Raw genomic sequence first — 56,422 nt, 5'->3', positions numbered from 1 at the left:
GGGGGGGGCGGGGGGGGGCGCGGCGCCCCCCCGGGGGGCCGGGGGGGGGGTGGTCCCCCTCCGCGTGGGGTGGGGGGGTCAGATCCCCCCGGGGGGGGGGGGGGCCCCCCCCCCCCGCGGAACGGTATGCCGAAGCGGAGGCGGAAATGGTGGGCGAGCGGTGCTGACGGTGGATTTCGACCTGCTCGGCGTGCGGGCGGGGCAGCGGGTGCTGGACCTCGGGTGCGGTGCCGGACGGCACTCCTTCGAGTACCTGCGGCGCGGCGCGAACGTGGTGGCCTTCGACCAGGACACCGAGGCGCTGGCCGAGGTGGAGACGATGTTCGGCGCGATGGCCGCCGCCGGTGAGGTGCCGGAAGGGGCGTCGGCGACGACGGTCAGCGGGGACGCGCTCGGCCTGCCGTTCCCGGACGACCACTTCGACCAGGTCATCGCCTCCGAGATCATGGAGCACATCCCGGAGGACGAGAAGGCCATGCGCGAACTGGTGCGCGTGGTGCGGCCCGGCGGCCGCGTCGTGGTGACGGTCCCGCGGCAGTGGCCGGAGCGGATCTGCTGGGCGCTGTCCGACGAGTACCACCAGGTCGAGGGCGGGCACGTGCGCATCTACCAGCGCGAGCAGCTGATCGGCCGGTTGCGGGAGGCGGGGTTGCGCGAGGTGCACCACCACCACGCGCACGCGCTGCACTCGCCGTACTGGTGGCTCAAGTGCGCGGTGGGCGTGGACGACGGGGACCACCCGCTGCCGAAGCTGTACCACAAGCTGCTGGTGTGGGACCTGATGAAGAAGCCGTGGCTGACCCGGACCGTCGAGTCCGCGCTGAACCCGGTGCTCGGCAAGAGCCTCGCGGTGTACCTGTACAAACCGGGAGTCGCGAGTGCCTGACCTGCCGGCCGTCGACGGGGTGGTCTCCGCGCCGCAGGTGCTGGCGACCGCGCGGTCCATCGCCGCGGTGCAGCTGCGTTCCGGCGCGGTGCCGTGGTTCCCCGGCGGGCACGTGGACCCGTGGGACCACGTCGAGTCGGCGATGGCCCTGTCGGCGGCCGGCCTGGTCACCGAGGCCGAACGGGCCTACGAGTGGCTGCGCGCGACGCAGCGCTCGGACGGGTCCTGGCCGCTGCAGGTGCGGGACGGCGCGGTGGAGGACGCCGCGTCGGACAGCAACTTCTGCGCCTACCCGGCGGTCGGCGTCTGGCACCACGTCACGACCACCGGTGACGAGGGGTTCGCCGAGCGGATGTGGCCGGTGGTGCGGCGGGCGATCGACTTCGTGCTGGGCCTGCAGCAGGCCAGGGGCGAGGTCGCCTGGGCCCGGGGCACCGGCGGCGAGGTCGCGGGGGAGGCGCTGCTGGCGGGCAGCGCCAGCATCCACCACAGCCTGGTGTGCGCGCTGGCGCTGGCCGAGCACCTCGGCGTCGCGCAGCCGGACTGGGAGGTGGCGCTGGAGCGGCTGGCGCACGCGCTGCGCCACCACCCGGAGGCGTTCGCGGCGAAGGACCGCTACGCGATGGACTGGTACTACCCGGTCCTGGGCGGACCGCTGCGCGATGCCACCGGCCACGACCGGATCATGCGGCGCTGGTCGGACTTCTTCGTCGACGGGCTCGGCGTGCGGTGCGTGGACGACAACCCCTGGGTGACGGGCGCGGAGACCTGCGAGCTGGTGCTGAGCCTGGAGCTGCTGGGGCGGCGGGAGCTGGCGGTGCAGGCGCTGGCCTCGATGCAGCACCTGCGCGAGGAGGACGGTTCGTACTGGACCGGCCTGGTCTACTCCGACCGCAAGCGGTGGCCGGTGGAGCGCACCACGTGGACGGGGGCGGCGATGGTGCTGGCCGCGGACGTGCTGCGCCGCGCGACGCCGGGCGCCGCGATCTTCCACACCGCCCGGCCCGGCCCGCCGACCGGCGCCCGCCCGGTGGACAACGCCTGCGGCTGCCCCGCGCGGCTCTCGGAGCTCGTCACCGACTGATCGGGCCCGGCAGCCCACCCGCCCGTTCTCGCCGGACCGGTGGGCCGCTCGTCCGGAGTCAGAGGGTGCCGGGTTCGCCCGCGGTGCGTTCCAGCACGCGCAGCGAGCCGACCTGGCGGACCTCCCGGAAGTTCCCGCCGTCGAGGGCGCGGCGGTAGATGCGGTACGGCGCCTGCCCGCCGTCGGCCGGGTCGGGGAACACGTCGTGGATGACCAGCGCCCCGCCGGGCGCGACCCACGGCGCCCAGCCCTCGAAGTCGGTGTTCGCCGCCTCGTCGGTGTGCCCGCCGTCGATGAACACCAGGTTCAGCGGGCTGCGCCAGAACGAGGACGTGGTGCGGGAGCTGCCGACGATCGCCACCACCTCGTCCTCCAGGCCGGCGTCGGCGATCGTGCGGCGGAACACGCCGAGCGTGTCGAGCTTGCCGACCTGCGGGTCCACCAGCTGCGGGTCGTGGTACTCCCAGCCGGGCTGGTGCTCCTCGGAGCCGCGGTGGTGGTCGACGGTGACGATGCGGCCGCCGGTGGCGCGGGCCGCCGCGCCCAGGTAGATCGTCGATTTCCCGCAGTAGGACCCGACCTCGACGGCCAGCCCGGTGCCGAGGAAGTCGAGGGCGGCGCGGTGCAGCGCGAGCCCTTCGTCGGCGGGCATGAAGCCGATCGCCCGCTCGGCCTTGGCCGCGAGTTCGGGCGGCAGGCTGGGGGTTCCGGTCGTCGCGGTCGGTGTCACGTGAGTCCTTTCGGGTCCGGCTGTCCCGCCGAGCCTACGCAGGAACACCCCGAATCAGGTAGAACGTGTTCTACCTAGTCTCCGGCGTGGGAGGGCGCGATGCCGATCGCGAGCACCGAACTGCAGCGCGACGTGCGGGAGTCGATCCGGGCGTGGGCCGACCGGCTCGACGGCACCGGCGAGGTGCGGGCCCGCGAAGAACCCGGAACCCGGTGGGAACCGGGCCGCGGCTGGGCGGAGTTGGCCGAGTTGGGCGTGTTCGCCATCGCGGTGCCGGAGCGCAACGGTGGCGCGGGCGGCGGGATGGCCGATCTGGCGGCGGCGCTGGAACCGGTGGCCGAGGCGCTGCCGCCCGGGCCGATCGCCTCGACCTGCGCGGCCGGCGTGCTGCTCGGCCGTGGTGGAGATCTCCCCGCCGTGCTGCCGGAACTGGCCGCGGGTGCGCTCCCGGTCGCGGTCGCGGCCGGCCCCGGAGGACTGGTCGCCGAAGCGGGCCCGCGCGGCGGGCTGCTCGTGTCCGGCGTGGTCGATCCGGTGCCGTCCGCGCCGGACGCCGCGCGCCTGCTGCTCGCCGCGCGCGGCCCGGACGGGCGGGACGCGTGGTTCCTGCTCGACGCGGCCCGCGCCCGGATCGAACCGCGCCGCGCGCTGGACTTCTCCCGCTCGCTGGGCCGGATCGAGCTCTCCGGCGTCGAGGTCGGCGCGGAGTCGCTGCTGCCCGGGATGGGCACTGCGGAGGTGCGCGACGTGCTGGTGACCCTCGCGGCGGCCGAGGCCTCCGGGGTCGCCGGGTGGTGCCTGCGCACGGCGGTGGCGCACGCCCGCACCCGCGAGCAGTTCGGCCGGGTGATCGGGAGCTTCCAGGCCGTCAAGCACCTGTGCGCCGAGATGCTGTGCCGCGCCGAGCAGGTCGCCGCGCTGGCCTGGGACGCGGCCCGCGCGCTGGACGAGGACCCCGGCCAGCACCCGCTCGCGGCCGCGGCGGCCGGGGCGATCGCGCTGGACGCGGCGGTGGACACCGCGAAGGACTGCGTGCAGGTGCTCGGCGGCATCGGCTTCACCTGGGAGCACGACGCGCACCTGCACCTGCGGCGCGCGGTGGCCCTGCGGCAGTGGCTCGGCGGGGGAGGGGCGTGGCGGCGGCGCACCGCCGAGCTCGCCCTGGGTGGTGCCCGCCGCGAGCTCGGCGCGGTCGGCGAGCTGCGCGCGGCGGTGCGGGAGCGGCGGGCGGAAGTGCGCGCCACCGCCCGGGAACTGGCGCGGACTCCGGCCGGTGAGCAGCGGGCGCGGCTGGTCGACACCGGTTACCTCGCGCCGCACTGGCCGCGCCCGCACGGCCTCGACGCGGGCCCCGGCCTGCAGCTGCTGATCGACGAGGAGCTGCGCGCCGCCGGGGTGGTCCGCCCGGACCTGGTGATCGGCGGCTGGGCGGTGCCGACGCTGCTCGGGCACGGCACGGCCGAGCAGTGCGCGCGGTTCGTGCGGCCCACCGCGCTCGGCGAGATCACCTGGTGCCAGCTGTTCAGCGAACCCGGGGCGGGCTCCGACCTGGCCGGGCTGCGCACCCGTGCCGAACGGGTGCCCGGCGGGTGGCGGCTGCACGGGCAGAAGGTGTGGACGTCGATGGCCCGCGAGGCGCACTGGGCGATCTGCCTGGCCCGCACCGACCCGGACGTGCCGAAGCACCGCGGCATCACCTACTTCCTGGTGGACATGGCGGCCGAGGGCATCGACGTGCGCCCGCTGCGGGAGATCACCGGCGAGTCGGTGTTCAACGAGGTGTTCCTGGACGGCGTGTTCGTGCCCGACGAGCAGGTGGTGGGCGAACCGGGTCAGGGCTGGCGGCTGGCGCGCACCACGCTGTCCGGCGAGCGGGTCGCGATGGGCGGTGGTTCGGCGCTGGGCGCGGAGGTGGAAGCGCTGCTGGCGGTGGCGCGGGAGGCGGACGATCCCGGGCTGGACCGGGTGGGCGCGCGGGTGGCGGAGGGCCTGTCGGTGTCGCTGCTGCGTTCGCGGGCGACGCTGCTGAGCCTGGAAGGCCGCGATCCGGGCGCGCAGGCGAGCGTGGAGAAGCTGGTCGGGGTGCGCCACCGCCAGCAGGTCGCGGAGACGGCGTTGGAACTGCTCGGACCGGAGGGCGCGGCGGCCGACGGTGCGGCGGCGGGACCGGCGCGGGAGTTCCTGCTCAGCCGGTGCCTGAGCATCGCAGGCGGCACCACGCAGGTGCTGCGCACGGTCGCGGCCGAGCGGATCCTGGGCCTGCCGCGGAGCTGAACCCTTGCGCCGGGACCACCCGTGCGGCTAGAACTAGAACAAGTTCCATTCATGGTCCGGGCTGGGCGACGCGGGGAGCCGATGTGGATTTCGCACTCGACGACACGCATCAACCGTTGCGGGAGCTGGCGAACGACGTCCTCGTCCGCGAACGCGATCGGAGCCGGAACGCGCCGGACGGCGACGGATCCGGAACGGGTTCTCGCACCTGGAAGGCGCTGGCCGCCGCCGGACTGCTCTCGCTGGCCGTCCCGGAACGCCTCGGCGGCGCCGGGCTCGGCCCGCTGGCCACCGCCGTGCTGCTCGCCGAGATCGGCAGGCACGCGGCCCCCGTCCCGGCGCTGGCGACCACGGCGTTCGGCGTGCTGCCGGTGGCCCGGCACGGCACCCCCGTCCAGCAGGACCGGCTGCTCGGCGAGGTCGGATCCGGGCAGGTGCTCACCGCCGCGCTCGGCGAACCCTCCGCGCCGCTGACCCCCGCACCCCGCACCTCGGCCCGGCCGGACGGCGCCGAGCTGGTCGTCACCGGCACCAAGACCGACGTGCCCGCGGCCGCCGCGGCCCGCGAGATCCTGGTCCCGGTCACCGTCGAAGGCGGTGGGACCGCCGTCGCGCTGCTGCGGCCCGACGCGCCCGGCGTCGAGCTGGAACCCACCTCGACCTCCGGCGGCACCGCGTGGACCGCGCGCTTCGCGCAGGCGCGCGGCGAACGGCTCGGCGGCGCGGACGCGCTGCCCGACCTGCTGCGGTGCGCCCGCGCCGGGATCTGCGCGCTCGGCGACGGCGCCCTCGCGGGTGCGCTCGCGCTCACCACCGAGCACGTGCGCACCCGCACCCAGTTCGGCAGGCCGCTCGCGGCGTTCCAAGCCGTCGCCTGGCAGATCGCCGACGTGCACATCGCCGCCCGCACCCTGCACCTCGCGGTGCTCGCGGCCTGCTGGCGGCTCGACGAGCGGCGCCCCGCCGAGGAGGACCTGGCGGTCGCCGCGCTGTGGCTCACCGAGCAGGCCCCGGCCGCGCTGCACACCTGCCACCACCTGCACGGCGGGATCGGGCTCGACGTCACCTACCCGTTGCACCGGCACCACTCGCTGGTGAAGGACCTGACCAGGCTGCTGGGCGGCCCCGGGAGCGCGGTGGACGCGCGCGCCGACCGGCTCGCGCGGCGGTGAGGAGCACCCGTGTTCATCGACTGCACCGAGCAGCAGCAGGCGCTGCGCGCCGAACTGCGAGAGTACTTCGGCGGACTGCTCAGCGAGGAGGAGCGGGCCGAACTCGGCACCGAGCGGCACGGCGCGGTGTTCCGCGACGTGGTGCGGCGGATGGGCCGCGACGGGTGGCTCGGCGTCGGCTGGCCCGTGGAGTACGGCGGCCGCGGGTTCGGCCCGGTGGCCCAGCACATCTTCGCCAGCGAGGCGGCGCGCGCCGACGTGCAGCTGCCCTCGGTGACGCTGCAGACGGTGGGCCCGACGCTGCTGGCGCACGGCACGCCCGAGCAGAAGGCCCACTTCCTGCCCAAGATCCTCGCCGGGGAGCTGCACTTCGCCATCGGCTACACCGAACCGGAGGCGGGCACCGACCTGGCCGCGCTGCGCACCCGCGCCGTGCGCGACGGCGACCACTACGTGGTGGACGGCCAGAAGATCTTCACCACCGGCGCGCACGACGCCGACCACATCTGGCTGGCCTGCCGCACCGACCCGGACGCGCCGAAGCACCGGGGGATCTCGATCCTCATCGTGGACACCACCGACCCCGGCTACTCGTGGACGCCGATCATCACCTGCGACGGGGCGCACCACGTCAACGCCACCTACTTCACCGGGGTGCGGGTGCCGGTGTCGCGGCTCGTGGGGGAGCAGGACCGCGGCTGGCAGCTGATCACCACCCAGCTCAACCACGAGCGGGTCATGCTCGGGCCCGCCGGGCGCATCGACGGGATGGCCGCGCGCGTCCGGGACTGGGCGGCCGCGCGCCGCGACCCGGACGGCACCCCGCTGGTGGAGCTGCCGGACGTGCGGCGCGCGCTGGCGCTCGCGCACGCCTGCACCCGGGTGAACGAGCTGCTGAACTGGCAGGTCGCCGCGGGCGGGCCGGTGGCGGCGGCGGACGCCTCGACGACGAAGGTGCTCACCTCCGAGCGCATCCAGTCCCTGGGCCGGCTGTTCGAGGAGGTGGTGGCCCGGCACGGCGACGCCGCCGACCCCGGCACCGGGCGGCTGCTGGACTGGCTGGACGTGCAGGGCAAGCGGAACTTGGTGCTCACCTTCGGCGGCGGTGTCAACGAGGTCCAGCGGGAGCTGATCGCCACGGCCGGTCTCGGATTGCCCAGGGTCCCGCGGTGAGCGGCACGAGCCCGCCGCGACCGGTGCTGACCGGCTTCGCCGTGGCGGGGCGCGGGGATCGGGGACGGGCGCTGGAGCGGAGGGAGCGGTGATGGGCGTGCAGGTGGAGCGGGACGCCGATGCGGAGATCCGGGCGGTGGCCGAGCGGATCCGGGCGGCGGGGGAGTCGGGGCCGCGGCTCGCGCGGGACCCGGTGAACCAACCGGTGATCAACAACTGGGTGGAGGCGCTGGGCGACGAGAACCCCGTCTACACCGACGAATCCGCGGCCACCGCGTCCGTCCACGGTGGACTCGTCGCCCCGCCCGCGATGGCGCAGGTGTGGACGATGCCCGGGCTGCGCCCCGACTTCGACACCGACGATCCGCTGCACGCGATGATGACCGCGCTGGACGAGCGCGGTTTCACCTCGGTGGTCGCGACGAACAGCGAGCAGACCTACCACCGGTACCTGCGCCACGGCGAGCGGATCGGCGTCACCACCCGGCTCGAATCGGTGGTCGGCCCCAAGCGGACCGGCCTCGGCGACGGCTGGTTCGTCACCACCCGCAGCACCTGGTACTCCGGGGCGGAACCGGTCGCGGAGATGATGTTCCGGGTGCTGAAGTTCCGGCCGCCGCAGGGGGAACCGGCGCCGGCGATCCTGCCCGCGATCAGCCGGGACACCGCGTACTTCTGGGCGGGCACCGCCGAGCGGGAGCTCCGGATCCAGCGCTGCGGCGGTTGCGGCCTGCTGCGCCACCCGCCCGGCCCGATGTGCCCGGAGTGCGGCGCCACCTCGCCGACGCACCTGGTCGCCGCCGGGCTCGGTGAGGTGTACAGCTACGTGGTGCACCACCACCCGCCGCTACCGGGCAAGACGCTACCGCTGGTGATCGCGCTGGTGGAACTGGACGAAGGGGTGCGGATGCTCGGCGAGCTGCACGGCGTCGAACCGGACCGGGTCGAGATCGGCCTGCGGGTCCAGGTGGACTACCGGGCCGAAGGGGAGATCACCACGCCGTTCTGGCGGCCGGCCGGAGGTGCCGCATGACCACGTTGCCGCGCACGCGCACCGCCCCGGAGGTGCGGGTGGGGGAGTCGCTGCCGGAGGTGCGGATCGAGATGACGCCGACCTTCATCGTCAGCAGCGCGCTCGCCACCCGCGACTTCCAGGACGTGCACCACGACCGCGACCGGGCGCAGGCCGGGGGATCCGCGGACATCTTCGTCAACATCCTCACCAGCACCGGGCTCGCGCAGCGCTACGTCACCGACTGGGCGGGCCCGGAGGCGCTGGTGCGCGGCGTGTCGGTGCGGCTCGGCGCACCCTGCTACGCGCACGACACCTTGGCGCTGTTCGGGCAGGTGCTGTCCCGCTCGGACGACGGCGAGTTCGAGGTGGAGGTGCTGGGGCGCAACGGACTCGGCGAACACCTGCGCGGCACCGTCCGGGTCGCGCTGCCGGAGGGGGCATCATGAGCTTCGCGGGACGGACCGCCATCGCCGGGATCGGCGCCACCGAGTTCTCCAAGGACTCCGGCCGCAGCGAACTGCGACTGGCCGCCGAGGCGGTCCGCGCCGCGGTCACCGACGCCGGGCTCGAACCGTCCGATGTGGACGGACTGGTGACGTTCACGATGGACGAGAACACCGAGATCGCGGTGGCGCGCGAACTGGGCGTGCCCGAGCTGCGGTTCTTCAGCCGGGTGCACTACGGCGGCGGTGCCGCCTGTGCCACCGTGCAGCAGGCCGCGCTCGCCGTCTCGGCCGGGATCGCGGACGTCGTGGTGTGCTACCGGGCGTTCAACGAGCGCTCCGGGCACCGGTTCGGCCAGGTGCAGGCCGCCGCGGCCGCCGCCCCCACCTCGTCCGGAGTGGACAACGGCTGGAGCTATCCCGTCGGACTCGGCACCCCGGCCGCGCAGGTCGCCATGTTCGCCCGCCGCTACCTGCACGAGTACGGCGCCACCAGCGAGGACTTCGGCCGGGTCGCGGTCGTCGACCGCGCGCACGCGGCCACCAACCCGAAGGCCTGGTTCCACGGGCGGCCCATCACCCTCGCCGAGCACCAGGCGTCCCGGTGGATCACCGAGCCGCTGCACCTGCTGGACTGCTGCCAGGAGAGCGACGGCGGTGTCGCGCTCGTCGTGGTCAGCGCGGAACGGGCCCGCGACCTGCCGCACCCGCCTGCGGTCGTCGCCGCGGCGGCGCAGGGCAGCGGGCCGGACCAGTTCACCATGACCAGCTACTACCGCCAGGAGCTCGCGGCGCTCCCGGAGCTGGGACTGGTCGCTCGCCAGCTGTGGCGGCAGGCCGGGTTCGGGCCGCAGGACGTGCGGACGGCGGTGCTCTACGACCACTTCACGCCGTTCGTGCTGGTGCAGCTGGAAGAACTCGGCTTCTGCGGGCGCGGCGAGGCGCGGCACTTCATCGCCGACGGCGGTATCGGGCTGGACGGGCGGTTGCCGATCAACACCCACGGCGGTCAGCTCGGCGAGGCCTACGTGCACGGCATGAACGGCATCGCCGAGGCGGTCCGCCAGCTCCGCGGCACCGCCGCCAACCAGCTCACCGACGTCCCGAACGTCCTGGTCACCGCCGGAACCGGGGTCCCCACCAGCGGTCTCGTCCTCACCGCGGCCTGACCAGGGACGTGCCGTCGCGGGCGGGGATGCCCCGGTGGGGCGGGTGAGCACCGCGTCCCGGACCCGGCGGCGGTGCGCGCGGGATCAGCGCGGCAGGCGGGCGATGGCGGTGATGATGAGGCCGTCGTCGGCGAGCCAGCGCCCGGCGAACGACGTGAGCGGCTCGCCCTCCACCTCCGGCCCGGTCTTGAGCAGTCGCGCGGCGAACGTTCCGTCCCGGTCGAGGGTGAGGTCGGCGTCCTCGAACCCCAGCCACTCCCGCGCGATCGGGAACCACGCCTTGTACACGGATTCCTTGGCGCTGAACAGGATCCGGTCCCAGTGCACGGACGGGTCCGCAGTGGACAGCGCCTCGATCCGCGGCCGTTCGGCCGGCAGCGTCACCGCGTTGAGCACCCCGTCCGGCAGCGCGTCGTGCGGCTCGGCGTCGATGCCGACGGTGAGCACCGAGTCCCGCAGCCCGACGACGGCGGCCCGGTAGCCGGCGCAGTGCGTCATGCTGCCCACCACCCCGTCCGGCCAGCCGGGTGCGCCCCGCTCGCCGGGCAGCAGCGGTGCGGCGGGCACGCCGATCTTCGCGAGGGCGGCGCGGGCGCAGTGCCGCGCGGTGGTGAACTCGCGGCGCCGCTTGTCCACGGCGCGCGCGATGACCGCCGCCTCCTCGTCGAACAGCCAGGCGTCCGGCGGATCGGTGCGGGTCTCCTCCCAGGCGAGTTCGCCGGGCAGCAGGCGTTCGATCACGACGTCTCCTCCGGGAAGACCAGGCGCAGCGGATCGTCCGGCAGCCCGTGCCGCTTCCACTCGCGCGGGTAGCCCACCGACACCTCCTGGAACCGCACGCCGTCGTGCCAGGTGGTGCGCGGGATGTGCAGGTGCCCGTAGACGACCGCGGCCGCCCGGTGCCGCAGGTGCCAGTCGGCGGTGTGCACCGTGCCGCACCACTGCGCGAACTGCGGGTACCAGAGCACGTCGGTGGGTTCGCGCACCAGCGGGTAGTGGTTCACCAGCACCGTCGGCAGTTCCGGGTCGCACTCGGCGAGCCGGCGCTCGCTGTAGGACAGCCGGGCCCGGCACCAGTCGTCGCGGGTCGGGTGCGGATCGGGGTGCAGCAGGAACTCGTCGCTGCACACCACGCCCGACTCGTGCGCGACCGCCAGCGCCTCCTCCTTCGTGGAGGTCCCGGCGGGGCGGAACGTGTAGTCGTAGAGCACGAACAGCGGCGCGATCGTCACCGGCCCGCCGCGCCCGGTCCACACCGGGAACTCGTCCTCCGGCGTGACGACGCCGAGTTCGCGGCAGCGGCGCACCAGTTCCAGGTAGCGGGCTTCGCCGCGCAGCTGCAGCGGGTCCTGCTTCGGCGTCCACAGCTCGTGGTTGCCGGGAACCCAGATGACCTTCGCGAACCGTTCGGCGAGCATGCCCAGCGCCCAGGAGATGTCCTCGGACAGCTCGCCCACGTCGCCCGCGACGATCAGCCAGTCCTCGTCGGTGCGGGGCCGCAGCCCGCGCGCGATGTCCTTGTTCTCGGCCATCGCGACGTGCAGATCGCTGACGGCCAGCAGTTCGCCGGAGCTCATGATGCGGCGATCATATCCGAGCCGCGCGGCCCGCCCGCCCGTTCCGCGGGCCTTCTAGGGGTTCTCCTGCCCGTCCGATCGCCGGTGCGGGGGGCTGCCCGGCGGAGTCCCACGATCCGAGAGCCCAATCCTGTCGTACCGGGTTGGGTTTACAGCGGGCGCGGCGCGTGGCTACCGTGATCGCATGGCCCGGACGTCGACGCTCACCACGCGCGGATACGTGGATTTCGCCCGAGTGTCCTCCGCGCTCTGTAGCGCCTGAGCCCTTCCTCCCGCCCGGCCCCGGGCACCCTCCGCACCGCACGGCCGCTCCCGAACCGGAGCGCCCGGTACCGCGTCGACGCCGACGCGCCCTCGAACTCCGCCGCACCGCGCCGAACCCGGCCGGTGCCGCCTCCCCGCATGCCAGTGGAGCGTGACGATGACCTTGCCAGCGCCCGAGAGCGCCCGATCCGACACCGGCCCCGGCCCCGGCGCGATACCCGTCACGACGGTGCGCACCGACCGGGCAAAGGGGGAGCAGCGGCTGCCCCGCTGGCTGGTCAAGACCTTCAGCCCGATCGGGCTGATCGTGCTGTGGCAGGTGCTCAGCTCCACCGGTGTCCTCGACGACGACACGCTCGCCTCCCCGGGCACGGTCGCCGCCACCGCCTGGGAGATGTGGCAGGAGGGCCGGTTGCAGGACGCGGTGCTCGCCTCGGTGCAGCGCGTCGCGGTCGGCCTCGTCTTCGGCCTGGTCGCCGCCGTCGTGCTCGCGACCCTCTCCGGGCTGTTCCGGCGCGGGGAGGACATCGCCGACGCCCCGATGCAGATGCTGCGCACCGTGCCGGTGATCGGCCTCATCCCGCTGCTGATCATCTGGTTCGGGATCGGGGAGACGCCGAAGATCGTGCTCATCGCGCTCGCGGTGACCTTCCCGCTGTACATGAACATCTTCGGCGGCATCCGCAACGTGGACGCCGGGCTGGTCGAAGCGGCCAAGACCCTCGGGCTCGGCTGGTTCGCCCAGGTGCGGCACGTGATCCTGCCTGCGGCGATGCCGAACGCGCTGGTGGGGCTGCGGTTCTCGCTCGGCTCGGCGTGGCTGGCGCTGGTGTTCGGCGAGACGATCAACGCGACGGCCGGCATCGGCTACGAGATGAACATGGCCCGCGAGTTCTTCCAGACCGACGTGATCGTCGTGTGCCTGGTGCTCTACGCCCTGCTCGGCCTGGTGGCCGACTTCCTCGTCCGACTTCTCGAAAGGACCGTGCTGGCATGGCGACCGGCTTTCCGCGGAGCGTGACCGAATCCGCACCCGACACCGACCAGGTGACCCCCGAGCCCACCGGCGTCGCGGGGGCCCCCGCGCCCGCCGAGTCGGCGGCCTCCGTGCGCGGGCTCACCAAGAGCTTCGGCGACCGCACCGTGCTCGACGGCCTGGACCTGGACATCGAACCCGGCCAGTTCGTCGCCCTGCTCGGCCCCAGCGGCTGCGGCAAGAGCACCCTGCTGCGCATCCTCGCCGACCTCGACCACGAGATCAGCGGCGAAGTGCGGGTCGCCCAGCGGCGCGCCGTCGCCTTCCAGGCGCCGCGGCTGCTGCCGTGGAAGCGGGTGTGGCGCAACGTGGTCCTCGGCCTGCGCGGCAGGCCGGACCGGGCCAAGGCCGTGGCGGCGCTGGAGGAGGTGGGCCTCGGGCACCGGGTCGACGAGTGGCCGAAGGTGCTCTCCGGCGGCGAGGCGCAGCGCGCGTCGCTGGCCCGCGCCCTGGTGCGGGAACCGGACCTGCTGCTGCTCGACGAACCGTTCTCCGCGCTCGACGCGCTCACCCGGATCAAGGTGCAGGCGCTGGTGGGGGAGCTGTGGCAGCGGCACGGCTGCGCGATCCTGCTGGTCACCCACGACGTGGACGAGGCGCTGCTGGTCGCCGCCCGGGTGCTGCTGCGGGACGGCGGCGGCATCGTGCACGACCAGCTCGTCGAGCACCCCCGCCCGCGCGACGTGGCCGCGCCCGCGTTCGTCGCCCAGCGCGCCGAACTCCTCTCGTGGCTCGGCGTGCACTGACCGACCCCCTCCCCGCGGCGCGCTCCTCCGCCGCTCCACCCCGGCCCCGCGGGCCGCCGGCGCGGTCCCGCGCGCCCGCGCGGCGGGCCCCGGGAACCGAGACAGGAAGTGTCTGACCATGAGTGTGGAAATCGTCGGCATGATCGGCGCCCAGCACGTCTCCGAGATCCACCCGGCGAGCGGCCCCGCCGTGGACCCCGCGTTCCTGCGCCGCTTCGCCCGCGCCCACGAGGACGGCGGCTTCGACCGGGTCCTCATCGGCCACGGCTCCGGATCCCCGGACGGCACCCAGCTGGCCGCGCACGTCGCCGCGCACACCGACCGGCTCGGGCTGCTCATCGCGCACCGGCCCGGATTCGTGGCACCCACGCTGGCCGCGCGGACCTTCGCCACGCTGGACGCGCTGTCCGGCGGGCGGATCGCGGTGCACGTCATCTCCGGCGGCAGCGACGCCGACCAGCGCCGCGACGGCGACCACCTGGACAAGGAGCAGCGCTACGCGCGCACCGACGAGTACCTGGAGGTGCTCGAGCGGGCGTGGACCGAGGATGGGCCGATCGACCACGACGGGCCGAACTACCGGATCGAGGACTTCAGCACCGCGGTGAAACCCGTGCAGCGGCCCCGGATCCCGCTGTACTTCGGCGGTTCCTCCGCGGCGGCCTACCGGGTCGGCGGCAAGCACGCCGACGTGTTCGCGCTGTGGGGCGAGCCGCTGGCCGAGACCGCCGAGCAGATCGCCTCCGTCCGCGCCGCCGCGCGGGCCGCCGGACGCACCGACGTGCCCGGCATCAGCGTGTCGTTCCGGCCCATCCTCGGCGCCACCGAGGAGCTCGCCTGGGAGCGCGCGCACTCCGTGCTGGACCGGATCCGGGCCGCTCGCGGCGGGTTCGGCTCCTTCACCGGGCCGAAGACGCTGGGCAAGGACGCCGAGGTCGCCAACGTCGGCTCGCAGCGCCTGCTGGCAGCGGCCGCCAAGGGCGAGCTGCACGACCGGGCGCTGTGGACCCCGACCTCCCAGGCCACCAACGCGGCCGGGAACTCCACCGCGCTCGTCGGCACCGCCGAGACCGTCGCGAAGGCACTCGCCGACTACGTGGACATCGGGGTGACCACGCTGCTCATCCGCGGCTACGACCCGCTCGACGACGCCATCGACTACGGCCGGGAGCTCATCCCCGCCGTCCGCGAAGAAGTGGCGCGCCGCGCGGGCGCCGCCGAGCGGACACCGGCGTGAGCGCGCCGGACCGCCGGGTCGCCCGGGGGTGCATGATGCCGGGCACGGAACGAATGGAGTCGAGATGACCCGCAGCTGGGTGCCGGAGACCGCCTCGCGGGGCCACGTCGTGGTGCTGCACGGGCGGGGCGAACACCCCGGCCTGTACGAGCGGTTCGGCCGCAGGCTCGCCGTCGACGGCTACACCGTCGTCGTCCCGGACCTCGGCACCGGACCTGCCGACTGGTTCGACGGGGCGGGCGACACCGCCCGCATCCTCGTCGGCACCGACACCGGTGCGCTGCGCGCCTGGGAGACCGCGCTGGAGACCGAGGTGGACGGGCTGGTGCTGGCGGGCACCCCGCTGGCCGCGGCGCCCGGTGCGCCCGCCGGGCGCGAGGACGAGATCGCCGCCCGCACCTCCTGCCCGATCCACCGCGAACGGCTCAGCGCCGACCCGGACTTCCACTGGGGCGAGCTCGACGCGGGCACCGCCGAACCGCCGCAGCGGCTCCCGGACGTGCCGGTGCTGCTGCTGCACGGCGATGCCGACGCCATCGCGCCCGTCGACCCGGTCACCCGGCTCGGCGCCGCGCACCCGCAGGCGAGCACCGCGGTGTTCAAGGACGGCGTGCACGACGTGCTCAACGACAAGGTGCACCGCAGCGTCGCCGCCCGGATCGTGCTGTTCTGCGAGGAGATCGCCAAGGGCGCCGTGGTGCTGCCGGAGGTGGCCGCGACCAGGAGCACCCGGGTGCGCCGCGCCGCGCCCGTGCACATCTCCGCGCGCGTCGACTACTCGGTGCGCGCCCTGGTGGAGCTGGCGAGCAGCGGCAGGCAGCAGACCTGCGAATCGATGGCCCGCACCCAGGGGATTCCGCTGAACTCGCTGGTGAACCTGATGGTGGAGCTGCGCCGCGGCGGCCTCGTGCACAGCCAGCGCGGCTGCGAAGGCGGCTACTGGCCGGCGCGGGACGCCGCGGAGATCACCCTCGCCGACGTGGTCCGCGTCGTCGAAGGCGCGGTGACCTCCCGGCACGACGACGCCGAGCGGGACGCGGTGTGGACGCGGCTCGGCGGCGCCGTCGCGGACTTCCTCGAACGGATCACCATCGCCGACCTGGCCGCCGAACAGCGCGCGGCGGCCTGACCCAGAACGGAGCAGTTCCATGGCGGACGCATTCCACCCCGACCTGACCTCGAAGGTCGACCCCGCGGAGAAGCAGTCGCTGCGCTCCCGGCTGCACCACATCCGCGGCAGCGAGCTGGACGGGGGCACCGCGCAGACCGAGGGCATGCAGCGGTTCGCGGCGATCAGCGGCGACACCGTCGGCTCCGAGCGGATCTGGACCGGCGAGACGCACGTGGCGCCCGCGACGGCCTCCGACAACCACCACCACGGTGAGTCGGAGACCGCGATCTACGTGGTCAGCGGCCACCCCCGGTTCGTCTTCCACGACGGCACCGAGGAGGTGCAGATCGAGACCGAGCCCGGCGACTACATCTTCGTGCCGCCGTACGTGCCGCACCGCGAGGAGAACCCGGACCCGGAGCACAAGGCCGTCGTGGTGATCTCCCGGAGCACTCAGGAGGCCATCGTCGTCAACCTCCCGGAGCTCTACGCGCTCTGACCGAGCGTCTCTCGACTTCTGCTGCGGGGTGGTCGGGTGGCGGAACCTCAGCGGGATTCCCGCTGCGGGATCGTTTTCACCGGTGGCTCCGCCACAGGCGAAAACGCTGTCCTCGCGAGGATCCCGCTGAGAACCCGCTGGTGGTCCGGCTGCGTGCGTGGTCGGCAGTTCATCGGCTTCGCCGCTGACAGGAAACGGACATGACCTACCTGGCGGGTTCGACGGCAGCTGGAGTGATCGACCGGGTGGGTGGCCCGAGGCCCGAGCTGGCCGCCCACCTCGGAGCAGGGGTGTGGGGTGGAGCACTCCGGGCGGTTGGATAGAGTTCTGCGCCTGTATCCAGGTGCACCCCCTGCGGCCGGATGCTCCTAGTCGGGGATCGGGCAGCCGATGCTGGTGGCCGCGCGACGGAAGGATCTCGTTGGCCACCCCGCTACGCAGCCCCCGGTTACCCGGGCCCAGGCAGGCCGCACTCACCCGCTACCTCACCACCGCGCAGCGCTGGTTCGCGCGGCTGCGCGCCCACGTGCTGGTCCGGCCGCGGCCGGTCATCGCCGCCGGTGCGGTGGCGCTGCTGGTCTCGCTGGTGGCGCTGTTCCTGATGAGCCGCGCCGGGCTGGGGCACGGCGCGGGCGTCGACTACCAGGTGTACCGCTGGGCGGTGCACACCTGGCTCAGCGGCGGGGACATCACGGTCGGCGGTCCGATGACGAGCGCCGACCGGATCCTGCCGTGGGTGTACCCGCCGTTCGCGCTGCTGCCGCTGGCGGTGCCATCGGTGCTGCCGTACGTGGCGGGGCTGTGGCTGCTCTACCTGACGGACCTGGTCGCGATCGGCGTGGTGCTGTACCTGGTGGCGCGGCGGACGTGGCCGCACCTGGGCCGGGAGAGCGCGGCCGCGGTGGCCGCGATCGGCCTGCCGGGCACGCTGCTGCTGGAACCGGTGTACGCGTCGTTCGGGCTGGGCCAGGTCAACGTGCTGCTGATGGGGCTGGTGGCGGTGGACTGCCTGACCGAGCACCCGCGCTGGCCGCGGGGCCTGCTGGTGGGCCTGGCCGCCGCGATCAAGCTGACGCCGGCCGCGTTCCTGCTGTTCTTCCTGGTGCGCAAGGAGTACCGGGCGGCCGCGGTCGCCGCGATCACCGCCGTCGCCGGGACCTGCTTCGGGTTCGTGCTGAACCGCTCGGCGTCGATGGACTACTGGTTCGGCACCGGTCCGGCCGCGGGCGTCAGCGGTTCCACGTACCACACCAACCAGTCGATCATGGGCGCGTTGTCCCGGCTGGACCTGCCCGCGTTGACCGAGCACGCGCTGTGGGCGCTGTGCGCGCTGGTGCTGACGCTGGTGGCGGTGCGGGTGCTGCGCACGGCGGAGGTGGCTCCGGCGTTGCTGGCGACGGCGCTGCTGGCGCTGCTGGTCTCGCCGACGTCCTGGTCGGACCACTGGGTGTGGGTGGCGCCGGGCGTGCTCGTCGCGGCCGGCACGGCGTTGCGCAGGCGCAGCCGCGGCTGGCTGGTGTCGGCGGGCGTGCTCGTGCTGGCCGCCTTCGTCACCCTGTTCCGGATGTTCCCGGCCAATGGGAACTGGAATGCGCTACAGCACCTGTTCGGCAATTCCTATCTGCTGATCGGAATCGCAATGCTTCTGCTGCTGTCGCGTTACGCGGCGGAACCGGCGCCCGCGGTGACCGGAGACCCGTCCCGCGATTGACCGTCCGGACGGGAATTGCGAATCGTGACGGTGCGGAGCCGGGCCATTCCGCACCGCTGCCCCGGGAACACGGACTCGGGTCCGCTGCGCGCGCGCCGGGTGCTCGGCCGCTCGCGGAGCGCGATCGGCGGCGCCGGGACCGCGTGCGGGAGCCGGTGGCCGTCCCCGTCGTCGCCGGTCGGCGGCGTGATGTCCGAATGGAACGTTTCATCCGGAGCCCGGATTCGGCGCATGGCACGGGAATCTGGTCTCGGCGCTGCGTCATCCGTGTGAATTCGGGGCGGCGGCGGGGGAAGCCGGAGTTCCACAGAGGACGGTCTCGATGAGGTTCGAGTCAGGCAACCCTTCCCGGGATGTGTGCTGCATCACGCTCGAACCGGACTGGACCGAAAAAGCCGTCGTGATCAGGCGCAACGCCTGCCTTTGAACCCTGGAGCCCGGTTCCCGCGGGCGCCGCCGCTGGTCAGGGGGTTGATCGAAGGTGACCTGCGGTTGACCGCCGGAAGGTGGCCGGTTCCACGCTCCGGGACGCCGCCATGTGATTTTCATCCGTGTTACTCAGGCGTAGCCGTGGGCCCGATCCGTCTGTACAGTGCCCGGAACTGACCGACGATGCAACGGCGCATCCTTTTGTCAGTGCCCGAAAGGTTTTCGCGGATCGCTTGCGAGTGCTCACAATTCCCTCGCCGCGATCCGGGCCTGGCGACGGGAGGATCGATGCCGGATTCCCAGTATTTGAGAAATGAGGCGCAACGTCGCGCCGCCGAGCGGGGTCTGTACGACCCGGCTCACGACCACGACGCCTGCGGAGTGGCGTTCGTGGCCGACATGCACGGGCGGCGCAGCCATGCACTGGTGCAGAACGCCCTCACGGCATTGCGCAACCTGGAGCACCGGGGTGCCAAGGGCGCCGACCCGGAGACGGGGGACGGCGTCGGCGTGCTGACGCAGGTCCCCGACGAGTTCTTCCGCGCCGTGGTCCCGTTCGACCTGCCCGAAGCGGGCGGGTACGCGGCCGGGACCGCCTTCCTGCCCGCCGACGCCGACGAGGCGCGGGAGGCGGCCGAGATCGTCGAGCGGATCGTCGCCGAGGAGGGCCTCACCCTGCTCGGCTGGCGCGAGGTGCCGATCGAGCCGGACAACGCCGGGCGGGCCGCCCGCGAGGTGATGCCGAGCTTCCGCCAGCTGTTCATCGGGCACGGCAGCGACGGAGCCGAGTCCGAATCGGCCCTCCAGTTCGAACGCCGCGCCTTCTGCGTGCGCAAGCGCGCCGAGCACGAGGCCGCGGTGTACTTCCCGAGCCTGTCGGCGCGGACCTTCGTCTACAAGGGAATGCTTAGCGAGACCCAGCTGGGCTCGTTCTACCCGGACCTGGCCGACGAGCGGTTCACCAGCGCCATCGGCCTGGTGCACTCGCGGTTCTCCACGAACACGTTCCCGTCGTGGCCGCTGGCGCACCCGTACCGCTTCATCGCGCACAACGGCGAGATCAACACGATGAAGGGGAACCGGAACTGGATGCGGACCCGCGAGAGCATGCTCGCGACCGACCTCATCCCCGGTGACCTGCAGCGGCTGTACCCGATCGCGACGCCGGACGGCAGCGACTCGGCGACCTTCGACGAGGTGCTGGAGCTGCTGCACCTGGGCGGGCGCTCGCTGCCGCACTCGGTGCTGATGATGATCCCGGAGGCGTGGGAGAACCACGCCGAGATGGACCCGCAGCGCCGCGCGTTCTACGAGTTCCACAACTACCTGATGGAACCCTGGGACGGCCCCGCGCTGGTGGCGTTCACCGACGGCACCCAGATCGGCGCGGTCCTGGACCGCAACGGGCTGCGCCCCGGCCGCTACTGGGTGACCGACGACGGCCTCGTCGTGCTGGCCAGCGAGGTCGGCGTGCTCGAACTGGACCCGGCGCGCGTGGTGCGCAAGGGCCGGTTGCAGCCGGGCCGCATGTTCCTGGTCGACACCGGTGCCGGGCGCATCGTCGACGACGAGGAGATCAAGGGCGAGCTGGCCGCCGCGCACCCGTACCAGCAGTGGCTGGACGAGGGCGTGGTGCACCTGGGCGATCTGCCCGACCGCGACCGCGAGGTGCCCTCGCACGCGTCGCTGGTGCACGGCCAGCAGGTGTTCGGCTACACGCAGGAAGAGCTGAACGTGCTGCTCAAGCCGATGGCCGCCGGTGGGGCGGAGCCGATCGGCTCGATGGGCAACGACGTGCCGTTCGCGGCGTTCTCGAAGCGCCCGCGGCAGCTGTTCGACTACTTCACGCAGCTGTTCGCGCAGGTCACCAACCCGCCGCTGGACGCCATCCGCGAGGAGCTGGTGACCTCGCTGGCCACCCACATCGGCCCCGAGCACAACCTGCTCGACCACGATCCGGACGCCTGCAAGCAGCTGGTGCTGCCGTTCCCGGTGCTGGACAACGACCAGCTCGCCAAGATCGTGCACATCGACGACGACGGCGACCGCCCCGGCCTCAAGCCCGCGATCATCTCCAGCACCTACCGGGTGCGCGGCGGTGGCGAGGCGCTGCGGGAGCGGCTCGACGAGATCTGCGCCGAGGTGTCCGCCGCGGTCGCCGAGGGCGCGCACGTGCTGGTGCTCTCCGACCGGGCCGCCGACGCCGAGCACGCGCCGATCCCGTCGCTGCTGGTGACCGGCGCGGTGCACCACCACCTGGTGCGGGAGAAGACCCGCACCCACGTCGGCCTGGTGATCGAGGCCGGTGACGTGCGCGAGGTGCACCACGTCGCGCTGCTCATCGGCTACGGCGCCGCGGCCGTCAACCCGTACCTGGCGATGGCCAGCGTCGAGGACCTGGTGCACAACGGCGTGCTCCAGGGACTCGACCCGGCGAAGGCCACCGGCAACCTGATCAAGGCGCTCGGCAAGGGCGTGCGCAAGACGATGTCGAAGATGGGCGTGTCCACGGTGGCCTCGTACACCGGTGCGCAGATCTTCGAGGCGATCGGGCTGGGCGCGGAGGTCATCGACCGATGTTTCGCCGGCACCACCTCGCGGCTCGGCGGGGTCGGTTTCGACCTGCTGGCCAAGGAGGTCGCCGAGCGGCACCGCCGCGCCTACCCGGACGACGGCGTGCAGGCCCCGCACCGCACCTTGCAGGTGGGCGGCGAGTACCAGTGGCGGCGCGAGGGCGACCCGCACCTGTTCAACCCGCGCACCGTGTTCAAGCTGCAGCACTCCACGCGGTCCGGCCGCTACGAGGTCTTCAAGGAGTACACGAAGGCCGTCGACGACCAGTCGCGGGATCTGATGACCCTGCGCGGCCTGTTCAAGTTCCGCGAAGGTGCCCGGCGGCCGGTGCCGATCGACGAGGTCGAGCCGATCGAGTCGATCGTGAAGAGGTTCGCCACCGGCGCCATCTCCTACGGCTCGATCTCGCAGGAGATGCACGAGACCCTCGCGATCGCGATGAACCGCCTCGGCGGCAAGTCGAACACCGGTGAGGGCGGTGAGGACGCCGACCGGTTCACCCCGGACGCCAACGGCGATTCGCGCCGCTCGGCGATCAAGCAGGTCGCCTCCGGCCGGTTCGGCGTCACCAGCGAGTACCTGGTCAACGCCGACGACATCCAGATCAAGATGGCGCAGGGCGCGAAGCCCGGCGAGGGCGGGCAGCTGCCCGGCCACAAGGTGTACCCGTGGGTGGGCAAGACCCGGCACTCCACGCCGGGCGTGGGGCTGATCTCCCCGCCGCCGCACCACGACATCTACTCCATCGAGGACCTCGCACAGCTGATCCACGACCTGAAGAACGCCAACCCGAAGGCGCGGATCCACGTCAAGCTGGTCAGCGAGGTCGGCGTCGGCACGGTCGCGGCGGGCGTGAGCAAGGCGCACGCCGACGTGGTGCTGATCTCCGGGCACGACGGCGGCACCGGTGCCTCCCCGCTGTCCTCGATCAAGCACGCGGGCGGCCCGTGGGAGCTGGGCCTGGCCGAGACGCAGCAGACGCTGCTGGCCAACGACCTGCGCGACCGGATCGTGGTGCAGACCGACGGGCAGCTCAAGACCGGTCGCGACGTGGTGATCGCGGCGCTGCTGGGCGCGGAGGAGTTCGGCTTCGCCACCGCCCCGCTGGTCGTGTCCGGCTGCATCATGATGCGGGTGTGCCACCTGGACACCTGCCCGGTGGGCGTGGCCACGCAGAACCCGCAGCTGCGGGCGAAGTTCGACGGCAAGGCCGAGTACGTGGTGAACTTCTTCGAGTTCATCGCCCAGGAAGTGCGGGAGTACCTGGCGGAACTCGGCTTCCGGTCCATCGAGGAGGCCGTCGGGCACGCCGAGCTGATCGACACCGACGACGCGGTGCGGCACTGGAAGACCGAGGAGCTGGACCTCTCGGCGATCACCCACGTCCCGGAGCTGGCGCCGGGCGCGGCGCTGCACAACACCACCACCCAGGACCACGGCCTGGACAAGGCCCTGGACCACACGCTGATCCAGCTCAGCGAGGGCGCGTTGAAGGACGCGACGCCGGTGCGGCTTGAGCTGCCGGTGCGCAACGTCAACCGCACGGTGGGCACCATGCTCGGCCACGAGCTGACCCGCCGGTGGGGCGGCGAGGGGTTGCCGGACGACACGATCGACGTGACGTTCACCGGTTCGGCCGGGCAGAGCTTCGGGGCGTTCGTGCCGCGGGGCATCACGCTGCGGCTGCTCGGCGACGGCAACGACTACGTCGGCAAGGGCCTGTCGGGCGGGCGGATCGTGGTGCGGCCGCCGGAGGGCGCCGCTTACACCGCCGAGGACAACGTCATCGCGGGCAACGTGCTGCTGTACGGCGCGACGTCCGGTGAGCTGTTCGTGCGCGGCGTGGTGGGCGAGCGGTTCTGCGTGCGGAACTCGGGCGCGGTCGCCGTCGTCGAGGGCATCGGCGACCACGGCTGCGAGTACATGACCGGTGGCCGCGCGGTGATCCTCGGCGGCACCGGCCGCAACTTCGCGGCCGGCATGTCCGGTGGCATCGCCTACGTGCTGGACCTGCGGGAGGAGCGGATCAACCCGGAGATGGTGGACCTCGACGAGCTGGACGAGGCCGACCGGGAGTTCCTGCACGACCGGGTCCGCAGGCACCACGAGCAGACGGCCTCGCAGGTGGCCGCGGAACTGCTGGCGGACTGGGACCGCGCGGTGGCGCGCTTCGCGAAGGTCATGCCGCGCGACTTCAAGCGCGTGCTGGCCGCGCAGACCGCCGCCGAGCGCGACGGCCGCGACGTTGACCAGGCGATCATGGAGGCGGCTCATGGCTGACCCGAAGGGCTTCATCACCACGGCGCGCCAGACGCCCGAGCGCCGCCCCGTGGACATCCGGATCAAGGACTGGCGCGAGGTCTACCTGGACTTCGAGCCGGGCCGGGTCAAGGAGCAGGCGGGCCGCTGCATGGACTGCGGCATCCCGTTCTGCCACAACGGTTGTCCGCTGGGCAACCTGATCCCGGAGTGGAACGACCTCACCTGGCGCGACGACTGGAGCGAGGCGATCGAGCGGCTGCACGCCACGAACAACTTCCCGGAGTTCACCGGGACGTTGTGCCCCGCCCCGTGCGAGGCGGCGTGCGTGGTCGGCATCAACTCCGATCCGGTGACGATCAAGCAGGTCGAGATCGAGATCATCGACCGGGCCTGGGCGGAGGGCCGGGTGCCGCCGCAGCCGCCCGCGTCGAAGACCGGCAAGCGGGTCGCGGTGATCGGATCCGGGCCGTCCGGCCTGGCCGCCGCCCAGCAGCTGACCCGCGCGGGCCACGACGTGGTGGTCTACGAGCGGGCGGACCGCATCGGCGGGCTGCTGCGCTACGGGATCCCCGAGTTCAAGATGGAGAAGCGGCGCCTGGACCGCAGGCTCGGCCAGATGCGGGCCGAGGGCACCGAGTTCCGCACCGGCGTGCACGTCGGCGTGGACGTGTCGGTGGAGCAGCTGAAGGCCGACTACGACGCGGTGGTCCTCGCCGGCGGCGCCACCGCGGCCCGGGACCTGCCGATCACCGGCCGCGAGGCGGTCGGGGTGCACCAGGCGATGGAGTACCTGCCGCTGGCCAACAAGGTGCAGGAGGGCGACCTGCCGTCCTCGCCGATCGACGCCGCGGGCAAGGACGTCGTGGTGATCGGCGGCGGTGACACCGGTGCGGACTGCGTCGGCACCGCGCACCGGCAGGGCGCGAAGTCGGTCACCCAGCTGGAGATCATGCCGACGCCGCCGTCGACGCGGCCGGACAACCAGCCGTGGCCGACGTACCCGATGACGTTCAAGGTGACCTCGGCGCACGAGGAGGGCGGGGAGCGGTTGTTCTCCGTCAACACCCAGGAGTTCCTCGCCGACGAGAACGGGAACCTGCGCGCGCTGCGGCTCGCGGAGGTGCGCCGCGAGGACGGCCGCTTCGTGCCGGTCGAGGGCACCGAGCGGGAGCTGCCGTGCCAGCTGGCCTTCCTGGCGATGGGCTTCGTCGGCCCGGAGAAGGAGGGCCTGCTCACCGATCTAGGCGTGGAGCTCGACGAGCGCGGCAACGTCGCCCGCGACTCGGACTTCATGACCACTGTGGACGGTGTGTTCACGGCGGGCGACATGGGCCGCGGCCAGTCGCTGATCGTGTGGGCGATCTCCGAGGGCCGGTCCGCGGCCGCCGGGGTGGACCGCTACCTGACGGGCCGGGACGTGCTACCCGCCCCGATCGCCCCGACGGACCGCCCGCTGGTCTGATCGAGCGTCTGACGAAGCGCCCCGGGTGAATTCACCCGGGGCGCTTCGCGCTTGTTGCGCAGCACTGGGGTGGCGGAACCTCAGCGGGCCCCTCGCTGCGGGATCGATTTCACCGGTGGCTCCGCCACAGGAGAAATCGCTGTCCTCGCGAGGGAACAGCTGAGAACCCGCGGGTGGTCCGGCTGCGTGCGTGGTCGCTGCTCATCGGCTTCGCCGCTGACAGGAAAGAGTCGTGTTCCCCTGGGGGCGGGCGGTCAGGCGCGGCGGCCCAGCAGGGAGAGGAGTTGCACGGCGGGATCTGTGCTGTCGGTGGGGATCGGCGGGTCGATGATGCCGAGGCCGACCATCCGCTCGGCGTTGGGGCGTGCGTAGGCGAGGCCGAGGTCGACGGCGGCCGGGTCGAGGCCCTCGGGTTGCCCGGTGGCGCGCGCCAGGTCCCAGCCGTGCACGGTGAGGTCGATGAGCATCTGCTCGGCGTAGGTGGTCATCGGCGCTTCGCCGAAGGAGAACCGGGCGGTCCCGGTCAGGTCGGCGGACGCCCACGCCGCGCGGGATCCGCGGGCGGCGTCGTCCCACGCGCGCACCGGGTCGTCGCCGAGCAGGTCGCCGTCGTAGCGGTCGCCGACCTGCTCCAGGGTCTCCCCGGCGAGCAGGTGCGGTGCCCAGCGGTGTTCGGCGACGAGGTGGCCGACGAGGTCGCGGACGGTCCACGCGCTGCACGGCGTCGGGTCGTCCCACCGCTCGACGGCGTGCACCAGGGCACCGAAGCGGTCGAGGCCGGCGGGGATGAGCTGCTGCGCTGGAGTCGGCATGGCGGCACGCTACGCCACGGTCGAGGCCGCCACCGCGCGCTCGGTGCCCGGCTTCGGCGCGGCGTGCCGGCGGCAGCGGTGTGGATCACACCCGAACGCCGCATATCGGGAACGTCGCAGTTCAGAGCCTTGATTTGGCGGCATTTCGCTCGCTGTGAAGGTAATTGGTTGCGGAAAACACCTTTTTTCGGCGCCGCGTTCGGAGGACCATGGGCTAGGTCGATCGGGCGCGGCGGGTATGGGCCGGTCCGGGCAAGTCTCATCCGAGGGGAACATGAGCAAGCACTTCGCGTTCGTCAGCATGACCGCGCACGGACACGTCAACCCGACGCTGCCGCTGGTGGAGGAGCTCGTCCGCCGCGGCCACCGCGTCACCTACGCCATCGGTCCCGAATTCCACGACGCCGTCCAGGCCGCCGGTGCCACGCTGTTCGACACCGGCACCGTGATGCCCGAGATGCCCACCAACTTCGCCAAGTTCACGCCCGAGGCCATGGCCCCGATGCTGGAGTTCCGCATCGAGGACATCCAGCGGTCGTTCCCGAAGCTCGTCGAGCACTTCCGCCAGGACCTGCCGGACGCGGTGTGCTTCGACCAGGCCGAGGCCACCGGTCCGATGCTCGCCGAGAAGCTGGGCGTGCCCGAGTTGTCGCTCATCCCGCACTTCGCGGGCAACGAGCACTTCTCGATGCGCGACGTGATGGTGAAGAAGGACGACGAGAACCCCTTCGACCCGAACCACCCGATCGTGCAGGACTTCGCGAAGCGGATGAAGGAGCTCACCACCGAGTTCGGCGTCACCTTCGACCCGTCCTCGTTCGGGCAGGCGAAGCCGTCGCCGCTGAACCTGGTGTTCCTGCCGAAGAAGTTCCAGCTGCGCTCCGAGACCTTCGACGACCGCTTCGAGTTCATCGGCCCGTCCGTGGGGCAGCGCGGCGTCGTCGACTGGAAGCCGAAGCACGGTGACAGGCCGCTGCTGTTCATCTCGCTGGGCACCGTGTTCAACCAGCGCCCCGAGTTCTTCCGGCTGTGCATCGAGGCGTTCCGCGACTCCGGCTGGCAGGTCGCCATGTCCATCGGCAAGGTCGTGCAGGAAGCCGACCTGGGCGAGATCCCGGAGAACTTCGAGGTGCGCACGAGCTTCCCGCAGCCCGCGGTGCTCCAGCACGCCACCGCGTTCCTCACCCACACCGGCATGAACTCGACGATGGAGACGCTGTACTACGGCGTGCCGCCGATCGCGTTCCCGCAGATGCCGGAACAGGAGGCCAACGCCGACCGCGCCCAGGAGCTCGGGCTCGGCAAGCGGCTGCAGGCCGACGACGTCACGCCGGAGCTGCTGCGCGCCACCGTGGACGAGGTCGCCGCGGACGAGCAGATCCGCGCCAACCTCGCCGAGATGCGCGAAGCCGTCCTCACCAGCGGCGGAGCCCCCGCGGGCGCCGACGCCCTGGAGCGCTTCCTCTCCTGACACCACCTGGCTGAACGGCACATCCGCCCGCGCTGCTCGGGCGGATGGGCCGTTCGCAAGTGCGGATCAGGCAGCGGGGTAGCGGTCGGATTTGATCGCGGTCAGGAACGCCGTGAACGTCCGCCGGTCGAAGAACAGCGGGCTCTCGGCCGGGTTCTTGCTGTCGCGGATGGCGCGGGTGCCGGGGACGTTGAGGGCGACCTCGACGCAGGTGCCGCTCCCGCCGCCGCTGTAGCTGCTCTTGCGGAACTCAAAGATCATGTTCGTACCTCTTTGCGTAGCGGGTGAGGAGGTCGTTCGATTCCGAGCGTAGTCGGAAGTCTGGAGCAGCCCGGGAATCACCGAGATCTGGAAATCGGAGATCGAACGGGCCTCGCTCTCGTACGCCGCGATCGCGCTGAGCTGTTGATCCATTGCCGAACCGATCTCAACCCATGTTCCAGCACCTTCACCCGCCAGCCGCAGCAGGCGTTGTTTGGCAGGGCCGGTGACGGCGAGGGCGGTGAGGATGGAGGCGACTTCGCCGACGTCGGCGCGGCGTGCGCCCGTCTCGATGCGGGACAGGGTGGAACGGGATATGTCCGTCGCCGCCGCCAACGTCTCCAAGGTCCATTCGAGTGAATCTCGGGCTCGGCGCATCTCAGCTCCGATCGCCCTTGCCTGGGAACCGGCGAACTTCGGCACTGCTGACCTCCCTCGGCGACCCGGTCGCGCGTGCAACCCCTGAACGTGTCGTGGTGATCTGCGATTTCCCGGCCGGTTCCGGCGTTGCTACGTTCCCGGCGTCCGAGAAGCGGTGATCGTATCCGCGACGCGTCCCTCCCGATCGGGCGATATGTCCACAGTGGAGCGGATGCGCGCGTCCGGCAGAGGAGAAACGTGGAATCGACGAGCACGACCACCCCGACCGTCGAGGAGTTCCGGGCGGAGCTGGGGGAGTTGGTGGCCGTACACCGGCCGCGGTTGTTCGCGGTGTGCGAGGAGATCGGGGTCCGGGAGGACGGGTTCGTGCGGTGCTGGGGCCTCGACTTCGGCGACGCGGCCGAGGTGTTCGCGGCCGAGGACGGGCGCGGGCGCGCGCGGTTCCGGTCCGTCGACGCCGCCGTCGCCCACCTGACCCGGCACGACCAGGTGCACCTGATCTGGGCGGACGAACCGCCCGCCCCGGCCGGTTCGGCGAAGTGAACGGACCGTTCGACCAATGGAACGGGACGAACGGTCCGTTCACCCGGAACGAACATGACCTCCGAGCGCGGGTGAACAGACCGTTCGACCAACTAGAGGGGACGAACGGTCCGTTCACTCCAGCAGCAGGTGAGATCGTCTCGGTGTTCGGGTGGGTGAACGGACCGCTTGTCCGATAGAGCTGGACGAACGGTCCGTTCACTCCGCTGCCGGGGAAGGGGCGAGGCGGACCAGCGCCGGGCGCAGCAGGTGTCCGTGCACCCGGTAGCCGGGCCGCAGCACCTCGGCGACCACCGCCTCCGCCTCGGGAGCGCGGCGCATCGGGACGACGGTGGGCGGTTCCTCCGGCGCCACCGCCTCGTGCACGGCCGGGTCGAACGGTTCGCCCAGCGGGTCGAACCGGTGCAGGCCCTCGGCGGCGAGGGTGTGCTGCAGCTGCTCGTGCACCGGCCCCAACGCCTCCGGGTGGTGCCGGGCGCCGATCTCCACCGCGTCCACCACCGGCAGCAGCTGGGTGAGCACGCCCTCGGCGGCCCGGTCCAGGTGCGTGGTCTGCTCCCGCAGCATCCGCTTGCGGTAGTTGTCGAACTCGGCCGTCACCCGGCGCAGCATCTCCAGGTGCGCGTCCCGCTCACCGCGCAGCCGGGTGATCTGCTCCGCCGGGTCCGGTTCGGGCGGGGGTTGTTCGCGCTCGTCTGCGGCGGGGGAGGGCGCGACGTGCGGCCGGCCGCCGCGCGGTTCCGCGGGCACCGGCAACGAGTTGCGGCGATCGTCGTCCATCGCTCACCTCCGGTCCTCCGGGTCGTCGACGACCTCCGCGTCCACCACGTCGTCGTCCCCCGACCCGGAACCGGCGGCCCCCGAACCGCCCGACCCCGAGCCACCGGACCCGGAACCGCCCACGTCTGCGCCACCTGCGCCTGCCGCGCCCGCCGATGGGCCCGCACCGCCTCCGGCGTTGCCGTAGATCGCCTGGCCCAGCTCCTGCGACTCGGACGCCAGCTTGTCCACCGCCGTCCGGATCGCCGATACGTCCTGCCCGCGCAACGCCTCGTTCGCCGCGCCGATCGACGACCGCACCCGCTCCTTCAGCTCCGCGGGCAGCTTGTCGTCGTTGTCGGTGAGGACCTTCTCCGTCTGGTAGACGAGGGTTTCGGCCTGGTTGCGGGTCTCCGCCTCCTCGCGGCGGTTGCGGTCCTCGTCGGCGTGCGCCTCGGCGTCCGAGACCATCCGGTCGATGTCCTCCTTCGGCAGCGCCGAACCACCCGAGATCTGGATGGACTGCTCCTTGCCGGTGCCGAGGTCCTTCGCGTTGACGTGCACGATGCCGTTCGCGTCGATGTCGAACGACACCTCGATCTGCGGCACCCCGCGCGGGGCGGGCGGCAGGCCCGTCAGGTCGAAGCTGCCCAGCTTCTTGTTGTGCGCCGCGATCTCCCGCTCGCCCTGGAACACCTGGATCTGCACCGAAGGCTGGTTGTCGTCCGCCGTCGTGAACGTCTCCGAACGCTTCGTCGGGATCGTGGTGTTCCGCTCGATCAGCTTCGTCATGATGCCGCCCTTGGTCTCGATGCCCAAGGAGAGCGGTGTCACGTCCAGCAGCAGGACGTCCTTCACCTCGCCGCGCAGCACCCCGGCCTGCAGGGCGGCGCCGACGGCGACCACCTCGTCCGGGTTCACGCCCTTGTGCGGTTCCTTGCCGCCGGTCAGCTCCTTGACCAGCTCGGTGACCGCGGGCATCCGCGTGGAACCGCCCACCAGCACCACGTGGTCCACGTCCTGCACCGAGATCCCCGCGTCCCGCACCGCGTTCTCGAACGGCTTGCGGGTGCGCTCCAGCAGGTCCGAGGTGATGCGCTGGAACTCCGCGCGGGACAGCGTCTCGTCCAGGAACATCGGGTTCTTCTCGGAATCCACCGTGATGTAGGGCAGGTTGATGTTCGTCGTCGACGAGCTCGACAGCTCGATCTTGGCCTTCTCCGCGGCTTCCTTGATGCGTTGCAAGGCCATCTTGTCCTTCGTCAGGTCGATGCCCGAGGACGCCTTGAACTTCTCCACCAGCCAGTCCACGATCCGCTGGTCCCAGTCATCGCCGCCCAGGTCGGTGTCGCCCGAGGTCGCCTTCACCTCGACCAGGCCCTCGCCGACGTCCAGCAGCGACACGTCGAACGTGCCGCCACCGAGGTCGAACACCAGGATCGTCTGCTCCTTCTCGCCCTTCTCCAGCCCGTAGGCGAGGGCGGCCGCCGTCGGCTCGTTGATGATGCGCAGCACGTTGAGGCCCGCGATCTGGCCGGCCTCCTTCGTCGTCTGCCGCTGCGCGTCGTCGAAGTACGCCGGGACCGTGATCACCGCATCGGTCACGTCCTCGCCCAGGTAGGTCTCGGCGTCGCGCTTCAACTTCATCAGCACGCGGGCGCTGATCTCCTGCGCCGTGTAGTCCTTCTCGTCGATCGTGGTCTTCCAGTCGGTGCCCATGTGCCGCTTCACCGACCGGATCGTGCGATCGACGTTCGTGACCGCCTGGTTCTTCGCAGGCTGGCCGGTCAGCAGCTCACCGCTGCGGGCGAACGCCACCACCGACGGTGTGGTGCGCGCGCCCTCCGAGTTCGCGATGACGGTCGCCTCGCCGCCCTCCAGCACCGCCACCACGGAGTTCGTCGTGCCCAGGTCGATGCCCACCGCTCGCCCCATTGCGCCCTCCTCGCTCGGTTGCGCCGCAGCCCGGCCGCGCGGCGCCACCACGTGGCTCCCACGACCCAGCGTCAGACGTCGCCGCGGCACATCGGTAGGGGACAACGTCCCGGCCCGAACCCCGAGACGAGCTCACCGGCCGGAATCGGCCAGCGCCAGCAGGCGGGTCACCGTCGACCAGTTGCGGGAGGTCGCGCGCAGGCCGAGGCGGCGCTCCCACCACGACTGCGGCATCCGCGAGTTCCGCACGCCCTCCGGGCACCACACGTAGACCTCGCGCTCGCCGAACCGCACCATGTCCGGCGCGCAGCCCGCCACGTCCAGCTCCGCCAGCGCCGCCGGATCGGGGCGCGCGGACAGGAACGTCACCAGGTACTGCGCCGGGACGCTCGCCACCTCGCCCAGCGGATCGGCCGCCACCACCGCCGCCAGCTCGTCGCGGGTGCGCACCAGCACCGGCACCTCGAACCCGAACTCCGCGGCGAGGTCCGCCGCCACCAGCCGTTCCGACTCGGCCGCCGGGCAGGACGCGGTGAACACCGCGTTGCCGCTCTGCAGCAACGTCCCCACCTCGCCGAAACCCCGCCCGGACAGCACCTCCCGCCACCGCGCCATCGGAATCCTGTTGTGCCCGCCCACGTTCACCCCGCGGAGCAGGGCGACCTGCCGTTGCCGCACCGCGCACCCCCTCTCGTCCGCGACACAGCATGCCCGCCACCACCGACGATCCCGGCGCGCGTGGGAGCATCCCGAGGTGGCCGACCGCACAGTGACCCGCAGCGGTCTGCCTTGACCGTTTTTTCGCGAGCGAGTAACACTGCCAGGGAGAACGCCACCGCCAGGCGGCGCGGAGCAGGAGGAGAGCAGCACGTGAGCGAGAGCGTCCGCACCGAATTCGGCGACGGCATCGCCGTGATCACCATCGACCGGCCCGAAGCCCGCAACGCCGTCGACGCGTCCGTCGCCGAAGGCATCGCCGCCGCCGTCGACGAACTCGAATCCCGCAGCGACCTCGTCCTCGGCATCATCACCGGCGCCGGCGGCACGTTCTGCGCGGGCATGGACCTCAAGGCCTTCACCCGCGGCGAACGGCCGCACGTGCCCGGCCGCGGGTTCGGCGGGCTCACCGAACGGCCGCCGTCCAAGCCGCTCATCGCCGCCGTCGAAGGCTGGGCGCTGGCCGGAGGCTGCGAACTCGCGCTGTCCGCCGACCTCGTCGTCGCCTCCCGCGAAGCGAAGTTCGGGCTGCCCGAGGTCAAGCGCGGGCTCGTCGCCGCCGCGGGCGGACTGCTGCGGCTGCCGAAGGCGCTGCCGTACCAGCTGGCCATGGAGATCGCGCTCACCGGCGACCCGCTCACCGCCGAGAAGGCGCACGCCCACGGCCTCGTCAACAGCCTCACCGAACCCGGCGGCGCCCTCGACGGTGCCAAGGAGCTCGCCGCGCGCGTCGCCGCCAACGGGCCGCTCGCCGTGCGCGCCACCAAGCGGATCGTCTCCGGCGCGCTGCGCTGGACCGACGCCGAGGCGTTCGCCGAGCAGGCCGAGATCGCCGGGCCCGTGTTCGGCTCCGCCGACGCGCAGGAAGGCGCCCGTGCGTTCGCCGAGAAGCGCGCCCCCGTGTGGCGCGGCGAGTGACCGCGGCGCACCACCGGAACGACCAGGAGACACCCGTCATCAGCGAATACCGCCAGTCCGACGCCGAACGCGAGCCCGACGGCTCCGGCGAGGACCACGCCCAGGACCGGGCCCGCGCCGCGCGCGAACTCGGCGACGCGCTGCGCGAACTCGTCCAGGCCGCCGCCGGCACCGAGGTGGACGCCGCCACGCTGCGCAAGACCGCCGACCAGGCCCGCGACCTCGTCGGCCCGCTCACCGAAGCGAGCCGCACTAGGCACGTGCCGCCGACGCTCGACGAGGCCAAACCCGGCAGGCGGATGTACAACCCCGCCAGCGGGCCCGGAAACCCGATCGCACCACCGATGCGGGTGCGGGTCGCCGACGGCGTCGCCACCGGCACCTGCACGCTCGGGCTCGCCTACGAAGGCCCGCACAGCTACACCCACGGCGGGATCAGCGCCATGCTCGTCGACCAGATCCTCGGGCACGCGCACGCCGCCCAGGGCCGCCCCGGCATGACCGTGTCGCTGTCGCTGCGCTACCGCAGGCCCGTGCCGCTGGAAACCCCGCTGCGGCTCACCGCCTGGGTGCCGGAGGACTCGATCACCGATCGGCGCACCGGCCCGAAGGCCACCATCACCACCGAGGACGAACCGGACCGGGTCCTCGTGGAAGCCAGCGGGATCTTCGTGATCCCCACCGCCGAGCAGGCCGAGCGCATCTTCGGCGACAACCCGCCGCCGCGGTGGTCCGAGAAGTAGCTCCCGCAGGGGGACGGCCCGCCCGGTCCGCGTGCGGGCCGTCCGCCCGGATCAGGTGTCGGGGAGCTCGCCGTCCGCGCGGGCGGTGCGCAGCCTCGTCTTGAGGATCTTGCCGCTCGGGTTGCGCGGCAGCTCCGCGATCACCGAGATGTGGCGGGGGCGCTTGTAGCCGGCCAGGTGCTCGCGGCAGTAGGCCTCCACGTCCGCGGCCGTCGGCGGATCCGCCGGGTCGCGCGCGACCAGCACCGCCAGCGGGGTCTCGCCCCACTTCTCGTCCGGCACGCCGATCAGCGCCACCTCGCCGACCTTCGGGTGCCCGGCCAGCACGTCCTCCACCTCGGCGCAGTAGATGTTCTCCCCACCCGAGATGATCATGTCCTTCTTGCGGTCGACGACGAAGTAGTAGCCGTCCTCGTCCTCCCGCACCAGGTCGCCGGAGTGGAACCAGCCGCCCGCGAACGCGTCCGCGGTCTCCGCCGGTTTGCCCCAGTAGCCCTGCATCACCGTCGGGCCGCGGTACACGATCTCGCCGACCTCGCCGCGCGGCACGTCGTTCATCTCCTCGTCCACCACGCGGACCTCGACGTTGAGCATCGGCGTGCCCACCGAACCGATCTTGCGCAGCGCGTCCTCCCCGCGCAGCAGCGTCGTCACCGGGCTGCACTCGGTCTGGCCGAACGAGGTCACCACCTCCGCGTCCGGGAACACCTCGATCAGGCGGCGCAGCAGCGGGGTCGACGCGGGCGCCGCACCCCACGACAACCGGTGCAACGCCGACCAATCCCGCTCGGCCATGCCCGGCACCGAGCAGATCGCCTGCCACTGCGCCGGAACGAAGAAGCAGTCCGTGACGCGCTCCCGCTCCAGCACGTCCACCACCTCCGCCGGATCGAACCGGCCCGAGCGCGACACCACCGTGCAGCCCCCCAGCAGCACGTTCGGCAACATCGTGGACACCCCGGCGATGTGGAACAGCGGCGCACCCGAGATCCCCACCCGCTCCCCGGCGGGCGTGCCCAGGTGCGCCATCATGCTGAACGAGTGCAGCAGCAGGTTGTGGTGCGTCAGCACCGCGCCCTTCGGGCGGCCCGTCGTGCCCGAGGTGTACATGATGAACGCGGGCGAGTCCTCGTCCACGTCGACACCGGGCGAGACCGGATCGGCCGCCGCCAGCGCCTCCTCGTAGCCCTCCGCGCCGGTGTCCGCCCCGCCGATCACCAGGACGGTGCGCACCTCCGGTGCCTGCGCGCGCGCCTTGGCCAGCACCGGGGCCAGCGCCGCGTCCACCACCACCGCGACCGCGCCGCTGTCGGTCAGCGCGTACGCCACCTCGTCGGCCACCAGCCGGAAGTTGATCGGCACGCAGATCGCGCCGAGCCTGCCGCACGCGTGGTAGGCCTCCACCACCTCGATGCCGTTCAAGCCCAGCACCGCGACCCGGTCGCCCGCCGACACCCCGCGCGCCAGCAGCGCGTTCGCCAGCCTGCTCAGCCGCTCGTCGAGCTCGCGGTACGTGCGGCCCGCGTCGCCGAAGCGCAGCGCCACCGCGTCGGGGATCTTGCGGGCGTGCCGCGCGATCTGGTCGCTGCTGGTCATGCCGGTACCGGTGGGGCGTGTGGTGTGCATCGGCGATTCCTCGGCGTTGACGACGGGTCCGGGTGACGTGGAGGACAACGAGCCGCGGCCCCGAAATGTGTCGCCCCGGCAGCGGAGTGAACGGACCGTTCGTCCCATCTAGTTGGTCGAACGGTCCGTTCACTCCGGCCGATGCTGCTCGGAGCTCCCCGCTGCCGCCGGCCGCCAGGGGTGAACGGACCGTTGGCCCGATCCGCTTGGACGAACGGTCCGTTCACCCGGGACCCGGATCGGAGGGACGGGCACTGGAGCTGCCTCACCCGGTCGGCCGTGCCAGGTTTCGGGTGAACGGACCGTTCGTCCCATCTAGTTGGTCGAACGGTCCGTTCACTCCGCGAAGGTGGTGACCGGGGGCACCGGAGAAGGCAGGTCCGTTACCCGGTCGGCTGAGTTAGGGTCGGCGTTCCCAACGCAGCGTGAAGAGGTGGCGTGTGACAGGTGTGGCCGAGAACGTGCAGGTGGACCCGCGGGCGGCGCTGTTGTTGCGGAGGTGGCTCGCGGAAACGCACACCCCGATCGAAGCGGGTCCGCTGAAGGTGACGATCGGGCCGCTGCGGTTCACCACCGAGGTCACCTACCGCTCACCGACCGGCGCGCACGGGTTCGGACCGATCCGGGTGGCGGACTCCGGTGACCTCGCCGACTCCGCGCTGCTGGCCGCGGCGTGCTCGGCGGACGCACGCGGCCGGGCCACCGCGGACGCCCCGATCAACGCCGAGGGTTCGGGCACGCTGCTGGACTGGCTGCTGGACGCGGTCCGCACCGGCGCGGTGGATCCGCTGACGGGCAACGACGAGGTCGACGTGCTCGGGCAGGGCGTGTCGTCGCAGGACGAGGCGCGGCGCTGGCTCGCCTCGCACGTGGAGAGCACGGTGACGCCGGCGCTGCGCAACCTCGACGAGCGCGCCGACCTGGCCGAGGTGACCGCCCGGCTGCTGACCCGCCGCTCGTTGGCCGCCATCGGCCGGTTCGGACTGCGCGGAGTCGCCGACGAGCAGGAACTGCTGGTCGCGCTGGCCGAGGAGCTGGGCGCGCTCGCCGACACCTACCCCGACACCGAACGGGTCATCCGGCATTGGCTCGACAGCGCCACCCTGACCGACCTGGCGGTGCTCAACGGTTCCGGACTGCGCTACCTGGCCGAGGGCAAGGTGGCGGTCTCGCCCGTGCGCTACGAGGTGCCGAACCCGATGCGCGCCACCGCCGCGGACGGCGTGCCCGGGGTGCCGGTCCCGGAACTTGGCGACGGCTGGTCGTTGCGGCCGGTCGCGCTGAACTCGGAGGACCCGGAGCTGGTGCACCGGTGGATGAATGAAGACCACGTGGCGGTCAACTGGAACCAGGCGTGGTCGTTGCAGCGCTGGCGGAACGAGCTCGGCGCACAGCTCGGCGGGCAGCACTCGGTGCCGTGCATCGTGCGGCGCGACGGGCGGGACGTCGCCTACGTCGAGCTGTACCGGGTGGTCCGCGACAAGCTCGCCACCTGCTACCCGCTGCACCCGCGTGATCTCGGCGTGCACATCGCGATCGGGGAGAAGGACGCCATCGGGCGCGGTTTCGGCTCGTCGCTGCTGGAGGCGGTGGCCCACGGCCTGCTGGCGGCGGATCCGGAATGCGCGCGGGTCGTCGCCGAGCCGAACGTCCACAACGGAGCGTCGGTGGCGGCTTTCGGGAAGGCGGGTTTCGTCCGGGCCCGCGAGGTCGGGCTGCCCGGCAAGAACTCGGCGTTGATGGTGCACGACCGCTGACAGCTCTCCCGCGCAGGTGAACGGACCGTTCGTCCAGTTCTACGGGACGAACGGTCCGTTCACTCGCAACCGGCGCTAGAGCGCGGGGAGTGAACGGACCCTTCGACCAACCAGACGGGACGAACGGTCCGTTCACCCCGGTGCTCGCGGACGATGATCCGGCGCGGTGGGTGGGAGGACTTCGACGGTGAACGGACCGTTCGTCCAACGGGATTGGGCGAACGGTCCGTTCACTCGTTCCCGGGGCGGGCGGATCCAGGTCCTCCGCCGCGGGTGCGCAGCCCGAGTCAACGGACCGTTCGACCAACTAGATGGGACGAACGGTCCGTTCACCCCACGGGCTCGGGTGGTTACCGCCGGGTGGACGCCTCCCCGCTGAGAGGTAGCGCACGCAGCAGGGGTTCTGGTCACTCGGCGGACGGTGAAATAAGGTTAGCCTTACTTTGTCCGTGTCCCGTGGGGGAGAACGATGCCGGAGCCTCTGGACGTGTCGCTGCCGCTGTCCGCCGCGCAGGCGGGGATCTGGTTCGCGCAGGCCCTCGACCGCGCGAACCCGATCTACAACACGAGCGAGTACGTCGAGATCCACGGCCCGGTGGAGCCGGAGCTGTTCGAGGACGCGCTCAACGTGGTGCTCGCCGAGGCGGAGTCGCTGCGCATCCGGGTGGTGGAGGCGGCGGACGGCCCGCGCCAGGTGATCGACCCGCCGTGGCACCTGGACCTGCCGGTCGTGGACGTCAGCGGCGACGCGGATCCGCTGGCCGCGGCGCTGAGGTGGATGCGCGCGGACCTGGCGGAACCGGTCGACCTGACGGTCGGCGGGCAGCGGGGCAGGTTGTTCACCGCGGCGCTGGTGAAGCTCGCCGACGACCACTGGCTCTGGTACCAGCGGATCCACCACGTGGCGATCGACGGCTACGGCTTCTCGATCGTGCTGCGCCGGGTCGCGGAGGCCTATTCGGCGCTGGTCGCGGGCGAGAAGCCGGCGGATTCGCCGTTCGAGCCGCTGTCGGCGCTGCTCGACGCGGAACAGGACTACCGCGGGTCGGACAAGTTCGAGCGGGACCGGCGGTTCTGGCGCGAGTCGTTCGCCGACGAGCCGGAGGCGACGACGCTGGCGGGCCGGTCGGGCCGCACCGCGCGCACCTTCGTGCGCCGCGTCGCCGACGTGGGTTCGGGTGCGGCGGACGCGTTGGCGGGTGCCGCGCAGCAGAGCCGCACGATTTGGCCGGACGCGTTCATCGCCGCGTTCGCCGCCTACCTGCACCGGGTGACGGGCCGGCGCGAGGTGGTGCTGGGCCTGCCGGTGATGGGGCGGCTCGGTTCGGCGGCGTCGCGGGTGCCGGGCATGGTCGTGAACGTGCTGCCGCTGCGGCTGGCCGTCACCCCGGAGACGACCCGGGACGAGCTGATCGCGCAGGTCGCGAAGGCCGTGCGGCAGGTGCGCAAGCACCAGCAGTACCGGGGTGAGGACCTGCGCCGGGACCTGCGGCTGCTGGGCACCGATCGCCCGCTGTTCGGCCCGATGATCAACGTGAAGGCGTTCGACTACGACCTGTGCTTCGGCGAGCACACCTCGACGGTGCACAACCTGGCCGCGGGCCCGGTGGAGGACCTGACGGTGTCGGTGTACACGGCGGGCACCGGGATGCGCTTCGAGTTCGACGCGAATCCCGACCTGTACACCGGCGACGAGGTCGACGCGCACCGCGAGCGGTTCCTGCGCTTCCTGGACCGGTTCGCCGCGGGGGACGGCGCGGTCGGCGAGCTGGACCTGCTGTCCGCCGACGAGCGGCGGTTGGTGCTGGAGGAGTGGAACGGCGGCCCGGTCGGCCCCGACCTGTCGGCGAAGACGCTGCCGGAACTGTTCGAGGACCAGGTCCGCCGCACCCCGGAAGCGGTGGCGCTGACCTGGGGCGACGAGCAGCTGACGTACACGGACCTGGACGCGCGGGCGAACCGCTTGGCGCACTGCCTGATCGACCACGGGGTCGGCCCGGAGCAGCTGGTGGCGCTGGCGCTGCCGCGCTCGGCGGAGCTGGTGGTGTCGGTGCTGGCGGTGCTCAAGGCCGGTGCCGCCTACCTGCCGCTGGACCCGGGGAACCCGGCGAGCCGCATCGCCTACATCGTGGCGGATTCCGAGCCGGCGATGCTGATCAGCGACACCGCGCACCACGAGAACCTGCCCGCCGACATCCCGCGGCTGCTGCTGGACGACCCGGCGAGCGCCGCGCAGATCGCCGAGCACTCGCAGCGGGATCCGCTCGGCGGCGAGCGCGGCCCGCTGACCCCGGACCACGCCGCGTACGTCATCTACACGTCCGGTTCGACGGGGCAGCCGAAGGGCGTGGTCATCCCGCATCACAACGTGGTGCGCCTGTTCACCGCGACGGAGCCGTGGTTCGGGTTCGGCACCGAGGACGTGTGGACGCTGTTCCACTCGTACGCCTTCGACTTCTCGGTGTGGGAGCTGTGGGGCGCGCTGCTGCACGGCGGCAGGCTGGTGGTGGTGCCGCACGAGGTGAGCCGTTCCCCGGAGGACTTCCTGGACCTGCTGGTGCGGGAGCGGGTGACGGTGCTGAACCAGACGCCGTCGGCGTTCTACCAGCTCGTCGAGGCGGACCGGAACGCGCCAGAGCCGAGCCGGGAGCTGGCGTTGCGCCGCGTCGTGTTCGGCGGTGAGGCGCTGGACCTGTCCCGCCTCGACGACTGGTACGCGCGGCACCCCGACGCACCCAAGTTGATCAACATGTACGGGATCACCGAGACGACGGTGCACGTCTCGTACGTGGAGCTGGACCCCGAGCTGGTGGCGCGCCGCGACGGCAGCCTCATCGGCCGCGGCATCCCGGACCTGCGGGTGTACCTGTTGGACGAGAACCTGCAGCCGGTGCCGCCGGGCGTGGTCGGCGAGCTCTACATCGCCGGGGCGGGCCTGGCGCGCGGCTACCTGGGACGGCGTGGGCTGACCGCGTCCCGGTTCGTCGCCGACCCGTTCGGCGCGGGCGGCACCCGGATGTACCGCTCGGGCGACCTTGCCCGGTGGCGCGACGGCGGCCTGCTGGAGTTCGTGGGCCGCGCCGACCACCAGGTGAAGATCCGCGGGTTCCGCATCGAGCTCGGCGAGATCGAGGCGCGCCTCGCCGCCCACCCGCAGGTCTCGCAGGCGACGGTGGTGGCGCGCGAGGACCAGCCGGGCGACCACCGGTTGGTCGGCTACGCGGTGTCGACCGCCGACCCGGCGGAGCTGCGCGCACACCTGGCCGCGGAGCTGCCGGACTACATGGTGCCGTCCGCGGTGGTGCTGCTGGACGCGTTGCCGTTGACGGCGAACGGGAAGCTGGACGTCCGGGCGCTGCCCGCGCCGGACTTCGCGGCGCAGGCCACCGGCCGCGCCCCGCGGGACCAGGTCGAATCGGCGCTGTGCCGGTTGTTCGGCGAGGTGCTCGGGGTGCCGGAGGTCGGCATCGACGACGGGTTCTTCGACCTCGGCGGGCATTCGCTGCTGGCGACGCGGCTGCTGGCGCGGGTGCGCGGCGAGCTCGGGGTGGAGGTCTCCATCCGCACCCTGTTCGACCACCCGACGGTGGCGGGGCTGGTGCGGCGGCTGGGACCGGCGCTGCGGGCCCGCCCGGAGCTGCGACCGGTGCCGCGCCCGGACGAGGTGCCGCTGTCGTTCGCCCAGCAGCGGCTGTGGTTCCTGCACCGGCTGGAGGGGCCGAGCGCCACCTACAACCTGCCGATCGGGGTGCGGCTGTCCGGCGAGCTGGACGTGGCGGCGTTGCGCGCCGCGCTCGGTGACGTCGTCGGCAGGCACGAGAGCCTGCGCACCACGTTCCCGGACCGGCAGGGCGAGCCGCGGCAGCGGGTGCTGCCCGCCGCCGCACCGGAGCTGCCGGTGCACGAGGTCGCCGCCGCCGAACTGGACGAGGCGCTGGAAACCGCGGCCCGGCACGGCTTCGACCTGGCGCAGGAGCCGCCGCTGCGCGCCGAGCTGTTCCGCACCGGCGAGCGGGAGCACGTGCTGCTGGTGCTGCTGCACCACATCGCCACCGACGAGTGGTCGATGGCGCCGTTGCTGCGCGACCTGGCGACCGCCTACGCCGCCCGGCTGCGCGGTGCGGCACCGGAGTGGCCGCCGCTGCCGGTGCAGTACGCGGATTACGCGCTGTGGCAGCGGGAACTGCTCGGGGACGAGCAGGACGAGCACAGCCTCGCCGCCCGCGAACTCGCGTTCTGGCGGGCGGAGCTGGCCGGGCTGCCCGACGAGCTGGCGCTGCCCGCCGACCACCAGCGGCCCGCGGCACCCAGCCACCGCGGCGGCACCGTGCGGTTCTCCCTCGACGCCGCGCTGCACCGGGACCTGCGGGCGCTGGCCGCGGCGCACCGGGCGAGCCCGTTCATGGTGGTGCAGGCCGGGTTGGCCGCGCTGCTGACCAGGCTCGGCGCGGGCACCGACATCCCCATCGGTACCCCGGTGGCGGGTCGCGGCGACGACCGGCTCGACGAGCTCGTCGGGTTCTTCGTGAACAGCCTCGTGCTGCGCACCGACACCTCGGGGGAGCCGACGTTCGCGGAACTGCTGGACCGGGTGCGCCAGGCCGACCTGGCCGCCTACGACCACGCGGAACTGCCGTTCGAGCGGCTCGCCGAGGTGCTCAACCCGTCGCGTTCGCTGGCCCGGCACCCGCTGTTCCAGGTGATGCTGGCCTACTGGGGCGAGGCGGAGGCGGTGCACGCCGAACTCCCCGGCCTCAAATCCACTGTGGACACGGTGGACGCCGGGGCGGCGAAGTTCGACCTGGCGCTGAGCATGCGCGAGACCGGCGACGGGGTCGACGGCGTCGCCCAGTTCAGCGCCGACCTGTTCGAGCAGCGCAGCGTGGAAGCGCTCACCGCCCGCTTCGTGCGGTTGCTGACCGCCGCCGCGGCCGCCCCGGACACCCCGATCGGCGACCTGGACCTGCTGGACGCCGAGGAGCGGCGGCGGATCTTCTGCTGGGGCGACGCGGTGCCGGAGCAGGACGTGCGGCCCGCGACCTTCCCCGACCTGCTCGACGCGCGGATCGCGGCGCACCCGGACGAGCCGGCGCTGGTCTTCGAGGACGTGGAGCTCAGCTACGCCGAACTGGGCGAGCGGGTGAACGCGCTGGCGCACCTGCTGATCGAGCGCGGTGCCGCCCCCGGCCGGATCGTCGGCGTGATGCTGCCGCGGTCCCCGGAGCTGATCATCGGGCTGCTCGCGGTGCTGGCCTCCGGCGCGGCCTACCTGGCGCTGGACCCGGACTACCCGGCGGACCGGTTGCAGCACATGATCGACGACGCGGAGCCGGGCCTGGTGCTGGCGCGTTCGGATCGCGTCCCCGAGGGGGCGCCCGCGGTGCTGCTGGACGACGCGGAGGTGCGCACGGCGCTCACCGCACGGCCCACCGGCACCCCGCCTCGCAAGTCCACTGTGGATGATCCCGCGTACGTGATCTACACCTCCGGTTCCACCGGCAGGCCCAAGGGCGTCGTCGTCCCGCACACCGGGGTCGCCGGGCTCGTCGCCACCCAGGCGCAGCGGGTCGGCGTCACCGCCGAGAGCAGGGTGCTGCAGTTCGCCTCGCCGAGCTTCGACGTGGCGTTCTGGGAGATCTGCATGGGCCTGCTCTCCGGCGGCACCCTCGTCGTGGTGCCCGCCGACCGGCGGGTGCCGGGCGCGCCGCTGGCCGACTACGCCGCCGAGCACGGGGTGACGCACCTGGCCATCGGCCCGTCCGTGATGGGCATGTTCCCGCCCGAGGTGGACCTGCCGCCGAACGCGACCCTGCTGTGCGGCGCGGAGAAGGTGCCCGCCGACCTGGTGCAGCGCTGGGCCCGGGACCGCCGGATGCTGAACTGCTACGGGCCGACCGAGGCGACCGTGAACTCCACGCTGTGGGACTGCGAACCGGACACCGGCACCTCGGTGCCCATCGGCGTCCCCGACCCCGGCACCCGGTTGTACGTGCTCGACGCGGCGCTGCGCCCGGTGCCGCCGGGCGTCGTCGGCGAGCTGTACGTCTCCGGCACCGGGCTCGCGCACGGCTACCTGAAGCGGCCCGGGCTCACCGCGGAACGCTTCGTCGCCGACCCGTACGGCGCCCCCGGCTCCCGGATGTACCGCACCGGCGACCTGGTGCGGTGGCGTTCCGACGGGGCGCTGGACTTCGCCGGGCGGGCCGACGACCAGGTCAAGATCCGCGGCTTCCGCATCGAACCCGGCGAGGTCGAAGCCGCGCTGGCCCGCCACCCCGCGGTCGGCCAGGTCGCCACCGTGGTCCGCGAGGACCGGCCCGGTGACAAGCGGCTCATCGGCTACGTCGTCGCCCAGCAGGACGTGGAGCAGGCGGAACTGCGCGCGCACGTCGCCGAATCGCTGCCGGACTACATGGTGCCCGCCGCGATCGTGTTCGTGGACGCGCTGCCGCTGATGCCGAACGGCAAGCTGGACCGCGCCGCGCTGCCCGAACCCGACTTGGCCGCCGCCGTCGGCTCCGCCGTGCCGCGCGACCCCACCGAAGAAGTGCTGTGCGAGCTGTTCGCGGAAGTCCTCGAACTACCGCGGGTCGGGGTGCACGACGGGTTCTTCGACCTGGGCGGGCACTCGCTGCTCGCGGCCCGGCTGATCGCCCGCATCGACGAGGCGCTCGGCGTGAAGCTCAACGTCGGCAGCCTGTTCGCCGCCCCCACCGTCGCCGGCCTCGGCGCGCGGGTCCGCACCGGCGGCAAGGGTGACGCGCTGGGCATCCTGCTGCCGCTGCGCACCGACGGGACGGAGGAACCGCTGTTCTGCGTGCACCCGGCCGCCGGGCTCGCCTGGCCGTTCTCCGGGCTGATGAAGCACATCGACCCGCAGCGCCCGCTCTACGGCCTGCAGTCCCGGGGGCTCGACGAACCGGCACCGGTGCTCGACGACCTCGCCGCGATGGCCGCCGAGTACCTGGAGCACGTGCGCACCGTGCAGCCGCACGGGCCGTACCACTTCCTCGGCTGGTCCTTCGGCGGCGTCATCGCCCACGAGATGAGCACCCAGCTGCAGGACCAGGGCGAACAGGTCCGGTTCCTCTGCATGCTGGACTCGTACCCGAAGGACGTGTGGGACGTGCTGCCCACCGAGGAGGAGGCGCTCAAGGCGCTGCTGTACATGGCGGGCTACGACATGGCGCGGCTCGGCGACGGGCCGCTGCGCCGCGAGGACGTGATGGAGATCCTCTCCGCCGAGGGCAGCGCCCTGGCCAACCTCGAAGAGCACACCGTCAAGGCGATCATCGACAACTTCGCCAACTGCGCCGTGCTGGAGAACGAGGCCGACCACGGCACCTTCCACGGCGACCTGCTGTTCTTCACCGCCACCGAGAACCAGGCGAAGGCCTCGCTCACCCCCCGGATGTGGGAGCCGTACGTGGACGGCGTCGTGGAGAACCACGACATCGCCTGCGAGCACAAGGACATGACCCGCCCCGCCCCGCTCGCCGAGATCGCGGCCATCGTCGAAGATCGGCTCCGCGGCGCCGCGGGGTCCGACCGGCGAACCGCCTCCGACCAGCGAACCGCCTCCGACCAACGAAGGAGTTCCGGAGCATGAGCAACCCGTTCGACGACGCCGACGGCTCGTTCTACGCCCTGATCAACGACGAGGACCAGTACTCGCTGTGGCCGGAGCGGATCCGAGTGCCCGACGGCTGGACCGTCGCCCACGGCCCCGCCGACCGGAAGTCCTGCCTGGACCACATCGAGGTGCACTGGACGGACATCCGCCCGGCCCGCAACAGCGTGTAAATCGGGAAACCAATGCGTGTGAACGACCCCAAGGTCGCGGTCTGCGTCGTCTACGTCGCCGCGATGTTCATGAACGGCATGGACGCCACCATCGTGAACGTGGCGCTGCCCGCCATCGGCGCCGAGTTCGGGGTGCCGCCGAGCGCCACCAGCGCCATCAACATCGGCTACCTGGTGAGCCTCGCGGTGTGCATCCCGGTGTCCGGGTGGCTCGGCGACCGGTTCGGCACGAAGAAGGTGTTCCTGGCAGCGTTCGGCGCGTTCGTGCTGGCCTCCGCGCTGTGCGGGGCGGCGCAGGACCTCACCCAGCTGACCCTCGCCCGCATCGTGCAGGGCGCGGGCGGCGGGGTGCTGAGCCCGGTGGCGCTGACCATGCTGTTCCGCGCCTACCCGCCGCAGGAGCGGATCAAGCTGTCCCGGGTGCTGGTGATCCCGACCGCCGTCGCCCCCGCGCTGGGGCCGGTGCTCGGCGGGCTGTTCGTGGAGCAGCTCACCTGGCGGTGGGGTTTCTTCGTGAACGTGCCGTTCGGGGTGCTGGCGCTGGTGTACGGAGCGCTGCGGCTGCGGGAGCACGTCGAATCGGTGCACAAGCGGTTCGACCTGGTCGGGTTCGCGCTCGCCGCGCCCGGCCTGGGGCTGCTGATGTACGCGCTGGACGCGGTGTCGATGCGCGGGCCCGGCTCGCCGCACTTCTACCTGGCCGGCGCGGTCGGCCTCGGCTGCCTGGTGGCGCTGGTGGTGAGCCAGCTGCGGTCGCGGCAGCCGATGCTGGACGTGCGGTTGTTCGGCGACGCCTCGTTCCGGCGGGCCAGCCTGATCCTGGCGACGTGCGTGGCCGGGTTCCTCGGCACCCTCTACGGGTTCACGTTGATGTACCAGACGGGGATGGGCGCCTCGCCGTGGGAGACGGGCCTGGTGACGCTGCCGAAGGCGGTGGGGCTGATGGTGGCTTCGCAGGCGGTGACCTGGGCGCACCCGAAGTGGGGTCCGCGGCTGCTGATCGCGGTGGCGATGCTCGGCGCGGCCGGGTCGTTCGCAGCGATGAACCTGGTGACCGGACCGCTGTCGGCGGGCGTCGTGCAGTTCGCCTCCGGTTTCTTCGTCGGCGCCGCCTCGATCGAGTTGCAGGTGGTCGCGTTCGCGACGATCAGCGCCACCGCCACCGGCGGTGCCTCCACACTGTTCAACGTGCAGCGCCAGGTCGGTTCGGCGCTGGGCGTGGCGGTGACGGCGGGGGTGCTGGCGATCGGCGGCGCGGGATCTTCCGGGTCGCTGGGCGTCTACCACTTTGCGATGCTCGTCTCCGCCGGATTCGCGCTGCTCGGCGTCCTGGTGGCGTTGCGCATCAAGAACCCGGCGGAACTGCGCACCACCGCTGGTCGCGCGGCCGAAGCCGGGGACGGGGCCGACGCGGTGCCCGCCGGGCGGGGCTGACGGTTCCGCCCGAGCGGGTGGCGAGATCTGGCCCACCGGATGAAGACATCCCGACGTTCTATGGTTAGGCTAGCCTTAATTCCAGTGATCGTTCTGGAGACAGTGAGGAAGGAACGCCAGGCCCGATGACGACAGCGGACCGACCCCGACGCGGCGCACACCGCCGTCCGCCGACCCGCACGCTGGAAGTGCTGCGCACGACGGAGCTCTCGCCGTCCATGCGGCGCATCACCCTCGGCGGCGAGGAACTCACCGGATTCCGCGAGCAGCACAGCGGGCCCAACGTGAAGGTGTTCGTTCCGCAACCCGGTCAGCATCGCCCGGTGCTCCCCGTCCTCAACGACGAAGGCCGCTACGACTGGCCCGAACCGCACGAACGACCCACCATGCGCACCTACACGGTGCGCCGCTACGACGAGCAGCGCGGCGAGCTGGACATCGACTTCGTCATGCACGGGGAACACGGTGTCGCCGCGTCCTGGGCGCGCCGCGCAGAACCCGGCGACTACCTCGGCGTGCTCGGACCCGGTGGGCGCACCTGCCGGGAAGCCGACTGGTACCTGCTGGTCGGCGACGAGACGGCGATGCCGGCCATCGCCTCCATCATCGAAGAGCTCCCGATCACCGCCAGCGGACAGGTCTTCCTCGAAGTCGGCGGGAGCGGCGACCAGCAGCACATCGAATGCCCGCCGAACGTGCGGATGACCTGGCTGCACCGCGACGGGATCCCCGCGGGGCGTTCCACCCTGCTCGCCGACGCGGTCCGCGACCTCGACATCCCCGACACCCTCGACGTGTCGGCCTGGGTCTCCGGTGAATCCGGGGTCGTCCGCGGAATTCGCCGCCACCTGCGGCAGGACCGCGGGTTCGACCCCGCGTCGGTGCTCGCCATCGGCTACTGGAAGGCCGGCATGGCCGAAACCGACTACCACGATCGATACAACCACGACCGCGACTGACGAGCGGTCTGCGGATTCCACCGTGCCCGCGCGCGACACCGACCGGGTACCGGCGAAGGGACAACCGTGTCTGCGGCTCCGACCCACGTGCAAGGCCACGTCCAGGACATCCTGGGCATCGGCTTCGGCCCCTCCAACTTAGCGCTGGCCGTAGCCGTCGAGGAACACAACCGCCGATGCGGTGAGGGCGAACGGCTCGACGCGAGCTTCCTGGAACGCAAACCGCAGTTCGGCTGGCACCGCGGGATGCTCATCGAGGGCACCACCATGCAGGTCTCGTTCCTCAAGGACCTCGTGACGATGCGGGAGCCCGCCAGCGACTTCTCCTTCCTGTCCTACCTGCAGGACAAGAACAGGCTCGTCGACTTCATCAACCACAAGACGATGTTCCCCACCCGCGTCGAATACCACGACTACCTGGAGTGGGCCGCGGGCAGGCTCGACCACCTCGTCCAGTACGACGCCGAAGTCATCGACGTGCGGCCCGTGCAGGACGGCGAGGTCTTCGAAGTGCTCGTGCGGCACGGCTCCGGCCAGGTCACCACCAGCCGCGCCCGCAACATCGTGGTCGCCGTCGGGCTCGAAGCGAGCCTGCCGCCCGGCGCCGAGCTCGGCGACCGCGTGTGGCACAACCTCGAACTCATGCACCGCGTCGGCGAACTCCGCGACAGCGAACCGCGCCGGTTCACCGTCATCGGCGCCGGTCAGAGCGCCGCCGAGGTCACCGACTACTTGCACCGCACGTTCACCGGCGCCGAGGTCTGCTCGGTGTTCAGCCGGTACGGGCACACTCCCGCCGACGACAGCCCCTTCGCCAACCGCATCTTCGACCCTGACGCGGTCGACCACTTCTACACCGCGCCGAGCGGGGTGAAGCAGATGCTCATGGACTACCACCGCAACACCAACTACTCGGTGGTCGACCTCGAACTCATCGAGCAGCTCTACGCGCGGGCCTACCAGGAGAAGGTGCGCGGCGAGGAACGGCTGCGGATGCTCAACGCCTCCCGCATCGTCGACGTGCGCGCCACCGACGACGGCGTCGCCGTCACCGTCGAATTCCTCCCGACCGGGGAGCGCACCGTCCTCGACTCCGACGTGCTCGTCTACGCCACCGGCTGCCGTCCCGGCGACCCTGGGCGGTTCCTCGGGCGCACCTGGGAGGAATGCCTCCGCGACGGCGACGGGCAGGTGCAGGTCGACCGCGACTACCGGGTGCGCACCACCGGCAGCGTGCGCGGCGGCGTGTACTTCCAAGGCGGGACCGAGCACACCCACGGCATCACCTCCTCGCTGCTGTCGAACGGTGCGGTGCGGGCCGGGGACATCCGCGAGTCGATCCTGCGCCACCGCAGCTCGCCGGCCCCGGCTGCGCACCCGGACTACGCGCTCACCGGCGACCGGGCCTGACCCGAGCGGGGGAGTGAACGGACCGTTCGTCCAACTAGATCGGACGAACGGTCCGTTCACCTGATCCCCGCCCACGGACCTGCCGCGTGGGGCGGGTGAACGTTCACCCGGCTCCCGCTCACCGGCCTGCCTTGCCCGGGGGAGAGTGAACGGACCCTTCGTCCAACTAGATCGGATAAACGGTCCGTTGACTCCGGCGGCGGGCCGTGGCGAACCGGCGGCGCCCGGACGTTCCACCGAACCCGGGAGAGAGTGAACGGACCCTTCGTCCAACTAGATCGGACGAACGGTCCGTTCACCCGCGTCCGGGCGTGTGAGCACCCGCACAGCGGCCCGGGAACAAAGCCACGCCGCCGGATGGTTGCAAGCGGCGATGGACACCGTCGCCAACCCGGACCGCACCGCCCTCGAGGCCGGCGGTCCCGCATCCCGGCCCGACCCGATCCGCGGCACCGCCCGCGGCCGCTCGGCCGTGCCGCTGTCGATCTTGGACCTCGCGCCCGTCGGCGCGCAGACGACGCCGGGGGAGGCGCTGGCCACCACCACCGAACTCGCCCGGGCCGCCGAGCGCTGGGGATTCCACCGGCTGTGGGTCGCCGAGCACCACGGCATGCCGGGCATCGCGAGCTCCTCCCCGCCGGTGGTGATCGCGCACCTGGCGTCGGCGACGAGCACGCTGCGCCTCGGTTCGGGCGGGGTGATGTTGCCGAACCACGCGCCGCTGGTCGTGGCCGAGCAGTTCGGCACCTTGCAGGCGCTGCACCCGGGCCGCATCGACCTGGGCATCGGCCGTGCCCCCGGCACCGACCAGGGGACGGCGCGGGCGCTGCGCCGCACCAGCGGCCCGCTGTCGGTGGACGACTTCCCGGAGCAGCTGGGCGACCTGCTGCGGTTCCTCGGCGACGGTTTCAGCGCCGACCACCCGTACGCCGAGGTGAGTTCGGTGCCGCACGGGCAGGCGCCGCCGGTGTGGTTGCTCGGTTCGAGCGGGTTCAGCGCGCAGGTCGCGGGCGCGCTCGGGTTGCCGTTCGCGTTCGCCCACCACTTCTCGGCGCGCAACACGCTGCCTGCGCTGGACCTGTACCGGAAGTCGTTCCAGCCCTCCGAGGTGCTGGCCGAGCCGTACTCGATGATCGGCGCGCAGGCGATCGCCGCCGACACCGAGCAGGAGGCGCTGGACCTGGCGCGTCCGATGGCGTTGAGCATGCTGCGGCTGCGCAGCGGGAACCCGGGCCGGATGCCGAGCCCGCAGGAGGCGCGGGACTACCCGTACTCCGCGGTGGAGCAGAGCATCGTGGACTCGTGGCTGGCGGACGCGATCCACGGCACGCCGGATTCGGTGCACGCGGAGCTGGAGGAGCTGCGGGAACGCACCGAGGTCGACGAACTGATGCTCACCGCGAACCTGTACGACCGGGACGCGAAGCTGCGCTCCTACGAGTTGATCGCCCGCGCCTACGGTCTGCCTGGAGTGTCCTGAGCCACGCCATCGCGTGGCCGGCACCACTGTCCCGCCAGGTCACGCGCAGGCGTGCACCGGTGGTGGCGTACGGTCGTTTCCGGTGTTCGTGGCAGAGGCGGGATTGAGGGATCTGTGGTGAAGCCTGGCGTTCTGGCCGCATACCGGGTCATGGCGTACGTGACAGCGGTGCTGCTCATCTTGCTGTGCTTGGCGATGGTGTTTAAATACCTGTGGCCCGAGGGTTCGTCCGCGCAGCTGATGGGCGACTCGTGGACGACCACGATCGGCATCGGCCACGGTTACCTCTACATCGTGTACCTGTTCGTCGCGCTGGTGACGACGGTGCAGCTGCGCATCCCGTACGGCCGGATGCTGCTGGTGCTGCTGGCCGGGACGATCCCGCTCGGCGCGTTCTTCGCGGAGCGCAAGGTGGTGCTGTGGCACCGGCTGCGCACCGGTGGTGAACCGCTGCCGTTCGAGGCCGCGGCGACGACCGGGTCGACGAGCTCATGACGGCCGTTCCCGAACAGGCGGAAGCAGCTCCCACCACCACTGCGAAGCGGCGCGGCGTGCTGGCCGCCTACTTCGCGCTCACCAAGCCGCGCGTCATCGAGCTGCTGCTGGTCACCACGATCCCGGCGATGTTCCTGGCCGAGCGCGGCATCCCGTCGCCGTGGCTGGTGCTGGTGACGCTGGTCGGCGGCGCCATGTCGGCGGGCAGCGCGAACGCGTTGAACTGCGTGGCCGACTCGGACATCGATGCGGTGATGCACCGCACCCGCAGCCGTCCGCTGGTGAGCTACGAGGTGCCGCGCAAGCACGCCTTGATCTTCGGGATCGTGTTGGGCGCCGTGTCGTTCGCGGTGCTCGCGATCGGGGCGAACCTGCTGGCGGCGGTGCTGTCGCTGGCCGCGATCCTGTTCTACGTCTTCGTGTACACGCTGCTGCTCAAGCGCCGCACCTCGCAGAACATCGTGTGGGGCGGTGCGGCGGGCTGCATGCCGGTGGTGATCGGCTGGGCCGCGGTGGCGGGCGAGGTCGAGTGGCCGGCGCTGGTGATGTTCGCGGTCGTGTTCCTGTGGACGCCGCCGCACTTCTGGTCGCTGGCGATGAAGTACCGGGACGACTACGCGCGGGCCGGGGTGCCGATGCTGCCGGTGGTGGCGACGCCGCGGCAGGTGTCGGCGCGGATCCTGGTGTACAGCTGGGCGACGGTCGCCTCCACGCTGCTGCTGGTGCCCGCGACGAGCTGGGTGTACGTGGCGATCGCGGTGCTGTCCGGCGCGGCGTTCCTGATCGTGGCGCAGCGGCTGCACGCTTCGGTGCGGCAGGGGCGCGCGACGAATCCGATGACGTTGTTCCACCTGTCGAACTCGTACCTGGCGGTGCTGTTCGTGGCGATCGCGGTGGACGCCGCGGTGGGCCTGCCGACCTTCAGCTGACGTCGGTCGCACGCGGTCGCGTCCGGCCGGGACGTCGGTGTGGTGGGCGGCCTCTCGCACCGCTCCTCGTCCGGGTGCTGGCCGAGCCCGGCCCACGCCTGCCAAGCTCGGGTCCTCCACGACCATGGTCGGCCGCACTCGGCCACCGGGTTGCAGCGGAGTGCCGGGGTGCGTGGAACCCCGCGGAGGCGCGCGAGCGGGGGCGGCATGGGCGAGCGGTGGAACGAGGCGGCGGTGGCCGCGTTGCGGTCGGTGGGCACGTCCCGGCGGTGGCGGGGAGGTGCCGTCCTGTTCGGCGTGGGGGACCGGTCGGACCACGTGCTGCTGATCCGCAGCGGCCAGGTCAAGGTGTGGTCGATGTCGACGCGGGGCGCGGAGACGGTGCTCGCGATCCGCGGGCCCGGCTCGGTGATCGGCGAGTTCTCCGCGGTGGACGGGCGACCGCGGGCTTCCGCCGTGACGGCGCTGGGGCCGGTGCAGGCGGACGTGGTGCCGGGCGCCGAGTTCCGCCGGTTCCTGCACGAACACCCCGACGTGATGTTCGAGCTGCTGGTCGGCGTGGTGGCCCGGATGCGCGAGTCCGACCGGTACCGGGTGGAGTTCACCTCGTCCGGGGTGGGGCAGCGGCTGGCCCGGCTGTTGCTGGACCTGGTGCGCGAGCACGGGGTGCCGGACGGGCCCGGCCGGTACGCGATCGCGATCCCGTTGAGCCAGGCCGAGTTGGCTGCCGCGACCAGCGCGTCCCGCGAGACGGTGGCGCGGGCCTTGCGGGAGCTGCGGGACCGCGGCGCCGTCGACACGCGGCGGCGCCGGATCGCGGTGCTGGACCGAGAACTGCTCGCCCAGCACGCGGGGTTCGAGTAGCGGCTCAGCGCACCGCGAGCAGCGCCGTCCACGCCAGAAACGCCAGCAGCGCCCCGCAGGAGCAGTGCAGCGCGATGCGCAGGCGCCGGTACTTGGTGGCGGCGATCTGCGCCAGCGCCTCCGCCTGCTGCCAGGCCTGCGCGCACAGCTCGGTAGCCGTGGCTCCGTGCGCCGGGCGGAAGGCTGGGAAGGCGAACGCGTTCGCCCCGCCGGCCGGAGCGCCGGTGCGCGGCGTGAGCACGGCCGCGAGGTGCAGCAGCGCGCCCAGCGCCCCGCACAGCAGCAGCCCCAGCAGCACCAGCGACGCGGCCCGCAGCGGGCCGTGCTGCAGCGCCGCGGCGTGGGACCCGGACATGGCGTTGCCCGCGCCGCCGATGCCGATGCCGAGTGCGGGGATCAGCAGTCCCGCTTTGGTGTCGGCGCCGGAGATCCAGGTGCGGAAGTCACCTGCGGTGCGCAGCGCCACGTCCAGCTCCTGCTCGGGGGTGAGGTGGTCGTCGGTGGCGGGCTCGGGCTGCGGAGCGGGACGAGGTGCGGTGCGGCGGGCCATGGCGGAGTCCTCCCTGCGGTGGGTCGATCTCGTTGCGTGACCAGTTCAGCACTCTTGGTGTCCGGATTCTGCGTCAGACGACACAGAGCGAGGTACGGGGTGCCACACTCCGCCCCAGTGTTGGAGTGAACGGACCGTCCGTCCCATCTAGTTGGTCGAAGGGTCCGTTCACTCGGCGCGACCGGTGCACCGCGGCGGCGAGCGACTGCCTCTTTCCGAGCCCCGCCGTTGTGGAGTGAACGGACCGCTTGTCCGATCTTGTTGGTCGAACGGTCCGTTCACTCCACGGGCCTCCCGTCGGTGCGGGGCGCCGCCGCGCGTGGGTGAACGGACCGTGTGTCCAGTCCTGTTGGTCGAACGGTCCGTTGACTCGAAGTTCGGTGGCTCCGGAGCGGAGTGAACGGACCGTTCGTCCCATCTTGTTGGTCGAAGGGTCCGTTCACTCCGTTCGCGGCGGCGTGGCCAGCGCCGCCGCGATGTGCTCGTAAGCGAGGTCCGCGACGGTGCGCAGTTCGGCCACCGGTGTCCCGGCGAGGTGCAGCACGGTCAGCGACTGGTTGATCGCGGCCGCGTACAGCGCCAGGTCGTCGAGCCGTTCCGCGGGCACCGCGTCTTCGGCGGGCCGGAGGGCGGCGCGGATCTCGGCGCGCTGCCCGGCGAGGGCGCCGGCGACGACCTCGCGCACCGGCGCGTCCAGGTCGGCGGTTTCGGCGGCGAGCCGGGTGATCAGGCAGCCGGCGGGCACCTCGGGGTCGGCGAGCCGGGTGAGCACGGTGTCGAAGAACGCGCGGACGGCGGCGGTGGGGTCGTCCGGGCGGGAGCGCAGGGCGGCGGACATGGGCGCGGCGAACAGTTCGGCGTAGCGGCGGACGCTGCGCTGGAGCAGTTCGTCCTTGCCGCCGAAGGTGGAGTACAGCGATCCGCGGCCGAGCCCGGTGGCGGTGAGCAGTCTGCTGAGGCTGGCTTCGGCGTAGCCGTGCTCCCAGAACACGTGCATCGCTCCGTCCAGGGCGGTGTCGACGTCGAACTGCTTGCGTCCTGCCATCTGGCGCACTCCCTCCGGCATGTTTGACCGATCGTTCCAACATGGCTAGTGTAGGTCGTACCGGCCGGCCCGGCCACCCAGGTGAGCCGTCCGCTAGGCGCCGAGCGGTACCGGCCGGGTTCCCCTCCTTCGTCGAACACGGAGTTTCCTCGTGACCTCAACCGAAGTTCCGCACGGCCCCGGTTCCCTCGCTTCGGCGCCGCTGCTGCCGGACGGTTTCACCGAGACCTTCCGGGACCACTACGCCACGGCGGGCGGTCTGCGCACGCACTACCTGAGCGGTGGCGACGGTCCGCCGCTGCTGGTGCTCGGCGGCTGGCCGCAGAACTGGTACCAGTGGCGCTTCGTCCTGCCGGAGCTCGCCGAGCGGTTCTCCGTCGTGGTGGTGGACCCGCGCGGCGTGAACCTGACGGACAAGCCCGCCGCCGGCTACGACTCCGGGACGCTGGCCACCGATCTGGTGGAGCTGATGCGCGAGCTCGGCCACGAGCGGTTCGCGCTCGTCTCGCACGACATCGGTGCCTGGACCGGCTACGCGCTGGCCGCCGACCACCCGGAGGTGCTGGAGCGGGCGGTGTTCTCGGAGGCGATCGTGCCCGGGCTGTCCGAGTCACCGCCGCTGCTGGCCGACCGGCGGACCAGCGATCTCCTGTGGCACTTCAACTTCAACCGCGCGCTGGAGATCAACGAGCGGTTGGTGCGCGGACGGGAGGACGTCTACTTCGGGCACCAGTTCGCCACGAAGGCCGCCACGCCGACGTCGATCCCGGGGCACGCGGTGCAGGTCTACGTGGACGCGCTGCGCGACCCGGAGGCACTGCGGGCCAGCTTCGACTACTACCGCGCCATCGATTCGATCATCGAGCAGAACCTGGTGCGGCGTGAGCGGAAGCTGACGTTGCCGGTGCTGACGATCGCCGGTTCGGAGTCCATCGGGGAAGGCATGGCGGCCGAGATCGGCGCGGTCGCGACGGACGTCACCAGCGTCGTGCTGCAGGGTGCCGGGCACTACGTGCCGGAGGAGGATCCGGTGGGCATGCTCGCCGCGATGCGCCCGTTCCTGGCCGAGTACCGCGGTTGAGCAGCGGCGGATCCGGTGGGCTCGACCGCCCGCCGGTTCCGCGGCACCGCTCAGGCCAGCGAGGGGGCGACGCCGCCGTCCACCCGCAGCGCGGCCCCGGTCGTCGCCGAGCCGGCCTCCGATCCGGCGTAGAGCACCAGGCTCGCCACCTCGTCGGGGCGGATCAGCCTGCCGAGCAACGAGCTCGGGCGCTCCTCGGCGATGAAGCGGCGCTCCGCCTCCTCGAACGGCACGTCGTCGCCGACCCGGCTGGCGATGAACTCCGCGACGCCGGGCGTCAGCGTCGGGCCGGGCAGCACGCTGTTCACGGTGACGCCGGTGCCCTTGACCTCCTGGGCCATGCCGCGCGCCACGGACAGCTGCGCGGTCTTGGTCATGCCGTAGTGCACCATCTCGGTGGGGATGAAGATCGAGGACTCGCTGCTGATGAAGATCACCCGGCCCCAGCCGCGCTGCACCATGCGCGGGGTGTAGTGCCTGGCCAGGCGCACCCCGGAGAGCACGTTCACCTCGAAGAACCGGGACCATTCCGCGTCGCTGATCTCGAAGACCGGGGTGGCGGAGAAGATCCCGGCGTTGTTCACGAGAACGTCCACGTCGGGCAGCTCGGTGATGAGCGCTTCGGCGCCTTCGGCCGTGCCGATGTCCGCGGCGATGCCGCGCACCGAACCGCCGGTGTCGGCGCGCAGCGATTCGACGGTGGCGTCGACCCGGTCCTGGGACCGGCCGTTGACGACGACGTCGGCTCCGGCGCGGGCGAAGCTCGCCGCGATGGCTTTCCCGATGCCGCTGGTGGAGCCGGTGACCAGGGCGGTGCGGCCGGTCATGTCGGTGTTCATCGGTGTTCGCTCTCCTCGGGTGTTCGCCACGGGGTTCCCGCTGGGGCGCGGGGTGATGCGGGTGTTTCGGCGTGCGTGGGAAGAAATGCGGCTTCAGCTGGTAGTTGCACGCGCTTGCTAAATAGTTGCAGGCGCTTTCTATCTGCGCAAGCTGCTATGGTGGTGGGGAGAGTGAGCTCACCCGTCGAGCTCGCCGGTAGGAGGTGTGGCGTGGGGATCGCCGACGACGCGGTCGAAGTGCGGGCACAAGGCTGGCGCACCCTCGCCGCATTGCACGGAATGCTCGAATCCGCCCTGGAGAAGGCGCTCACCGCCGACCACGGGCTGTCCGTCGTCGAGTACACCGTCCTCGACGCGCTCAGCAGGCAGGACGGCTGGCACATGCGCATGCAGCAGCTCAGCCGCGCCGCCGCGCTCAGCGGCAGCGCCACCACCAGGCTCGTCACCCGGCTCGAAGACCGGGGGCTGCTCACCCGGATCCTGTGCAAGGACGATCGGCGGGGCATCTACACCGAACTCACCGACGAAGGCCGCGCGCTCCTCGAGCAGGCGCGGCCCACCCACGACGCGGCGCTCGAGAAGACCCTCGCCGAAGCCGAACAGGTCCCCGAACTCGGCGACCTCGTCGACGCCTTCCACCGGGTCACCGCCCGGGCCTGACACCCCGATCGGGAGTGAACGGACCCCGAGGGGCAGGGAGCAGCGCGAGACAGCAGACTAAGACAAACCCGCCACGGCCCCCACCAACACAACCAC

General features: G+C 72.2%; 44 protein-coding genes. 32 read left to right on the top strand and 12 right to left on the bottom strand.

What is annotated here, in order from left to right:
• Positions 1–160: 160 nt before the first annotated feature.
• Together LCD35_RS16475 and LCD35_RS16470 are read left to right on the top strand one after the other, a co-directional pair.
• On the top strand, positions 161–886 hold the full coding sequence (locus LCD35_RS16475; RefSeq protein WP_224977828.1) for a class I SAM-dependent methyltransferase: 726 nt from the start codon (positions 161–163) through the stop codon (positions 884–886).
• Positions 879–1,970, top strand: a complete 1,092-nt coding sequence (locus tag LCD35_RS16470; RefSeq protein ID WP_225044425.1) for a prenyltransferase — start codon at positions 879–881, stop codon at positions 1,968–1,970. Before LCD35_RS16475 ends, LCD35_RS16470 begins: the two co-directional genes overlap by 8 nt.
• 58 nt (positions 1,971–2,028) lie before the next feature.
• On the opposite strand, the gene LCD35_RS16465 is transcribed toward LCD35_RS16470, so the two are convergent.
• Positions 2,029–2,700: a class I SAM-dependent methyltransferase gene (locus LCD35_RS16465; RefSeq protein WP_224958862.1), complete on the bottom strand. Its 672-nt coding sequence runs from the start codon at positions 2,698–2,700 to the stop codon at positions 2,029–2,031.
• A 99-nt stretch (positions 2,701–2,799) separates the two neighbouring features.
• Between LCD35_RS16465 and LCD35_RS16460 the strand changes: the two genes are divergently transcribed.
• From LCD35_RS16460 to LCD35_RS16435, 6 genes are all read left to right on the top strand, one after another.
• Entirely contained in the window at positions 2,800–4,974 is a 2,175-nt protein-coding gene (locus tag LCD35_RS16460) for an acyl-CoA dehydrogenase (RefSeq protein WP_225044424.1), read from the top strand.
• 83 nt (positions 4,975–5,057) lie between these two features.
• Positions 5,058–6,146 (top strand): acyl-CoA dehydrogenase family protein, encoded by a 1,089-nt coding sequence (locus tag LCD35_RS16455; RefSeq protein WP_224977831.1) that lies wholly within the window; start codon positions 5,058–5,060, stop codon positions 6,144–6,146.
• A gap of 9 nt (positions 6,147–6,155) precedes the next feature.
• A complete protein-coding gene (locus LCD35_RS16450; protein WP_224968150.1) occupies positions 6,156–7,319 on the top strand; it encodes an acyl-CoA dehydrogenase family protein in 1,164 nt (387 codons plus the stop codon).
• A gap of 91 nt (positions 7,320–7,410) precedes the next feature.
• Positions 7,411–8,352, top strand: a complete 942-nt coding sequence (locus LCD35_RS16445; RefSeq protein WP_225044423.1) for a bifunctional MaoC family dehydratase N-terminal/OB-fold nucleic acid binding domain-containing protein — start codon at positions 7,411–7,413, stop codon at positions 8,350–8,352.
• Entirely contained in the window at positions 8,349–8,780 is a 432-nt protein-coding gene (locus tag LCD35_RS16440; protein WP_225044422.1) for a MaoC family dehydratase, read from the top strand. Before LCD35_RS16445 ends, LCD35_RS16440 begins: the two co-directional genes overlap by 4 nt.
• Positions 8,777–9,946, top strand: coding sequence for a lipid-transfer protein (locus LCD35_RS16435; protein WP_225044421.1), 1,170 nt, complete (start codon positions 8,777–8,779; stop codon positions 9,944–9,946). The genes LCD35_RS16440 and LCD35_RS16435 overlap by 4 nt, the downstream gene beginning before the upstream one ends.
• A gap of 84 nt (positions 9,947–10,030) precedes the next feature.
• Here LCD35_RS16435 and LCD35_RS16430 read toward each other — a convergent pair whose 3' ends face one another.
• The gene (locus LCD35_RS16430; RefSeq protein WP_224958871.1) at positions 10,031–10,687 is read right to left on the bottom strand and encodes a 4'-phosphopantetheinyl transferase superfamily protein; all 657 of its coding nucleotides are present in this window, start codon (positions 10,685–10,687) and stop codon (positions 10,031–10,033) included.
• Positions 10,684–11,523, bottom strand: a complete 840-nt coding sequence (locus LCD35_RS16425; RefSeq protein WP_224958872.1) for a metallophosphoesterase — start codon at positions 11,521–11,523, stop codon at positions 10,684–10,686. The genes LCD35_RS16430 and LCD35_RS16425 overlap by 4 nt, the downstream gene beginning before the upstream one ends.
• Before the next feature lie 421 nt (positions 11,524–11,944).
• On the opposite strand from LCD35_RS16425, the gene LCD35_RS16420 reads away from it, so the two are divergent.
• The 8 genes from LCD35_RS16420 (at position 11,945) to LCD35_RS16385 (ending at position 24,854) form a co-directional block, all read left to right on the top strand.
• The gene (locus tag LCD35_RS16420; RefSeq protein ID WP_224958873.1) at positions 11,945–12,808 is read left to right on the top strand and encodes an ABC transporter permease; all 864 of its coding nucleotides are present in this window, start codon (positions 11,945–11,947) and stop codon (positions 12,806–12,808) included.
• A 26-nt stretch (positions 12,809–12,834) separates the two neighbouring features.
• Entirely contained in the window at positions 12,835–13,569 is a 735-nt protein-coding gene (locus tag LCD35_RS16415) for an ABC transporter ATP-binding protein (protein WP_374108089.1), read from the top strand.
• Between the two features lie 118 nt (positions 13,570–13,687).
• Entirely contained in the window at positions 13,688–14,806 is a 1,119-nt protein-coding gene (locus tag LCD35_RS16410; protein ID WP_224966866.1) for an LLM class flavin-dependent oxidoreductase, read from the top strand.
• A 64-nt stretch (positions 14,807–14,870) separates the two neighbouring features.
• On the top strand, positions 14,871–15,935 hold the full coding sequence (locus LCD35_RS16405) for an Rrf2 family transcriptional regulator (protein WP_224966867.1): 1,065 nt from the start codon (positions 14,871–14,873) through the stop codon (positions 15,933–15,935).
• Positions 15,936–15,954: 19 nt separating this feature from the next.
• Entirely contained in the window at positions 15,955–16,416 is a 462-nt protein-coding gene (locus LCD35_RS16400) for a cupin domain-containing protein (protein WP_224958878.1), read from the top strand.
• Between the two features lie 421 nt (positions 16,417–16,837).
• Positions 16,838–18,127, top strand: coding sequence for a glycosyltransferase family 87 protein (locus LCD35_RS16395; protein WP_225044420.1), 1,290 nt, complete (start codon positions 16,838–16,840; stop codon positions 18,125–18,127).
• Between the two features lie 717 nt (positions 18,128–18,844).
• On the top strand, positions 18,845–23,410 hold the full coding sequence (gltB, locus tag LCD35_RS16390; protein ID WP_225044419.1) for a glutamate synthase large subunit: 4,566 nt from the start codon (positions 18,845–18,847) through the stop codon (positions 23,408–23,410).
• On the top strand, positions 23,403–24,854 hold the full coding sequence (locus LCD35_RS16385) for a glutamate synthase subunit beta (RefSeq protein ID WP_224958884.1): 1,452 nt from the start codon (positions 23,403–23,405) through the stop codon (positions 24,852–24,854). Before gltB ends, LCD35_RS16385 begins: the two co-directional genes overlap by 8 nt.
• A 254-nt stretch (positions 24,855–25,108) precedes the next feature.
• On the opposite strand, the gene LCD35_RS16380 is transcribed toward LCD35_RS16385, so the two are convergent.
• Complete coding sequence (locus tag LCD35_RS16380; RefSeq protein WP_224966872.1) at positions 25,109–25,666, bottom strand: TIGR03086 family metal-binding protein; 558 nt, start codon at positions 25,664–25,666, stop codon at positions 25,109–25,111.
• A gap of 274 nt (positions 25,667–25,940) precedes the next feature.
• Here LCD35_RS16380 and LCD35_RS16375 point away from each other — a divergent pair, with 274 nt between their 5' ends.
• Positions 25,941–27,137 (top strand): macrolide family glycosyltransferase, encoded by a 1,197-nt coding sequence (locus tag LCD35_RS16375; protein ID WP_224966873.1) that lies wholly within the window; start codon positions 25,941–25,943, stop codon positions 27,135–27,137.
• Positions 27,138–27,203: 66 nt separating this feature from the next.
• Here LCD35_RS16375 and LCD35_RS16370 read toward each other — a convergent pair whose 3' ends face one another.
• Entirely contained in the window at positions 27,204–27,821 is a 618-nt protein-coding gene (locus LCD35_RS16370; RefSeq protein WP_224966874.1) for a Scr1 family TA system antitoxin-like transcriptional regulator, read from the bottom strand.
• Positions 27,822–28,016: 195 nt separating this feature from the next.
• On the opposite strand from LCD35_RS16370, the gene LCD35_RS16365 reads away from it, so the two are divergent.
• On the top strand, positions 28,017–28,322 hold the full coding sequence (locus tag LCD35_RS16365) for a hypothetical protein (RefSeq protein WP_224966875.1): 306 nt from the start codon (positions 28,017–28,019) through the stop codon (positions 28,320–28,322).
• Positions 28,323–28,520: 198 nt separating this feature from the next.
• Here the strand turns inward: LCD35_RS16365 and LCD35_RS16360 are convergent, their stop codons facing one another.
• From LCD35_RS16360 to LCD35_RS16350, 3 genes are all read right to left on the bottom strand, one after another.
• Entirely contained in the window at positions 28,521–29,102 is a 582-nt protein-coding gene (locus tag LCD35_RS16360; RefSeq protein WP_224966876.1) for a nucleotide exchange factor GrpE, read from the bottom strand.
• A gap of 3 nt (positions 29,103–29,105) precedes the next feature.
• A complete protein-coding gene (dnaK, locus tag LCD35_RS16355) occupies positions 29,106–31,016 on the bottom strand; it encodes a molecular chaperone DnaK (RefSeq protein WP_225044418.1) in 1,911 nt (636 codons plus the stop codon).
• 132 nt (positions 31,017–31,148) lie between these two features.
• Positions 31,149–31,694: a DUF1697 domain-containing protein gene (locus LCD35_RS16350; protein WP_224959830.1), complete on the bottom strand. Its 546-nt coding sequence runs from the start codon at positions 31,692–31,694 to the stop codon at positions 31,149–31,151.
• 192 nt (positions 31,695–31,886) lie between these two features.
• Here LCD35_RS16350 and LCD35_RS16345 point away from each other — a divergent pair, with 192 nt between their 5' ends.
• Complete coding sequence (locus LCD35_RS16345; RefSeq protein ID WP_224959831.1) at positions 31,887–32,651, top strand: crotonase/enoyl-CoA hydratase family protein; 765 nt, start codon at positions 31,887–31,889, stop codon at positions 32,649–32,651.
• A complete protein-coding gene (locus LCD35_RS30500) occupies positions 32,636–33,394 on the top strand; it encodes a PaaI family thioesterase (protein WP_224959832.1) in 759 nt (252 codons plus the stop codon). The genes LCD35_RS16345 and LCD35_RS30500 overlap by 16 nt, the downstream gene beginning before the upstream one ends.
• 51 nt (positions 33,395–33,445) lie before the next feature.
• Here LCD35_RS30500 and LCD35_RS16335 read toward each other — a convergent pair whose 3' ends face one another.
• On the bottom strand, positions 33,446–35,020 hold the full coding sequence (locus tag LCD35_RS16335; protein WP_225044417.1) for a long-chain-fatty-acid--CoA ligase: 1,575 nt from the start codon (positions 35,018–35,020) through the stop codon (positions 33,446–33,448).
• Between the two features lie 440 nt (positions 35,021–35,460).
• Here LCD35_RS16335 and LCD35_RS16330 point away from each other — a divergent pair, with 440 nt between their 5' ends.
• The 10 genes from LCD35_RS16330 to LCD35_RS16285 all read left to right on the top strand — a co-directional run bounded on the left by LCD35_RS16330 (position 35,461) and on the right by LCD35_RS16285 (position 52,151).
• A complete protein-coding gene (locus LCD35_RS16330) occupies positions 35,461–36,777 on the top strand; it encodes a GNAT family N-acetyltransferase (RefSeq protein ID WP_224978246.1) in 1,317 nt (438 codons plus the stop codon).
• A gap of 469 nt (positions 36,778–37,246) precedes the next feature.
• The gene (locus tag LCD35_RS16325; RefSeq protein WP_225044416.1) at positions 37,247–44,386 is read left to right on the top strand and encodes a non-ribosomal peptide synthetase; all 7,140 of its coding nucleotides are present in this window, start codon (positions 37,247–37,249) and stop codon (positions 44,384–44,386) included.
• Complete coding sequence (locus LCD35_RS16320; protein ID WP_224960315.1) at positions 44,383–44,580, top strand: MbtH family protein; 198 nt, start codon at positions 44,383–44,385, stop codon at positions 44,578–44,580. The genes LCD35_RS16325 and LCD35_RS16320 overlap by 4 nt, the downstream gene beginning before the upstream one ends.
• Before the next feature lie 12 nt (positions 44,581–44,592).
• Positions 44,593–46,014: a DHA2 family efflux MFS transporter permease subunit gene (locus LCD35_RS16315; RefSeq protein ID WP_224960317.1), complete on the top strand. Its 1,422-nt coding sequence runs from the start codon at positions 44,593–44,595 to the stop codon at positions 46,012–46,014.
• Positions 46,015–46,139: 125 nt separating this feature from the next.
• On the top strand, positions 46,140–46,973 hold the full coding sequence (locus LCD35_RS16310; RefSeq protein WP_224960319.1) for a siderophore-interacting protein: 834 nt from the start codon (positions 46,140–46,142) through the stop codon (positions 46,971–46,973).
• Between the two features lie 66 nt (positions 46,974–47,039).
• Positions 47,040–48,383 carry a lysine N(6)-hydroxylase/L-ornithine N(5)-oxygenase family protein gene (locus LCD35_RS16305; RefSeq protein WP_224960321.1) on the top strand — a complete coding sequence of 448 codons (1,344 nt, stop codon included), beginning with the start codon at positions 47,040–47,042 and terminating at the stop codon, positions 48,381–48,383.
• Between the two features lie 373 nt (positions 48,384–48,756).
• Positions 48,757–49,863, top strand: a complete 1,107-nt coding sequence (locus LCD35_RS16300) for an LLM class flavin-dependent oxidoreductase (RefSeq protein ID WP_225044415.1) — start codon at positions 48,757–48,759, stop codon at positions 49,861–49,863.
• A gap of 117 nt (positions 49,864–49,980) precedes the next feature.
• A complete protein-coding gene (locus tag LCD35_RS16295; RefSeq protein ID WP_224960326.1) occupies positions 49,981–50,358 on the top strand; it encodes a DUF3817 domain-containing protein in 378 nt (125 codons plus the stop codon).
• A complete protein-coding gene (locus tag LCD35_RS16290) occupies positions 50,355–51,287 on the top strand; it encodes a heme o synthase (RefSeq protein WP_224960327.1) in 933 nt (310 codons plus the stop codon). The genes LCD35_RS16295 and LCD35_RS16290 overlap by 4 nt, the downstream gene beginning before the upstream one ends.
• A 207-nt stretch (positions 51,288–51,494) precedes the next feature.
• On the top strand, positions 51,495–52,151 hold the full coding sequence (locus LCD35_RS16285; RefSeq protein WP_224960329.1) for a Crp/Fnr family transcriptional regulator: 657 nt from the start codon (positions 51,495–51,497) through the stop codon (positions 52,149–52,151).
• 4 nt (positions 52,152–52,155) lie between these two features.
• Here LCD35_RS16285 and LCD35_RS16280 read toward each other — a convergent pair whose 3' ends face one another.
• Together LCD35_RS16280 and LCD35_RS16275 are read right to left on the bottom strand one after the other, a co-directional pair.
• Positions 52,156–52,701, bottom strand: coding sequence for a Pycsar system effector family protein (locus tag LCD35_RS16280; protein WP_224960331.1), 546 nt, complete (start codon positions 52,699–52,701; stop codon positions 52,156–52,158).
• 439 nt (positions 52,702–53,140) lie between these two features.
• Positions 53,141–53,746: a TetR/AcrR family transcriptional regulator gene (locus LCD35_RS16275; protein ID WP_224966961.1), complete on the bottom strand. Its 606-nt coding sequence runs from the start codon at positions 53,744–53,746 to the stop codon at positions 53,141–53,143.
• 151 nt (positions 53,747–53,897) lie between these two features.
• On the opposite strand from LCD35_RS16275, the gene LCD35_RS16270 reads away from it, so the two are divergent.
• On the top strand, positions 53,898–54,827 hold the full coding sequence (locus LCD35_RS16270; protein WP_224960335.1) for an alpha/beta fold hydrolase: 930 nt from the start codon (positions 53,898–53,900) through the stop codon (positions 54,825–54,827).
• Between the two features lie 50 nt (positions 54,828–54,877).
• On the opposite strand, the gene LCD35_RS16265 is transcribed toward LCD35_RS16270, so the two are convergent.
• Entirely contained in the window at positions 54,878–55,666 is a 789-nt protein-coding gene (locus tag LCD35_RS16265) for an SDR family NAD(P)-dependent oxidoreductase (protein WP_224966960.1), read from the bottom strand.
• A gap of 210 nt (positions 55,667–55,876) precedes the next feature.
• Between LCD35_RS16265 and LCD35_RS16260 the strand changes: the two genes are divergently transcribed.
• Entirely contained in the window at positions 55,877–56,326 is a 450-nt protein-coding gene (locus tag LCD35_RS16260) for a MarR family winged helix-turn-helix transcriptional regulator (protein WP_224960339.1), read from the top strand.
• The last annotated feature ends 96 nt before the right edge of the window (positions 56,327–56,422 follow it).

The organism is Saccharopolyspora sp. 6V, assembly GCF_020176785.1.
GTDB lineage: Bacteria > Actinomycetota > Actinomycetes > Mycobacteriales > Pseudonocardiaceae > Saccharopolyspora_C > Saccharopolyspora_C gregorii.
Note: the sequence above shows the minus strand (reverse complement) of the source record. Positions and strands in the feature narration are given on the sequence as shown.

What these genes read in the sequence shown, in the direction of transcription:
- LCD35_RS16290 (WP_224960327.1), top strand. Translation starts at nt 50,355, where the DNA reads ATGACGGCCGTTCCCGAACAGGCGGAAGCAGCTCCCACCACCACTGCG.
- LCD35_RS16425 (WP_224958872.1), bottom strand. Translation starts at nt 11,523, where the DNA reads ATGAGCTCCGGCGAACTGCTGGCCGTCAGCGATCTGCACGTCGCGATG.
- LCD35_RS16445 (WP_225044423.1), top strand. Translation starts at nt 7,411, where the DNA reads ATGGGCGTGCAGGTGGAGCGGGACGCCGATGCGGAGATCCGGGCGGTG.
- LCD35_RS16460 (WP_225044424.1), top strand. Translation starts at nt 2,800, where the DNA reads ATGCCGATCGCGAGCACCGAACTGCAGCGCGACGTGCGGGAGTCGATC.
- gltB (WP_225044419.1), top strand. Translation starts at nt 18,845, where the DNA reads ATGCCGGATTCCCAGTATTTGAGAAATGAGGCGCAACGTCGCGCCGCC.
- LCD35_RS16360 (WP_224966876.1), bottom strand. Translation starts at nt 29,102, where the DNA reads ATGGACGACGATCGCCGCAACTCGTTGCCGGTGCCCGCGGAACCGCGC.
- LCD35_RS16400 (WP_224958878.1), top strand. Translation starts at nt 15,955, where the DNA reads ATGGCGGACGCATTCCACCCCGACCTGACCTCGAAGGTCGACCCCGCG.
- LCD35_RS16275 (WP_224966961.1), bottom strand. Translation starts at nt 53,746, where the DNA reads ATGGCAGGACGCAAGCAGTTCGACGTCGACACCGCCCTGGACGGAGCG.
- LCD35_RS16440 (WP_225044422.1), top strand. Translation starts at nt 8,349, where the DNA reads ATGACCACGTTGCCGCGCACGCGCACCGCCCCGGAGGTGCGGGTGGGG.
- LCD35_RS16315 (WP_224960317.1), top strand. Translation starts at nt 44,593, where the DNA reads ATGCGTGTGAACGACCCCAAGGTCGCGGTCTGCGTCGTCTACGTCGCC.
- LCD35_RS16405 (WP_224966867.1), top strand. Translation starts at nt 14,871, where the DNA reads ATGACCCGCAGCTGGGTGCCGGAGACCGCCTCGCGGGGCCACGTCGTG.
- LCD35_RS16325 (WP_225044416.1), top strand. Translation starts at nt 37,247, where the DNA reads ATGCCGGAGCCTCTGGACGTGTCGCTGCCGCTGTCCGCCGCGCAGGCG.
- LCD35_RS16385 (WP_224958884.1), top strand. Translation starts at nt 23,403, where the DNA reads ATGGCTGACCCGAAGGGCTTCATCACCACGGCGCGCCAGACGCCCGAG.
- LCD35_RS16435 (WP_225044421.1), top strand. Translation starts at nt 8,777, where the DNA reads ATGAGCTTCGCGGGACGGACCGCCATCGCCGGGATCGGCGCCACCGAG.
- LCD35_RS16265 (WP_224966960.1), bottom strand. Translation starts at nt 55,666, where the DNA reads ATGAACACCGACATGACCGGCCGCACCGCCCTGGTCACCGGCTCCACC.
- LCD35_RS16375 (WP_224966873.1), top strand. Translation starts at nt 25,941, where the DNA reads ATGAGCAAGCACTTCGCGTTCGTCAGCATGACCGCGCACGGACACGTC.
- dnaK (WP_225044418.1), bottom strand. Translation starts at nt 31,016, where the DNA reads ATGGGGCGAGCGGTGGGCATCGACCTGGGCACGACGAACTCCGTGGTG.
- LCD35_RS16410 (WP_224966866.1), top strand. Translation starts at nt 13,688, where the DNA reads ATGAGTGTGGAAATCGTCGGCATGATCGGCGCCCAGCACGTCTCCGAG.
- LCD35_RS16320 (WP_224960315.1), top strand. Translation starts at nt 44,383, where the DNA reads ATGAGCAACCCGTTCGACGACGCCGACGGCTCGTTCTACGCCCTGATC.
- LCD35_RS16285 (WP_224960329.1), top strand. Translation starts at nt 51,495, where the DNA reads ATGGGCGAGCGGTGGAACGAGGCGGCGGTGGCCGCGTTGCGGTCGGTG.
- LCD35_RS16420 (WP_224958873.1), top strand. Translation starts at nt 11,945, where the DNA reads ATGACCTTGCCAGCGCCCGAGAGCGCCCGATCCGACACCGGCCCCGGC.
- LCD35_RS16335 (WP_225044417.1), bottom strand. Translation starts at nt 35,020, where the DNA reads ATGCACACCACACGCCCCACCGGTACCGGCATGACCAGCAGCGACCAG.
- LCD35_RS16300 (WP_225044415.1), top strand. Translation starts at nt 48,757, where the DNA reads ATGGACACCGTCGCCAACCCGGACCGCACCGCCCTCGAGGCCGGCGGT.
- LCD35_RS16380 (WP_224966872.1), bottom strand. Translation starts at nt 25,666, where the DNA reads ATGCCGACTCCAGCGCAGCAGCTCATCCCCGCCGGCCTCGACCGCTTC.
- LCD35_RS16310 (WP_224960319.1), top strand. Translation starts at nt 46,140, where the DNA reads ATGACGACAGCGGACCGACCCCGACGCGGCGCACACCGCCGTCCGCCG.
- LCD35_RS16280 (WP_224960331.1), bottom strand. Translation starts at nt 52,701, where the DNA reads ATGGCCCGCCGCACCGCACCTCGTCCCGCTCCGCAGCCCGAGCCCGCC.